This window comes from Kurthia sp. Dielmo (assembly GCF_000307285.2).
Classification (GTDB): domain Bacteria; phylum Bacillota; class Bacilli; order Bacillales_A; family Planococcaceae; genus Kurthia; species Kurthia populi.
Genome location: NZ_HE578966.1, coordinates 1 through 57671, shown reverse-complemented (window position 1 = coordinate 57671; position 57671 = coordinate 1). Strand labels below are relative to the sequence as shown.

The window sequence follows — 57671 nt, the reverse complement described above, 5'->3', positions numbered from 1 at the left end:
GTATCAATGGCACCAGGCCCGATGCTGTTTACGCGAATGCCTTTTGGCGCATATTCAAGTGCAAGGGTCTCTGTCATCAGCTTAATACCGCCTTTTGATGCCGCATAGTGTACAAATAAAGGCCACGGAATCATTTCATGAACCGATGACATATTAATAACGCTTCCTTTAATGTCATGTTCAACGAAGTATTTAATAGCTTCGCGACTTCCTAAAAATGCCCCTGTTAAATTCGTTCCGATAACGCGATTCCAGTCCTCTAGTGGCATCTCATGTGATGGCACAGGGTTTTCGATCCCTGCATTATTCACCATGACATCAAGTGTCCCTAATTCTTTAATCGTCGTCTGTACGAAATTCACAACATCTTCCTCTTTTTGTACATCGCCACCGAAGATAATGGCTTTGACACCATGAGATTCTAGCTCTGCCTTTACTTCTTGCGCCTCTGCTTCGTCTTTATAGTAGTTAATCGCGACATTCGCACCTTCTTTCGCAAAACGAAGTGCCATTGCACGACCTAGACCTGTTGAGCCACCTGTGATTGCTACTACCTTACCTTTTAAATCTTCATACATCAAAAAACGCCTCCTAATTTATGAAAATAAATTTCGTGTTCATATACTATATTCCCGGAAACTAGCGACAAACAACATGTTCATTAATAAAAGGTTAAAATTGTAAAAAGAAAATATTTTTCATCATCATACCATAAAAAAAGAGACGAAGGAATTCTTTCCCTCGTCTCTTTCTTCTATACTGTTAAGCCTCTTTTTCAGAGAACTTTGTTGATTGTTTACGTGGATTCACTGCATCTAACTCCTGCTGCGCCTCCATAGATAATGATTCTCTTTTCCAAGGAATCATATTGAATACAATATTTAAAATGATAGCCGTTAAACTACCTGCTACAATGCCGTTACTTGTAATCAGTTGAAGCACACTCGGTAAAACTTTGAATATTTCTGGTAAAACCGTTACACCTAAACCCATACCTAATGAGCAAGCGACAATCATCGCGTTTCCTTCATTTTTACCGATAGCAACTGCTAGCATTTTAACACCTTGTGACATTACCGTCCCGAACATGACAATCATTGCCCCGCCAAGAACAGCCGTTGGAATGATTGTTGCGAGTGCAGCGATTTTTGGTAAGAAGCCAAGTGCCACAAGCATAACGCCTGTCACAACGATAACCGCGCGATTTTTCACGCCTGTCATTTGCATCAGACCAACATTTTGAGAAAATGCTGTGTATGGGAATGAGTTGAAGATACCACCAATAATTGATGCTAACCCTTCAGAGCGATACCCGCGTGCTAATGCTTTTGAGTCGATTGGCGTTTTTGTCATATTGCTAAGTGCAAAGTAAGAACCTGTAGATTCGACTAATGACACGATAGCAACAAGCGTCATCGTTAAGATTGGTACAAGATTAAATTCTGGTGTCGCGAAGTAGAACGGTTTCACCATATGTAGCCATGAAGCATTTGCTACATTCGTAAAGTCAACTTTGCCCATAAATGAGGCAATGACTGTTCCAACGACTAAGCCAATTAAGATGGCAATTGAACGTACAAAACCTGTAGAGAAGCGATAAATTAACACAATCAGAAGCATTGTTGTAAATGCTAAAATAACATTTTCAGCTGATGCAAAGTCTTTTGCACCTTGACCACCGGCAGCATTATTAAATGCTACCGGAATCAATGTTAACCCGATAATCGTTACAACAGAGCCCGTTACGATTGGTGGGAAAAATTTTACTAACTTTCCGAAGAAACCTGAAATCAATACAACGATTAAACCAGATGCGATAACAGCACCGTAAATTGAGCCTAAGCCAAATTCATTGCCGATACCGATGATCGGTGTAACGGCTGTAAACGTACAACCTAAAACGAGTGGTAACCCAATTCCGAATACTTTACCGCGCATTACTTGAAGTAATGTCGCAACGCCGCACATCAGAATATCGATTGAAATTAAATACGTCATTTGCGTGGCGTTAAAGCCTAGTGCGCCCCCGATAATCACCGGTACTAAAATCGCACCCGCATACATTGCAAGTAAATGTTGAATCCCTAATGTCGCAAGTTTTGCCTTGTTCATTGTCCTAATTGCCTCCTAAGCAAATGTTACTGTGCCATTTTCCAATGAAGAAACAATTGCTAATGAATCAACGCGATATCCTTGTTCACGAAGTGCTTTACCACCTGGTTGGAATCCTTTTTCAATTACGATTCCGATGCCGGCAACCTTCGCCCCTGCTTGGTTGGCAACGTCAAGTAAGCCCTTCGCTGCTTCTCCGTTCGCTAAGAAATCATCGATGATTAATAGTGTATCTTCTTTATCTAAAAAGTCTTTAGAAACTGAAATGGTGTTCGTTACTTTTTTTGTGAATGAATAAACATCCGCAGTGTAAAGGTTGTCTTGTAATGTAACTGATTTACGTTTGCGGCCAAATACAACTGGTACGCCTAAGATTAAGCCAGCCATTACTGCTGGTGCGATACCTGATGCTTCTAATGTTAAAATTCTTGTAATGCCTGCATCTTTATATAAGTCAGCAAATTCTTGGCCCATTGCTTGCATTAATGCTGGGTCAATTTGGTGATTTAAAAATGAATCCACTTTTAATACGTCCTCTGATAAAACTTTACCTTTTGCTAAAATTGCTTGTTCTAATGCTTTCACGATGAAAGGCTCCCTTCGAATGTTCACTTTTTAAAATTAAAAAACTCGACGCACACTACCCTAATCGTAATTCTACGAGTAGGGCAATATACATCGAGTATTAAGTCGAATATAAAACGAAATAAACGTTTTGGATAATTGCCTCTCATAGTCAATTCATTTACGGCGAATTGGTAGAAACTCGTGGGCCATATCCCCACTATTATATGAGTAAGTTGTTTATTATTTAAAAGAAATAATGTACAAAGTATATCACTCTACTTCTTAAAATCAATACACGTTTAAGAAATTTATTTATTTTGAATATTATGAAAATAAACTAATTTCTTAACATTCTTTTACTCATGCACGTTTTTTTAGCTGTTTCACGAACATTTTTCTCATTTTTGTATACAACGTCAATTTTATGATATGAAAAGTTTTTCGTTTTATATCGTTTTACGAACAAAAAAAGAGCCGCAATGCGACTCTTTTTTTTAGCTACTGACGATGATCCGTTTCTAAATCAACATCTTGTAGTTTGTATACTTTTGTTTTGTGTTTCACTTTATAGCCAATCCATAATAGTAAGAAAATCGGTACACTAATGTATGAAACCGTCATTCCTACCCAGTCGATGTCGCCACCCATAAAGTCTTGAACTTGGCCGACTAAAATAATCGCACATAAAATAAAGGCGAAAATCGGACCAAATGGGTACCAGCCAGAACGATATGGTAAATCATTTAAATCTTTTCCTTGTGCGATATATGCGCGACGGAAGCGGTAATGACTTGCGGCCATCCCAATCCAAGCGATAAAGCCACACATGCCAGATGAAGATAACAACCACATATATACTTCACCTGTTCCGAAGAATGATGTTAGGAACGCTAGGCAGGCTACTAATACCGTTAATACTAATGCAGCTACTGGCACGCCTTTACGATTTAATTTTAAGAAGATTTTTGGCGCTAAGCCGTCTTTTGCTAACTGCCATAATGTACGTGATGATGCGTATAAGCCAGAGTTACCTGCTGATAAAATCGCTGTTAACACAACCGCATTCATTAATGTTGCCGCAAATGCAATACCCGCATTTTCAAATACTAATGTGAATGGGCTAATCGCTACATTGTCATCAGCATTCACTAAGCGAGGGTCTGTGTAAGGTAATAATAAACCAATCGCGAATAACGCTAGAATATAGAATAATAAAATACGCCAGAAAATAGATTTCACGGCTTTTGGAATTGTTTTTTCAGGATCTTTTGCTTCACCAGCAGTCGCACCAAGTAATTCTGTCCCTTGGAATGAGAACCCTGCTGCTAGGAAAATACCTAGTATTGCGAAGAAACCACCGTGGAATGGACCGTCACCTTCAAAGAAGTTTGTGAAGCCAACCGGTGCTTTCCCACCGATAATACCAAAGATCATTAAAAATGATACGATTAAGAAAATGATGATCGTTGCGACTTTAATAAAGGCAAACCAATATTCACTTTCACCAAATGTGTTTACTGATAAATAGTTCAGTAAGAAAATAATAATAAGGAATGCAGCACTCCAAATATATGAAGGTGTATCTGGGAACCAATATTTCATAACAAGTGCTACGGCCGCTACTTCTGCCGCGATTGTTACTGCCCAGTTATACCAATAGTTCCAACCTAATGCGAATCCAAGTGATGGATCAATAAAACGTGTTGCGTATGTGCTCGTAGATGATACTGGCATGTAAGCCGACATTTCACCAAGGCCGGTCATTAAGAAGTACACCATCACACCAATTAAGGCATAAGCTAAAAGTGCGCCACCAGGACCTGCCTGTGCAATCGAGTTCCCACTTGCTAGTAATAAACCTGTCCCAATCGTACCACCAAGCGAAATCATCGTGATATGGCGCGATTTAAGACCACGGCTCAACTCGAGCTGTTCTGTATTGTTGCTCATAAAAATTTCCTCTTTTCCTATTGCGTATCAAGGTCTAACAGTGGTTTTTCTGAATAAAAAAACCCATTCTAGAACTTTCTCTAAAATGGGTTGTATGTATACAGTAGTCCCACCAAACTTAGATTAAAGATAGCTCAACACGTTGTTACGTGACAGTTCTGCACCTATTAAGCGACAGCCCCAGCATTCAAATGATAAAAGCATTTGAAATACTTCGGCAAACGTTCCTTTCTCATTTTGTCAGTAATGCTTTCTCATCTCGAAAATGATACTAATAACGTTCGCGACCTCTACCTCACCTTTTTTGCTGGATGAGGCATTGCAATATTCTTTTTAATACTCGTTTCATTCTAATATAAAACACAATTCACTTCAAGACTTAATTGACATTAAAACTTATGTAATCCTCTAATAATTTGTTTCTATACTTTACTTGTCGAACCTGTTACGCTTAGTTCAATTCAGGAATAGGAGGAGGAATATGGAACAATCACATTTTGAAACTTCACGCAAATGGACGAAGGCGACCTGGTTATTCGTACTAGGCATCGTTTGTATTTCCTTTACGATGCGCTCCCCGATAACATCAGTCGGCCCAATTGTCGAAATTTTACGTGATAACCTACATATTTCAAATGTTATAGCAGGCTTCATTACGACGATTCCGCTTCTAGCATTTGCCGTCGTCTCACCAATCGTTCCAAAGGTATCTCGCCGAATTGGCATCGAGCGTACTTTATTTATTGCGATGTTCATTTTAGCAATCGGCGTTATTTTACGCTCGCTTGGCAGTAGCACGATGCTCTACATCGGCACAGTGCTAATCGGTATCGGTATTGCATTTAGTAATGTATTGATGCCAAGCATCATTAAGCTTCGCTTCCCGCTTCAAATCGGGCTACTGACAGCCATTTTTACCGTTTCGATGAATGTAACAGCAAGTCTAGCAGCAGGTGTAAGCTATCCAATCGCAACCACAGCACTTGGCTGGCAAGGCACGCTATCCATTTGGCTTGTTTTTATCATTATTGCGATTATCGTGTGGCTACCACAAACGAAAAAGACGGATCATGTAAATGCAGCCAATCTTTCAGGTAAGCCACCGAAAAAGAAAATTTGGCAATATCCACTGACATGGGCTTTGACCTTTGCGATGGGCTTTCAGTCATTTTTATTTTATACGACCGTCGCATGGGTTCCGGCAATGCTTACCGAGCAAGGAATGAGTGCGAGTGCATCGGGTGCAATGTTCTCTGTACTACAATTTTCACAAATTCCGATGACCTTTATCATTCCCATTTTAGCAGGCCGTACACGCGACCAGCGCCCACTTGTTGTGATGTTTTCACTGTTTTATTTAATCGGTTTTGGTGGTCTCTTACTTGAATGGACGAGCCTCACATGGTTGTGGATGATTTTTCTAGGGCTTGCGGGTGGTGCATCGTTTGGTATTTGTATGATGTTCTTCTCTGTTCGGGCACGTAACGCCTACGAGGCAGCGGAGCTATCTGGCTTCGGGCAATCCATCGGTTATTTATTAGCCGCAACCGGTCCGGTATTATACGGCTTCGTACATGATTACGCTGGTGGCTTCCATAGCGCGAACTTTGTTTACTTAGCCGTTGCGATTATTTTATTCTTCTTCTCCTATGCGAGCGCGAAAGATCGGTATGTAACAAATGATTAATACATGCGGTGTGACGTTTAAATGTCACACCATTTTTTATTTCGAATCATTTATTTAAAAAGCCACATCCTGCTAGAAAGCGTCTTTTGCATACGACTTATTTTTTAATAAGTGTCAGCGCTATGTATATGAACCTAGTGAAACGCTAATCATTTGTCCAAATAGCATTTCATATCAAATAATTATGTTTTTTTCGGTTGATACGTACAATAACTTTGTACAGCATCTTATCAAAACCGGACAAAGAAGGGACGTTTTCAGCCCATTTTTCACGAGTTCGGGTCTATTTTCGGCCTCTAAGGGTTCTCTTTCACTTAGAAAAAACGTGCTGCATGGCGCATTTTTGATTCATTTCAATAAATGACATGCTAGACTGACCAAATCCGATTTTTCGTGCAAAAACAACCCTCGGAGAGCCTGAAAACACCTGTTTTTGCCGAAAACAACCGAAAACGGGCCTTTTTCATATCTTAAAAATAATAAACATCTATGAAAAAATCGCAAATAAAAATTTTCGTTGACAGCTTTCTGCATGATGCTTATTAAAACTCTCTTTTTACGTACGAAAATAGACGTAGTTTGGCACTTATTTAGAAATATGTCGTAGCCAAAACCCGCTCCTTGAGGCAATCAATGATTTCTGACAGTGCATAAAAAAATGAGCCTGGGGCAAAACATGTCATGTTCTTTTGCGTTCGCAATGAAAAACCGGAACCGCGCCACCGCGCGATTCCGGTTTTTCTTATGCTCATATGAGAGCTGATTTCTACACGTATGTCAAAGCCTCATTTCGTTATTTCACAAAGGCTTGTTCATTTTTCATAAAGGCATCCTGTACCATGTAGTAGGATGGTTTCAGACGATAAATCGAGTTCGGCTGCTCCCAGTTTGCCCATGTATATTGTTTGAACGGACTAATCGTATTGCCTTTTTTTGCTGGCAACGTTTGGACAACTTTGTCCTCATCATTCATAAAGGCAACACCTACGTGAATGCCGTCTACCTTTTCACGTGCCTTATAATCTGGCTTATCAATATCGCCAATTACTTCCTTCAAACTTGGGTCTGAGAAACTCATGAGCATCCACGGCACACGTAGCTCAATAAAATGCTCTTCTTCATTTATATTAAAATCAACAAGAGAATTATAGTCTTCTGCTTCAGGATTCGCATTGCCTTCAAGTAATTTGCCCGTTTCATACCCAACGAATGGGATTTTTCTTTCGTTGTTGGGATGTTTAGTTCATTGCTTAGTACATAATTAATTTTCGTAAAATTTCCTGTATTTTTTTCAGGATGATACGTAATATTTTCTGGATCGTATTTGCCGTAATACAGTGCATAAATATCATACTGTGTATCGACAAGTAGACGAGCATTTTTCGCTGATTTTAACGGTGCGATAAACTCGAGTCCATTTTCAGTTTTCAACTTATAGTTATTAATCTTTGTATTACCTTGCGTCTGCTTCGTATCAAGCATGAGCATCGGATACCCCTTCGCATCAGCACTCATTTGAATTTTATAATACACATAGCGCTCATCATGCTGCATCATGAGTGACTTGATTGGCCCACTTGACTCATACATGGTCTTTGCGCCTTCCCAGTCACGATCATCCCCATCGACCTTCACCTTTAATACATCAAAGCTCAATAAGCCAAATTGCTGCTCACTCGTCTGTGCATTTGACCAAAATGGACGACGATCTGGGTCATCTAAATCCATCGTATTCCACGTCCGCTTAAACCATTCATCCTGCCAGGTAAAGATTAAGCCGCCCATCATATCCTCATGTAAAATATCTTCGAATAAATGAACGAGTGTCTCGCCCTGTGCAGTTTCAGACATATGCCCCTGATTCCAACCATTGACGTTATTATGCGTTTTCCCTCGTGATGATGGAATCCCAAACTCTGCGATTAACACCGGCATATCATGTGCTGCATGTAAATCCTTTAAATATGCTGCATAGTTATTTTTCTTGCCACGAAAATCGATATAATCATTGTATTGGTAATTCAGCGATTCAGGATAATACGGATACACATGATAGCTTGCGAATTGCTGTGTTTTCGTTACGTCCCCTTTTAAATGAATAACATTCGGATTGACGGATACTAAGTCCTCCTCTGGATCAGGCTCCTCAGGATGCTCCAGTAGATCTGTCGTCACCCAGTTTGTGAAGCTTAGTGGACGAACCCAGTTATACTTATCTTTTTCATATTTTGCGACATAATCTAGATTTTCAGCAATCCAATGTTCAAATGGCGATGCACCCTTTGTATATACATATGTGCCTTTATAGTCGCCAACTGCTTTGTTTTTCTTATTCGTTGACTTCACCATCACTGGGTCCCACTCAATACCAAGCACCCAACCGATGACATACTCTGACACATCGGCTGTATAGGCCCCTGTTGCATGCCCCTTTTTATAAGCAATCATTTCATTGCCATGAAGAATATCGACGATGTGGCGAATTTCATCACGGAACTCCGTTGTCGCCTGCTTGTCAAAGACATTACCCTTATGAACAATTCGTTCCTCATCAATCCACGTACCATGCAGCAAATAAAGCTTTTGTTCGTGTGCTTCGTTATAACGCTTCAATGCATTATAAAACCCTGGTGGTTGCACCGTATAAACACGCATCGTATTGGAGCCAAGCTTACCAATATCTTGGAACCATTTATAATATTCATTTTCCGTAATCGCTGCCTGTCCAGGGAACGTACCGGGTTTTCCCATCCCTACATTGACGCCTTGAATTTTCATTGACTGCCATTTTCCATTCACTTGCACCTGCATACCATTGTCATGAATGCGCGACACATATTGAACTTCCTTTGGTTTTTTGAGGGCCGCTACCTTTTTATTTTTTTGTGCGGTCGTTTGGGCGAGTACCTTTTTCATCATCGGTACATATGCATCCCAGTAGAAGCCCGTTTCCTTACTAAAATGACTAATCCAACTATTCAATGTCTCCACACCAAGGAATTGATAGTAATTCGGCACAGACGGTGTTACATTGAATTGCCCCGCAAAGTAATACGCTGTCGCATTGTTCATCGTCATTTTATTAACAGCGACAAATTTTGTTGGCACACCATGTTCTTTCATTAACTGCTTCCCTGAATCCGTTAAATCCCAGTGGAAGTTTGCGAGTGTCGCTTCTGCTGATTCACTTTCAACAATATCAAACCAGCCATTAAATGCGACGGACTCTGTTAAATCAAATGCTTTTTGACCCGCTTCGGTGTACTTCACCGTAAGTTTACTAGCCACATCCTTGTCATCCTTGAGAATAAAGTATTTCTCTTGTTCCTCATTCACAAGCACAAAGCCAGCGCCACTATACGGCCAATTCTTTTCGTTCTTTAACCAGCTCGGCATATCCGGATTGTCGAGTGATAACTCATTAAAATGACGGCCAATCCAGCCAGACGAATGAATGCCAAGTACACTGCTCATATGCTCACGTACCTCGGTCGTTGTTGGCGATGCGAGTGTATTAAATTCCGTTACAAGCGTAACCGCCTTATCATCTTCAAGACGTTTAAAAACCGCATTCCATTCATCCATCGTCAGCCCACCATCGAGCTTTTTCGGCTTAGCCTGTCCTTGCTTCTCCTCATAGACACCATATGTATCTGCAATATAAATCAAATTCGTATCGTCATATGATGTCGGGAGTTTCCCTACAGGCTGGTCCTGCTCAGGATGATAGCCAAAGTAATCTGTTAGGGCATACGGTTCTCCCTTATCATTTACATATTTCTCTGCTTTTAATAGCCAGTTTAACCCCTGATGCTCTTGATACTCTGTCGTTGCAACTGTTTTATCGATAATCGCAATCGAGAGTTTTTGGTCACTTTTCAATTGCCAGCCCCCAAAAATCACAAGTAAAAGCGCTATGGCCGCACCAAAAATAATCAGTAATTTTTTCATCGTCGCATCCCCTTATAAGCCTTTTCGAACCATTTCGCCCCAGCTACTTTTACCGCGAGCATAATTCCACAAGCCGAGTAGACGGAACCATAATGTACATGGTTTATACCAAAAGATTTCAGTGATGGCTAAGACGAATAAGCGCCAAATATCTTTTACTGATATGTAACGCTTCATTAGCCATGACTCCATAATGACAGATACCATCGAAAATAGTGCGCCATTGATAACGAATAATAAGAGTAATAACAACGCAAACTCTAAATACACACCACCTGTGAAAAAGGCGAAAATCACATATAAGTAGCCCGCAAATTCGATAATCGGTCCTAAGCATTCGATAAATAAGAAATACGGAAAGGCGATAAAGCCTAGCTTACCGTATTTGGGATTTGCGAAAATTTGTTTATTACGCCATAAGCTTTCCATTAACCCTTGATGCCAGCGACTACGCTGACGCTTCAGCTGCTGATACGTTTCAGGAGCCTCTGTCCAGCATACTGGATACGGTAAAAACTTAATTTTTTTAGACTTTTGTTTTTTGCGAATCAAGCGATGTAGACGCACGACAAGCTCCATATCCTCACCGATTGTATCCCGCAAGTAACCCCCTACTTCGACAACTTCCTTTTTCGAGAAAATACTAAAGGCGCCAGAAATAATAAACACCATATTGAAGCGACTAAATGTAATGCGCCCCATAAGAAAAGCACGGAAATATTCGATAACCTGCATCATCACAAGCGGCTTATCCGACATACCATAACGCATTAATGTCCCCATTTGAATATCTGAGCCATTCGCAATTTTGACATTACCACCTGCCGCAATGACATTCGGGTCCTTCACAAACGCCTCCATCACTTGTACAAGCGATGTTTCCCCTAAAATACAATCGCCATCAATCGAGCAGAAGTACGGATACTTTGATAAATTAATACCACTATTTAATGAATCTGCTTTTCCGCCGTTTTCCTTATCAATCATTAAAATACGTGGATCAATCGTTGACTGATAAACACCGCGCACATCCTTCGACGGCAAGGTTGTCTGAATAACACGATGCACTTTTTTCATTTTAAAATGCGTTATCGCTACTTCTAACGTATCATCCTTTGAGCCATCATTTATAATGATGATTTCATACTCGGGGTAACGACTACTCAGCAGTGATTGGACCGTATTGATAATATTAATGCTTTCATTATAAGCTGGCACGAGTATCGACAATGGATAAACATAGTCAACATCCTGTAGCTCCTCATCTACCGACTCACGTGAAATATTGCGCCCGCGATAAAGTTCAATCAACGAGAAAATCAGCATAATCACATAGACACCAATAACGATAAACATATAAATTAAAATAAGCGTTTGGAAAAAAAGATTAATCCAATGCCACATGCTCATGTCCTCCTTTCAGATAAGTATGAATGGAATCATGCATATACGCGTCATCAATCGTCTCAAGCATTCGCTCAAACATCTCTTGTCCCTTTGGATATTGTGCAATCGCATGAATCGCAGCCTGACGTACAAGAAATGACTTATCCTGCGCAAGTACAACTAAATAAGCAGACACATCTTCGAGCTTATACTGGGATGCAAGTTTCGCAAACAGCATCCGGCTATCTGCATCTTCTGAGTAAAAATACTCTTCAAAATCCATCAATGATTTCTCGGTCCCAATGGCACTAAGCACCTGTAATGCTTCCTCTCGCACAGCCTGTACATCATGATGGAGTAGCTCGTGCACAACAAGACTTGAATACGCCAATTGGCGCTTCGCCATCACCTTTAATGCTGCCACCAGCCATTCGATATCCGTATGCTCATGGTCGACAATATCGTAAATTCTATCATCGGTCATACAATTCACAATCATCGTTACTTGATTTGCGGCAAGTTTTGATTTATGGTGCACGTAAAATTTGTACGTGCTCTCTTCCTCTAATGTCGCAACGATTTTTAGACCAATAAAACATTCCTTCAGCGTAATATGCTTTTTCAGCAGCATTTCTTTTACCTCTGGCAAGAGTGAAATAATATGAAAATCCATAATTTGATACAGCGCATTAATACGCTTTGTCGTATCATTACCGCGTAACTGTCGTCGATATGTTGCGCTATAATATGTGTCCATATACTGATAAATACGCGTTAAAATGGTCTCATCTTCGACATAAGCAATATAGCTTTCTACAATTTCTTCAATTGCTTCAAATTCCTCATTCGTACTAGCAATCACGCAACTGTCATCGTCTCCTTCAATAAAATAGCGATAGCACGCGGCCGTATGTTCCTGCACATCCCTTTTAATTTGTTGCTGTCTTTTTTGATAATTTTTCGTATCAATTGATACATAAAGCATAATCAAAACTAGCACAATAAATGCCGCCACTACGCCATAAGAAAGCCATACAACACCTGTCATTTATGTGCCCTCTTCATTAATTTTTGTTTAACTTGCGCGCTTAACACGCCGAGATTAAACGGGCGTATTATGTAGGCATCTACGCCATGCTCATACGCTGAAATTTGATCCTCAGCTGCAGGTAACCGAGACATTAAGAAAATCGAAAACTTCCGGTCATTCGGTAAATCACGTAGTTCGCTGACGACTTGCAGACCATTTTTTCGTGGCAATTTTGCGTTAAGTAGCACGATATGTTCGTGCTCTGATTGATACCAATCGGACGCCAAAAAAGCCTCTCCATCTGAAAATGTCTGAAGCGCAATTTCCACATTCGGAAGCTTAATCGTATGAATGGCATTTTCAAGCATATGACGGGCTACATCATTTGCTTCAACAATGCTAACTTTTTTCTTCATTTTTTTGCGCTGACTAAAACGCGTACTAATATTTTTTTCAAAGATAGTTGTAGTTGTCGGTAGCTGTGCTACTAGCTCCTCTTTAATGAATTGAAAATCTGCTACTTTCTGGCGCAATTCACAAATGGATGCTTGCCACGTTAGTTGTGGAAAATCTCGTTCTAAACGCTTCAAATAAAATTGTGCATCTTTTTGCGTTGCTTCGTATAATACGATGCCTATTACATCCTTTGATAGTAAAAAATATAAGTTACTTGAGCGTGCAGTTTCAAGAAGCATTTGTTGTAGCTTCTCAAATGGCGTCTCGCCAACTGGACGCAAAGCAATAACTGATACAACAATAGCTTGTCGTTCAATCTGATTTTGAAAAAATTGAAAAATCCTTTTTACTTCAGATTCAGATATGAGTTTCGGTAATTCTCCCATCTTACTAACCTCACTTTCACTAATAATATGCAAAAAATACTATACCCATTTTTTCACATTTTTAAATATTTTCGGTCCTTTTTTCCTAAAAATGAATCTTTTTACCTATTTATGGTAGGGAGCCTGTTGATAACGATAAAACGGCTTATGTTTTGTATTGTCCATCGGGCGATGATAAATCGCCGCTGTCGCTGGGGACATCGGTGGTAAAAGCCACGCCCAGTTCCCTGTCACCTCACGCCCTGCCTGCTGTTCCTGTTTTTCAAATAGAAGAAACTGTTCAACGGCCGTATGATGGTCAACAATCGATACGCCGTCTTCCTTATATGAATACAATACCGCACGATTTAATTCGACAAGTGCGTAGTCCTGCCAAAGCGTCATATTTTTAGACGTATCAAGGCCCATCTTCTCTGCAATAATCGGTAGCATATTGTAGCGCTCTGAATCGGCCAGATTTCGAGCACCAATTTCTGTGCCCATATACCAGCCATTAAACGGAACGGATACAAAATCTAATCCGCCAATTTCAACCTTCATATCTGAAATCATCGGTACAGCATACCATTTCAAGCCAAGCTCACGGAACCATTCAAGCGTCGGGTGGCGTAGCTCTACTTCTAAAATATGCGTCTTTGGAATATCAAAAACGACGGGTGCCGCATCCCCTACTTGTATAACAAGTGGTAAAACATCAAACCGACCACCCGCACCTTGCCAACCAAGCTCTTGGCATTTCTGCGTGAATTCAACAGAGGCTGGATCTCCAATAATCTCATTTGCTGTTTTATAACCAGCATAACGAATAAGCTGATGATTCCAAATGCGTACACTTGGGTCAAAGACTGAAATCGTCGAACGAATTTTCCCACCATTTGTCGCGTAGTCAATATGCGCCAGTAACGCCTCATAGATTTCTTGTGCTGTCTTTAAATGTCGTCGGTCAAATGTATGCAATGATTTCCAGAAAAGACGACCAATGCATTTGTTACTATTACGCCATGCAAGCTTTAGCGCGTAATCCATTTCTTCTATTGTATAATCGACAGCTCCTGCAGCTGTGAATTGCTGTAAACGCTCTTCAACATACGACTGTGCTAGTTTATTTTCCGCTGTGTATTGTTCTAAAAAGATTCGTACTTGTTCTAACAACATCTTCACTTCCCTAAAATAAGTCTGTCTTAATAATGTGCACTCTGTTGTTGATTGTACAATCTTTCATCCTCGCAAAAAATATGTATTTTATATCCATGTAAAGAAGTTGTCACAAATGGATATTTGCCTTTCGCATATTTCTAGATTTTTAACTTTAAAAAAACAATAATTATCAATTAGAGCACTTATTATCACTATTTTCATGATGTTAATGAGAAAATAACTCACTTTATTTTAAAAGAAAAATAGCGATTTTTAATCATTTCAAATGTTTTTTTGCACATTAAAAAGGGTATAAATTAACGTTAACCTATTATAGTAAGGAGAAATGTCGATTTGCACATTTTTCAATTAACTATTATAATTTCTAAACAATAATTATTATTATTTACTTTTCATTCTAAATAACTTCTGTTATAGTAATGATTGAAGAGATTATTAAACATATGGGAGGCAATATGAATGACGAACAATAACAATGAAAAGTTAACGACAATCACTGGTGCTCCAGTCGTATCACATGATAATACACAAACAGCTGGCCGTCGTGGACCAGTTTTATTACAAGACGTCTTCTTAATTGAAAAATTAGCAAACTTTAACCGTGAAGTAATTCCAGAACGTCGTATGCATGCAAAAGGTTCAGGTGCATTCGGTACATTTACTGTTACAAATGATATTACAAAATATACAAAAGCAAAAATCTTCTCTGAAGTAGGTAAACAAACAGAGATGTTCGCGCGTTTCTCTACAGTAGCAGGTGAACGTGGGGCTGCTGATGCTGAGCGTGATATCCGCGGTTTCGCATTAAAATTCTACACTGAAGAAGGTAACTGGGATATGGTTGGTAACAACACACCTGTATTCTTCTTCCGTGACCCATTACACTTCCCAGACTTAAACCACGTTGTAAAACGTGACCCTAAAACGAATATGCATAATGCAAATTCTAACTGGGATTTCTGGACAATGTTACCTGAAGCATTACACCAAGTAACAATCGTTATGTCTGACCGTGGTATTCCAAATGGTTACCGCCATATGCATGGATTCGGTTCTCACACATATTCATTCATCAACGCTGAAAACGAACGCGTATATGTGAAATTCCACTTCCGTACACAACAAGGTATCGAAAACCTTACGAACGAAGAAGCTGGTGCAATCATCGCTTCTGACCGCGAATCTTCACAACGTGACTTATTCGATTCAATCGAAAAAGGTGACTTCCCTAAATGGAAAATGTTCATCCAAGTTATGACAGAAGAACAAGCGCGCAACCATAAAGATAACCCATTCGATTTAACAAAAGTTTGGTACAAATCTGAGTACCCACTAATCGAAGTTGGTGAGTTCGAATTAAACCGTAACCCTGAAAACTACTTCGCTGATGTTGAGCAAGCTGCTTTCGCGCCATCAAATGTCGTACCAGGTATTTCATTCTCACCTGACCGTATGTTACAAGCTCGTTTATTCAGCTACCAAGATGCTACGCGTTACCGTTTAGGTGTTAACCATCACCAAATTCCAGTTAACGCACCGAAATGTCCATTCATGGTATACCACCGCGATGGTCAAGGTCGTGCAGATGGTAACGGTGGTTCTGCAATCACTTACTATCCAAACAGCTACGGTGCATTACATGGTCAACCAGAATACAAAGACCCTGCATTACAACTTGATGGACCTGCTGACATCTATGACTTCCGCGAAGATGATAATAACTACTTCGAGCAACCAGGTAAATTATTCAACTTAATGAATGACGACCAAAAACAACAATTATTCAACAACACTGCTGCAGAAATGAATGGCGTAGAAGACTTCATTAAAGAACGCCACATCATCCACTGCCATAAAGCGGATCCAGCTTATGGTGAAGGTGTTGCAAAAGCTTTAGGCATCGATATCAATTCAATCGACCTAAATAAAGAAATCAAATACTTCTAGACACTAGATAATCCGACAATTATCCGTCTATAAAAGAGAAGTGGCTTTGGCTACTTCTCTTTTTTTACGTTCATAACGAAAAACCGGAACCGCGCTACAGCACGATTCCGGTTTTTCTTCTATTCATAGAAGCGGTGATTTTAACACATATGTCCCAGCCCCATCTATTATAAAAAATTATAAATTGTCGTTGTCATTTACAGTTGTTGATGCGTAATAATTACGGTCTCGGTCATCATTCGATTCGTTATCGTTTGGACCACATGCTGTGAGTACAAGAATGCACGCCGCCAACACGAATACTAGTTTTTTCTTCATCGAATAACGGCCTCCTTTCATTATTTAGCCATATTTTACTACACAATAACCAATTAGACAAATTTAAACTGGATACAATAAACGAGCCATATAAATCACAATTGTAACGGTCAAGCAGCTGACAATCGTTGTCACAAGCACTGTTTGCGCTGCTAAATCAGGCTCCACATCATATTCAAGTGCAAGAGAGGAGCTATTTCGTGATGTCGGGAATGAACTCGCAATGAGCAGTGACTGCGCCACAATGCCGTCAAACCGGAATAAATAAATGAGCACCATTGCCACAGAAGGTCCTAAAATCAGACGACCAAAGCAGCTTAAATACAGCATCTTATTAAACAATGTTTTCATTTTAATTTTCGCGAGCTGTGCCCCTAAGGTAATAAGTGCAATCGCAATAAATGAATCTGCTACATGATTCAGTGGAATACTAACAAACTGTGGTAGCGGAATATTAAAGTAATTCATAACTGAACCTAAAATAAGTGCGTGAACAATCGGTAATTTAATAATATCACGTAAAATATCGAGCCCTTTTTTTGATGTCGCAATCAAGTTGTACAAACCATATGTATAGGTTGTTAAGTTTTGAACGACAATCGTAATAATTTGAATCGCTGTCCCAAGAGGTTGTGTGCTAAAAACCATCTGACTTACGGGCAAGCCGTAGTTTCCGGAGTTCATAAGGACGATGCTATTTTTAAATACTGCCGCCCTCGCTCCTTCTAAGCGCAGGATTTTCACGAGTAGATTACTAATTAGCATGAGTGAGAAAATAAACGTGAATAAATAAAGAAGAATTTTTCCGAGTACCGCCGCATCCACTTCTGTTTCATAAATATTTAAAAAAATCGCAGCGGGCATTAAACAAAATGTCACCAAATTTGATAATGCTTTTAAATTAAATTGAAATCGTTTTTGAATAACGCCACCTAATACAAGTAATAGCAAAATGGGCGCAACGACTTGAAAGAAAATCATGCTTAAATAGTACATTCTGTCACCTCAAATTGTTATTTCATTTTCATTATGCCCCTTTTTAGCAAAAAGAAAAAGAGGGCCAGATGATTCATCCCAATCACCTAACGCTCTTTTCTAATATTCCTTTTTGCTATTTGCTCTTAAATTGAATCGTTCAATCAATGATGCAAGACTACTGAATTTTTGCGTAATGGTCACGCGTCAGTGGTTCATCGAAGCTTGTGAAGATGCGGAATCCTTCTGTATCTACAATACGATAATGATGGCTTAAAAGATTTTGCTGTAAACGATACGCAGTCGTTTCTTCAAGCGTTTTCCACCATACATTCGTATTTGGTGTTGTTTTCATTGGTCGAGTAATGCAATCATGCGCAGTTAGTTCAATTACTTCGAGTGGATCGCCACCCATTACGTTTTGTAAAATTGTGCTGTCTCTAAATAACGCACAGATCGTTACAGCCACATTCCATCCACAGGCAATTCGTTGTTTTTCGATTTGCACGAGTGTCTTTTTTGAAATACCCACAATATCCGCCATTTGGTCTTGTGTGTAACTGTTTTCTGTACGTATAAGCTTGATCTTTTCCGAAACAATTTGAATAATTTCTTCGCGATTCATCATTTCCACCTCTCTTTCACATGTTACACATTTTCAAATGAAATGGATATTTAAAAAAGAGATGATTATTAAAATAATCCGAAAAAATTGTCTATTTTGTTACCATTATTATGCCAGTTAATCAATTAACGTATTTTGTGAGATATGACTATTTAGCTAGGATAACTTGGTTCCTGCCATGTTCTTTTGCATAATAGAGCGCATCATCTGCCTTTTCAAGTAATTGTTTCGGATGATGTGCATCTACTGGAAATGTCGCTACACCTGCTGACAATGTCATCTGAATGGCATGCGGTGCGGCTGTTGATTCTACGTCCTGACGCAGTAGCTCAGCCATTGTCATCGCAATATCACTCGGTGTATTTGGTAGTAAAATTACGAACTCTTCTCCGCCATAGCGGCAGCATACATCCTCGCTACGTGCGACATTCTCCATTTTACGTGCTAAAAACTGTAGTACCTCATCCCCCACGCCATGCCCATAGTTGTCATTAATCGATTTAAATTTATCAATATCAATTAAAATAAGCGAATACATGCGCTGCTCAATATGCCAGCTATTCATTAACTCATCAATTGTCCGGCGATTCGTCAATCCTGTCAGTGCATCGGTTGCTGACTGATCACGGAAGAAATGCACTTGATTATGCAAATGAGAAAAGCTCGACATCAGCGATTGCTTTAATTGAATTGCCTCATAATACCAAGCCGTGACACTTTGGAAGTTTTTCTGCGCAGCATCCGCCTCATCGCGGTCTACCACTGTAATATCCGCAAGTTCCTGCAGTGGCTTTGCGATTTTACGTGCAAGCATAATGACAATTACTAAAGCTAACAATAATAAAGGCAATCCAACAAGCATCATATGATTGACCATTTCACCTGCTGGTGCTAATGCTAGTTCCGTTGGGCGCTGCGCGATAACACCCCAGCCGCTAATTTCCATCTTCGCATAGCCTACGAGCATATCTGTATTTTTCGTATTTACAACGCGTTCGGCCCCTGTCTCTGAATCGGTCGTTAACACTTTTTGGACGACATTATTTTTCAGCACATTATCGCCTATACGCGTCTTATCCTCATGATAAATAATTTGACCGTTCGCATCGACAACATATACATACGAGCCGTCCTCATACGGATGCTTTCCAAGTAATTGATTTAAAACATTATTTTCTTTTAGATAGATCGTGCCGCCTAACACACCTAAAAAGCGATTATTGGCATCATAAATTGGTGTCGAAATAAAGATGATTTCACGCCCGGAAGTCGTTGTTTTATACGGCTTTGAAATCATCGGCTTTCGCTCCTGAAGAGCCTGTTTAGATGCTTCGGAGGTAACTTTTATTCCTTTTAAATTCAGTGACTGAGGCGACGTGGCAACAATCTTTCCTTTGGTGTTGATAACAATAATTGAGTTAAATGCTGTAGAGCCTCGACGTAATAAATCCGCTTTAAGCTCTAGCCTTTTACTATCATCCATATATGCGCTCATTTCCGTTGCGTTCACATCAAGTAATTTAAATGTTTCCTCTAAATAATCATTTGCACTTGATGCGAGTTTTTCTGCATACACACGATTCGTTTCAAGTGTATTTTCTGTGAGTGTCTTTTCATTCATACGATAGCCACTCCAAATACTTACCAACGACGTTAAAAACACCGCTAAAAAGGCAACACCCATAATTAAATATTGCAGTTTAAACGTTGTATATTTTTTCATGATAACCCTCAAATTTATTTTGACTTATAAGCATTTTAACACATACTTTTTGCCTACGTATAAAGCAAGTTATTAAGTACTTAATTGTTTTATTACTGTCATTTTTTAGACTTTCATCGTATCTTTTCTATAAATATCCAATTTGTATTGATGGAAATCCTTACCTGTTTTATAATTGAGATAGATTAGAATACTAGGAATTAGTCCCCCTGTATTCTTATCGCCTTGCTAGTATCGCTCATACTAGTACCGTGCATGGTTCTACATTATGTTGAAGGTCGTTCCCCAAACGACTTTATATTTTACACATAACGCACACCCAAAAGTAGAACTCTCCTTAATTGTAAAAAGCGCCATTCTTCCCCCAAAAAGAATGGCGCTTTTTCATTGCAACAATATCGAAAATAATATAGGATTTTTACTGTACAGTATATTTATAACTAAAGGAGTGGCAATTTATGTTTATCGTAACAAACCGCATTCAAGTTAAAAAAGGTTTTGCAGAAAAAATGGCGCCACGTTTCACAGCAAATGAAGGCTTAAAAGATTTTAAAGGATTCGTGAAAACAGAGGTAGCTGTTGCACGCGACTTCGAAGACTATGATGAAATGAGCGTTAATATGTTCTGGGAATCATTAGAAGACTTTAAAGTATGGCGTGAAAGTGATGCTTTCAAAGCTGCACACAAACGTCCAGAACCAAAAGAAGGCGAAGCAGCTCCAAAACATGGTGGCCCAGAAGCTGGCTCTCCAATGCTAGGTAGCCAAATCGTTATCTCAGAAATCGTTTCTTCAACAGAAGCATAATTCATATAAAAAAGGAGCCGTTTAGACGGCTCCTTTTTTTAGTTGCATATGCCCTATATGGATTTTTCTGACTATTATCTGTATGATGAAAGTATTCAATTTAATTCTTACTAACAAACTATGTTTTAAGGAGATGCTTTATATGGCTGCACTTAATGCTTTTATTAAAAATGACAATCAGCAAGCGATGATTACACAATTACATACACTAAAAAGAAACATCGAGGAACGCGGTGCAAAGGCCGATTTAGAAAATAGTTTCCCCGCTGAAAACTTCGAAGATTTATTAAACATTGGCTATAACAAAGTCACGTTACCCGAAGCATACGGCGGACTTGGCTTTGGTATTTACGATATGATTTTATTCCAAGAAACACTCGCAAGCTTTGATGCGGCAACGGCTTTATCGATTGGCTGGCATCTTGGTATTGTTGGTGATTTATATGATAAAAAACTGTGGGATGATGCGCATTTAGAAGATTTCGCAAAAAAAATCGTGAATGAGCGCGCTCTAACAAATCGTATTTTAAGCGAGGTCATTACAGGGAGCCCCACACGTGGTGGACGCCCTGGCACAAATGCGATATTTAGTGACGGGCAGTGGCATGTAAATGGCCATAAAAGTTTCGCATCTCTATCTTATGCAACGACACATTATATTACTTCTGCATGGATTCCTGAAAAAGAATCAATCGGCTTTTTCTTAATTCCACAACAAAGTAATGGGTTAACGATTAAAGAAACATGGGATATGATGGGCATGCGCGGTACAGCAAGCCATGATTTAATTTTTGATGATGTCGTCTTACCAGAAGATGCGCTCGTTGAACTGAACAATAAACCGCGCGGCGCAAAGGTAAATGGCTGGGCACTGCATATTCCAGCTGTTTATTTAGGCGTTGCGCAAGCGGCTCGCGATCATGCGCTTGAATTTGCGCGTACGTATAAACCAAATAGCTTAGATTTCCCGATTGGTCAGCTCCCTCATATTCAAGAAAAAATTGGTCAGATGGAATTGAAGCTTACAACATCTCGCCATTTCTTATATGATGTGGCACAAAAATTTGAGGACCCGAAAACACATGACTATGCGGCAGGCCTGTTAGGTGCAGCGAAACATGTTGTTGTGAATAATGCACTTGATATTGTCGATATTGCGATGCGTATCGTTGGCGCACAGAGCTTAAAGACAAGCAATCCACTTAATCGCTATTATCGTGATGTGCGTGCTGGACTTCATAATCCACCAATGGACGATATGACGATTACAAAATTAGCGACAGCGGCTTTAGAAGAAAACTAAAAAAAGAAGGCATCGTGCCAACACGCGATGCCTTCTTTTTTTGAAACTATATCTTATTTTTACGATTAACGGAATGTACCATAACCAACGATACGTTTATCCCAGTAACCATCATAAAGGTTTGAATATTTTACACTGTTTCCTGCCGCATGAAGTAGTTTATTATTCCCTGCGTAGATTGAAACATGTGATACACCGCCACCTGATGTGTTGAAGAATACTAAATCACCTTTTTTAAGCTGTGATTTTGAAATCTTTTTTGAAGCTGTGTATTGTGCTGCTGACGTGCGTGGAATCGTTTTGCCTAACACTTTTTTATACACATAGCTTGTGAAGCCAGAGCAGTCAAAGCCATTTGGAGTCGATCCACCCCATACATAAGGAACACCTAAGAACTGTGCACCGTATGATGTTAATTTATCATATGATGATGAGTTTGATGTTTGTGATACATATGATTTTAAATTTGATTTTGGTGTCCAGCCGTAGCCATTCACTTTTACCCAGCCAGCACCATTTACTGTGCGGTAATATGAAGTAGTAATCTTTTTACCTGATGCAAGTGTACCTAAGCGTTTATTATGTCCACCTGCTAAGTTATAGTAGTTTTTCGCTTTTTTCGTTACGAATGTTTTCTTATATGTTGATGCACTAGAGACTGTTAAGCGTTTAATATTAGCCCCAACAATCCAGCCTCGTTTCCCACCATTGTAAGAAATTTTGTACCATGTTTTACCGTTTACAGTACGTTTATGCGTAAGTTTAATTTTTTTACTCTTTGAAACTGTGCCGACTTTTTTAGATGCTGCGCGGTAATAAACATTTTTCGTAGCTGTCGTCACATATGTACCTGACACCTTCGTTGCTTGTGATGTTGCTGCGCTTGCTTGCGTTAAATCGATGCTCGTGACTGTCCCTAAACCTACTGCTGCTGCCATTGTTGTTGCTAGAATTTTCTTCAAAGTTAATCTCCGTATTCTTTAGTATATTTTTGATATTTAAAATGTTTTTTATTATTTTTTTATTATTAACTAATACTAATTCTAGGATAATAACCCTTGTCATACAACGACAGTATGTTTACAAATCAATTAAGAAATATGACACGAGAATACTTTTCTGTAACATCGCTTTATTATTTGAAACATGAGATAATAGAAGAAACTTAAAAATGAAGGATGACATTATGCGAGAAACTATTACATTAACGATTGACCCCGAGTACGCTGGAGATTTAAAGAAAGGCTATCCACTTGTTCTACGTAAAGCAGTAACAGATGCGGATATGGCCCGTTTAGAAGAAGGCGATATTATCGAAGTAGTCGACCACCACAAGCGCTTTATTGGTAAAGGCTATCACGGCAATCAAAATAAAGGAATTGGCTGGGTACTATCGACAAGAGAAGACCAAGAATTAGACCAAGCATTCTTTACAAAAAAAATTAACAAGGCACTTGCACTACGTAAAGACTTCTTCAACGATGACGATACAAATGCTTTCCGCGTTTTTAATGGCGAAGGCGATGGCATCGGTGGTTTAACAATTGACTACTTTGATGGCTATTACATGATGAGCTGGTATAGCGCAGGTATTTATTCATTCCGTGAATTTGTTATCGAAGCATTAACAGAGCTTACACAATTCCATGCATTATATGAGAAAAAACGTTTCGATACGAAAGGTATGTATATGGAACAAGATGATTTTGTAGCAGGTACACCTGGCGATTTCCCAATCATCATTAAAGAAAATGGCATCAACTACGCAGTCGATTTAAATGATGGTGCAATGACAGGTATTTTCTTAGACCAACGCGATGTACGTCGTACGATTCGTGATAAATATGCGGCTGGCACAAATATGTTAAATACTTTCTCATACACAGGTGCTTTCTCTGTTGCAGCTGCAATCGGCGGCGCAAACAAAACAACAAGCGTAGACTTAGCTTCTCGTAGTCTAGGCAAAACAATCGAACAGTTCTCAATCAATGGTATCGATTTTGAAGAACAAGATATTAAAGTAATGGACGTGTTCCACTACTTCAAATATGCAGCGCGCCATGAAATGAAATTCGATTTAGTTGTATTAGATCCACCAAGCTTCGCACGTACGAAAAAAATGACATTCTCTACCGCAAAAGACTATCCAAAATTATTAAAAGATGCGATTGCGATTACAGAGAAAAAAGGCTTCATCGTCGCTTCAACAAACAATGCAAGCTTTGGTATGAAGAAATTCAAATCATTCGTAGACCAAGCATTTAAAGACACAAATACTAAATATAAAATCGTTGAACAATTTGGCTTACCAAAAGATTTCCGCGCAACACGTGAATTCCCTGAGTTCAACTATTTAAAAGTTGTCTTCATTCAAAAACTTTCATAAGTTAAATACGAGGCCAATATAAACGAAAAAACACGTTCAAAGTATCATTTTTGAACGTGTTTTTTTAATAAAAATAAATAAATGCGCCTGCGCTGTTTCTAGAAGAATGTTAAGGGATGTATTTTAAAGTTCAAAATAAACGATGATATGCTTATCAATCATTTTGTTTTTCGTCGTTTTTACGTTATTACGTTCGAGCACGAAGGCATAGCGCCCGGGCTTCGCATTCGCTGGTAGCTTTAAGCGAAGTGTCTTACTATCAACTTTACTGACCTTATAGCCAGATACGGTTGCCCCGCTTCGTTTCAATCGATAGCTCGATGATTTAACCGATTTTAATGCCGTCGAAAATTTAATATCGCTATATCCCTTTGCAAGCATTTTATTCAAATTGCTCACGTTCACAAACGATGCCGTCGTTTTATCCTTTGATAAAACAACGGCATGTTTTTTTGTAGCGGCAGTACGCATTTTTTTACGCTTCGACTGACTTAATTCATCGCTTAAACTATATAGCTTTGAATAGTCATCGCGCATATCTGCTTTTGCTAAATTCGAAAATAAGGACTGCATCGATTTTTTATGACGATCAAGGTATTCTTTAGAGGCCGTCTTTTTTGCGGTACGCACAACAATGCCCTTTGCCTTTTTCGCCTTCTTGCCTGCCGTACTCACCGGTATCACTTCGATTTTATGCTTAGAATTCGTTTTAAGCTTCGTAATCCTATACGTCGTATTCGTTGTTGTTTTCACACGTTTCCCATCAACATATAGCTCATATTTAGCAATCGGCACCGTGACATTTTTCGGCATACTGTACTGAATACGCACCTCATTTTTTCCGATATAATCTGTCTTTAATGTGCTAAGGGGTTGAGGTGCTTGTAATGTATACGAGATAAGTCCGTAGCCATATAGATTATCTCGCCCGGCACTCCCTAAATCCTCGGTATAATTACGTAAATAGCTACGAAGCTTTGCTGTCGACCATGTAGGATACTGCTGCTTGAGTGTTGCGATTCTCGCCGTGACATGTGGTACCGCAAAAGATGTACCACTATACAATTTATTTGTTAGGCTCGGTATTTTTTCACCTGGTGCAACAAATTCGAGTTCCTTACCCCCATTTGAAAAATCAGCATGTTCTTTTTCTTTATTAATTGCGCCGACTGCGATAACTTCCTTATAGGCTGCGGGATAATTAATGGGTTTTTTCGAATAGTCATTCCCAGCCGCAGCGACCATCGTGATGCCTGCTTTTTCAGCAGCTTGTACCGCATTATGTAGCAATTGATAATCCTTTTTTGTGCCAAGCGACATATTTAATACGTCTAAGTCATTATCAATCGCCCAATCAATACCTGCTAAAAAATCAGATACAGAGGCTTCATTGTCATCATCAAAAATTTTAATACTATATAAATCCATATTCGGTGCAATGCCTGGTAAATATTCATTCGTTGAGGCTAAAATATTTGCGACCATTGTTCCGTGATTTCGAATATCTCGGTATGCATCACTATCAACGAGGGTGATACGATGTACTTTTTCTAAGCCTGATTGCCAGTTAACACCTGTATCGAGCATCCCTACTTTAATATTTCCCGCCGTTAAATCATGACTCCATGCATACGTAGTATTTAATAATGCTAAATTCCAAGGGATATCCTCACTAAGCGTGTTAAGCTCGATATCACGTGTTTCAACGAGCGCAATATGTGGATCTTTCTTCAATTGTTTCAACTGTGTTGCTGTAAAATCACCTTCAACTGTCTTTAAGTTTTCATAATGATTCTCTATCCCTCTATGGTTCTGTTGAATGTTCGCTAATCCTGTTGCATCATTATATATCACAATGGCCGTCTGTTCCTTTGCGCTTGCTTGTGATGTCATAAAGAACACACTACAAACCGCTAAAAAACAAATGACACTCCATTGACAAAAGCTTTTCATATTCTCCACCATTTCATTTTAGTTGTTCTAACTATAACGTATTTCACCCCAATTGTTGAATGGTTCATTGTTCGCTCAAATTTTTATACGTTGAGATAGCTTAATTTTAGGTATTCTCAGCTAAAGACAAAACATGCTAAGCTAAATCTCAAATGTGCAATGTTTTGAAGTCTGTTCTATAATAGAAATTATTGCACTAACAACTGGGACATTTACATATGAGAAGGGATTTTACATTGAAGAACAAAAATTTCAAAATTCGTCTAAATGGTTGGTCGGCACTAGTCATTATTTTACTAGGGCTCGTATTATTTGTTGGCGCGATCGTATTCATTCCGTTATTCGTAATGTTCGGTCTCTACAACATTCTTGCAAAATTTGATTTTGCCCATATCGATTTATTCGAATCTTTTTGGCATGATATAACGTATTTTGGCGGATTTATTTTATTACTCGTAATTTTAGTATTTGCACTCGATTTTTTAACGTTATTTATTCTTGCAGCATTTAAGATTCAAATTACGACACTTGTGGATCTTTTAAGTATTATCGTACAAATGGTCATTTCAATTGGCCTTTTCCATCGGTTTGTTTTGCCCTACTTTGATCGCATTTCGATTGAATGGCCGGGTCTCATCATTTTATTTATCTTGCTTTATGGCATCATCGCCATCTTTAGTTACGAAAAAAAAACACCGATAGAATCATAAAAAAAGAAGGCACCGCGCTTTGGCACGATGCCTTCTTTTTTTAGGTTATTGATTAATGTACAACTCAAACACATCGCCGTAGTCCACGCGTTTGTATTCCTTCTTATGCTCGACTAACCAGCTATTTGAAAAGCGTGTAATTTGCTCAAATGACTGCGAAGGCGTCACCGTACCCGCAGAGCTGTTACGCCCTACCGCAGAAGCCGCTAAATTTAAACTCTGCTGTGCATATTCCATTTTAATCGTGTTATTATACATGATTGTTGAAATCTCATGTAATGCTTTATATAAATCTTTAATTTCTGTATCGAATTTTTTATGAATGTCGATCGACACCGGCACACCCGCTACGGTAAATTTAATTTCTACATCTAAATCAATTGTACCGGCTGTTTCAAGTGTCACATCTGTAAAGGTTGTTGTCTCATAGTCATAGCGACGAAGTGTACGCTTTTTACTCATCGCACTCGTACCATCAACGTGAATTAATGCTAGGTTCGTGAAGCAGTACTCATCAGATTTTGTTTTAATTAGAAAATAGATTTTTTCCTGTTTTTCATGTTTTACAAAATCATCTGATTCCGTTTTATCGAAATCCTCTCTTGGTACGACAATCCCAATATCTGATAAACCTAACGCATCTGAAGCCATTTTCTTAAACATCTAATTCCCCCATTCATGTTGTTACTATTCTTTACCCCGAAATCTATCAAAAGGTTTCATTTTTTTTGGCGCTTTCTCTATACTGAAGAAAAAGGTGGGATTACGATGACAGAGCATACGATTTTAATTGTTGATGATGAACCTGAAATTGCATCATTACTTGAACGTGTTTTACATAAAGAAGGCATGCCTCATACCGTCACAGCAAGCTCGGTAGCAGAGGGCTATACACAATTTAAGCAGGCAGGGCCCTCTCTCATGCTGCTCGATATTATGTTACCAGACGGCGAAGGGTATGAGCTATGCAAAAAAGTACGCGAAGAATCCAATATTCCGATTTTATTCATGTCTGCAAAAGATGAGGAAGTTGATAAATTACTCGGACTTGCAATTGGCGGCGATGATTATATTACAAAGCCCTTTAGCCCAAAAGAGGTTGCTTACCGTGTGAAGGCACATCTACGCCGACTCGGCTATCGTGAGCAAGAGCCACAAGTCATTCAGGTAGGGCCCTTCACGATGGATGCCGCTGAAACGAGTGTGACGAAAAATAATCGTGCACTCGATTTAACCGCTAAAGAAATGGGCTTGATGGCATTATTTATGCATCACCCAAATCAAATTTTAAGTAAGGAAACCTTATTTGAACGTGTGTGGGGTGAAAACTTTTTTGGCTCTGACAATACAATGATGGTCCATATTCGTCGTCTGCGTGAAAAAATCGAGGATGAGCCCTCAAAGCCACAGCATATTATTACTGTAAAAGGACTTGGCTATAAATTCGTACAAGGGAGCTGATACGATGCGCTGGAAAATTGCGAGTCGCTTTTTATTATCGACCATTATCATCGTCATTATCGTCCTTGTTGTAAATACGATTATTGGCATTAGTCTTATTTGGTATCAGGCCACACAAGAACAATTCAAAAATACACCAGAGCAATTTACGCGCCAGCTAGCGAATGAAATTTCTGGTAGCAATGAAACCATTTCTCTCTCACCAGCAGGGAAAAAACGTCTTGATGAACGAAACGCCTGGCTACAAGTACTTGATGATAATGGTAATGAAATTTATCGCTACCGGGTTGCCAAGGAATTTCCAAAGCATTACAGTCCGAATGCATTAATTAATAACTATAAAAACCGCATTGTCGCAGATACGACACTTTATATTAGTGAAACAAAAAAGGGGCAAAGCTATTTTGTTGGGATTAAAAATTCAAACGTTCAGCGCAGCGTTTTTACGTTTGATATTCAAACCGCCGCACTCATAATTGGGCGTTACTTACTCATCTTTTTATTTGTCGATATTTTAATTGCACTCTTGATTGGCGTCTTTTTCGGTCAAAAGCTCACAAAACCACTGCATCAATTAATCGAGGGTATTAGTACTTTACGCAAACGTAACTTCACACAAATGCCAGTGAAAAGCAGTGTTTATAAGGAAGTTTTTGATAATATGAATGAGCTATCAAATACGCTAGATATGTATGAAAAAGCACAGCAGCAACACGAGAAAATGCGTGATGAATGGATTAGTAATATTTCACATGACCTAAAAACGCCTCTTGCATCCATTCAAGGTTATGCAGAGCTACTTGAATATGCCAATACACCTGAAGAGGTCGCTGAATACAGCCAGATTATTACGCAAAAATCACATTATATGAAAGAGCTACTCGATGATTTGAATTTAACAATGAAGCTACGTAATAATGCCCTGCCGCTTCAATTAAAGGAAACGAATCTCGTACCCTTTAGTCGTGAAATCGTCATTGATGTATTAAATGATGAGGCATTTGTGGCGCGCTCACTTGATTATCAAGTAGCGGATGACGTGATTATGACAATGATTGACCAAAAGCTGATGAAACGCGCATTATTAAACTTTATTGATAATGCATTTATCCACAATGATGAAGCGGTCAATGTAACTGTAAGTGTTTCAAAAAGTTATCCACAGGAAATTTTAGACGATGAAAAGTTATCCACAATGCGTGCCTGCATAATGATTCAAGATACAGGTAAAGGCATCCCTGAAGATGAGCTGAACAATATTTTCGAACGCTATTACCGTGGTACGAATACGACAAATACACGTGGTACCGGACTTGGGACGGCGATTGCGCGTGATATTGTCGAGGCACATGGTGGTCGCGTTGTACTCCGCAGTGAACGAGGTAAAGGGACGACCATTTTTGTGTTACTTCCTTAAAAAATAGGCTGGGACAAAACACGTCATTTTCTTTAGCGTTCGCAACGAAAAACCGGAACCGCACCACAGCGCGATTCCGGTTTTTCTTATGCTCATAGGAGAGGTTTTTTTATACGTATGTCATAGCCTCTTTTTCTTAATCACGCTCTTTTACTTGAATTAAATTCGCATCTTTTTGACGTTTCTTTTGATACAATTTAATACCTGCATAAATCACAATGCCGATAACAATGACAATAATGACAGGTGTCATATATTCAGAGAATAATGCACTCGCCTCTTCCCAGTTTTCACCGAGCTTCATGCCTAAATAAATATAGAGCGCTGTAATTGGTAGCATCGCAGAAAACGTATAAATCGAAAATTTCCAAACACTCATTTTTGTCATGCCACACGGTACGGAAATCGCTGTACGCACGATTGGTAAAAAGCGCGCAAAGAATGCCACACCGGCACCGTATTTATCAAAGAAGCGGTCTGCTGCATCTACTTGTCGTTCATTAATTAAAAAATATTTGCCGTACTTCACAACGAGCGGGCGGCCACCGTAACGTCCAAGCGCATACAATGTCAGCGGTCCAAGCGTCCCCCCGACTGTCCCTGCTAGTACCATGCCGATATAATTAAACTCGCCATTTGCGACCCAAAAGCCTGCAAGTGGTAGCACAATTTCTGCTGGAATAAATTCAAAGCATAATGCTAATAGCACGCCAAAATAGCCGAGACTTTTAAACATCATGATTAACGATAAAATCAACTCTTCAATCACTAGAATACTCCAATCTTATTTTGTCGTTTCTTCGATTTTTACATACATTCATTTAGCAATGCAACTATGAACAACAAAGCACATCATGTAAATTTGATTTTTGCCATAGAGCCGCCATATATTCCTATTAAATTTAAAAAAGAGGCTGCATTTTCGCAACCTCCTTCCATTACTTCAATTTAGCCTGTGCTTTTTCAGGAATTTCCTCAAACTTCACTTCATCATACGACGATACGCCATCTTTTTTCACATACATTTTTAAATACGCATCTTTGCGTAAATTTTTTTGTGCCATAAACTCAAGCTCACGTTCTTTACCATCTTCATTGTAGGCTGGTAGTTTGTAATTATAATCCTTATACACTTTACCGTCTGAGGCACGAGATTCCGATACTTCCCCGTCCTGCGTAATTTGTAAATAGTAATGATCTGCATTCATACGATTAAAGTCAATTGTCATAAGTGCATAGAGCGCACCAAGGCAAACGACAAATAAAATCGCGATTGTTAGTAGAAATTTTTTCATATTATACACCCTCCGTTTGAATTGTTTGTTTTATCATTTTTGTATACGACCATACCGTTAATACATAGAATAACGCATAGATCATTGTGTACGCGAGCATCCACATGCATACTGGGATAATTAAATTCATACTTAGTAAACTCGAGAATGCCTTTAGTGCGACTGCACTGTGAAGGATACCGATGAGTAATGGTACGAAGAAAATCACAACATTTTGTCCTGCAATCGAGCGACGCATGGCCTTCATTGATACCCCCATTTTATGAAGCATCACATATTTTGCTTTGTCCTCTTCTGCCTCTGTCAACATTTTAAAGTAAATGATGCTGCCCGTTGCAGCGAGGAATACAAGCCCTAAGAAGCTACCGATAAATAGTAGCACCCCCATGCTTTCAACATTTGCCTGCATATCTGCCGGCTGACTGCTTAACTGTGCATCTTCTGGGAGTATTGTCGCCACTTTTTTCGCATCAGCCTTTGTCGCATCTGGGTCGATGACGACACGGAAATGTTGAAGTTTTGCTGTTTTTTTTGCAGCAAATGTATCGTATACGTCATCAGACACAACCATTGTTGAGTACGCAAGCGCTGAGTTCAACACATTATACGGTTTGTAATCGATGACTTTAAAATCTTCTTGCTTCGTTTGTAGCGTCATATTCGTATAGCTCGGTGAAAAACGTTCATCATATGCCGCATCAAGCGCATAAAATTGATGACCCTTCACATGAATTTCATCACGCTGTTGTACATTCGCTAAACGATTGTACTCACTTTCTGATAGTAATGTATACGCCATCTTCTCGCCGTTATACGTGAAGTTTTGTTCAATTGTTTCGACAACACGGTTATAATCCGCATCCCCAACGATACGATTGATTTTTTTCGTTGTCGCCTCGTCCTGTTCGACAAACATATACGTGTTTGGATCCATTTGTTTAACAGTTGATGAAATATTGTAATACAAGCCGAAGACCGCACCACCCGCTGTAATCGTAGTTGCGCTTAAAATCGCAATGAGCGTAAGTGTCGTCGCATGTGCCTTCACACGATGTAATAGCTGTGAAATGGTTAGCACACGCAGATTGCGCCATAGCCATTTTTCGGATTTTTTCAGCCATTTTAACATCGTTCCTGTAAAGCTATGAAACAATAAATACGTTCCAATAATCGTTGCGAATAAAATAACCATTGGGGTTACTAAGAGGCCGAGCACCTGCCAAATTTTACTCGTCATATCTTGTAGCGCAAGGAAGTAACCAAGTCCAACTAAAAAGACGCCAATAGCTGCGATGACTGGATTGGGCTTTGTAACAGCCTCTCCTTTTGCTGAAGCATGGAATAGATCAATCAATTTAAATTGATAAATGACGCGGTAGCCTTGCAGTGACGTCACAAGAAAAATAATCATAAAGATGATGACTGTATTCATTACTGCCTGCCATGAAAAGGTAAACGGTGTCGCGACATCATAGCCCATTAATCGAATTAAAATCGACAACAGTCCTTTTGATGCCAGAAAGCCGATAATGATACCCGCAAGCAATGATACAGCGCCAAGTAATAAGTTTTCAAAAAATAGCATAAAGCCGATTTGGCGTTTTCGAACACCGAGTAATGCATAGAGTGCCACTTCTTTTTTACGCTTCTTCATAAAAAAGGCATTGCAGTAAAAAATGAAAATCGCGACAAAAAAGATTAATACGAACGCTGCGCCACTCATAAGTGAGCCAATTTTTTGTGAGCTTTCAATTTCGCGTTCAATGGTGTCGCTATATTTTAATGTGACAAACGTGAAGTAAATAACAATCGAGAACACCATTGATGCGATATAGAGAAAGTACTGCGAGAAATTACGCGCAACATTCTTTTTAGCGATGCTAAATAACGTCATGCGCGCCACCTCCAAATGTTGCGACTGTGCTTAAAATCTCTTGGAAAAATTCCTTTCGTGTTTTCCCCGCCTTATGAAGTTCTGTTGATAACGCCCCGTCTTGAATAAATAAAATACGCTCACAAAAGCTAGCCGCAAAGGCATCATGTGTCACCATCATAATCGTTGATTGTTTTGCTTCATTTAGATGCTGCAGACTTTCGAGTAAATCGGTCGCTGATTTTGAATCCAGTGCGCCGGTTGGTTCATCCGCTAAAATCATCGAAGGCTCTGTCACAAGTGCACGTGCCGCTGCCGTCCGCTGCTTCTGTCCACCTGAAATTTGTACGGGATATTTTTCGAGTAGATTTGCGATACCAAATAAATTCGCGATGTCCTGCACGCGCTGATTAATTTCACTCGCCTTCACTTTCGCTATAGCGAGTGGTAGTAAAATATTTTCTTTCACCGTCAGTGAATCAAGTAAGTTATAGTCCTGAAAAATAAAGCCGAGATGGTCACGACGGAAATCTGCCAACTCATTTTCACTCATCGCATGTAAATTTAAATTATTCATAATAATCGAGCCCTCAGTTGGTGTATCAATCGTTGCTAATAAATTAAGCAGTGTTGATTTTCCTGCTCCACTTGGCCCCATAATACCAACAAATTCACCCTTGTCGATTGAAAATGTAACGTCGTTCAGCGCAGTAACTTCATTTTGTCCTTTACCAAACTTTTTTTGTATATGTGCTACATCTAATAATGTCATATGCCATCCCTCTTTCATCATTGTTCATACTCTTACTATAAACGAGGCTCCTTACAGGTGGTTTATGCCAACCTTACAACAACCTTAATTCCACAAAAAAAGACGCCCCTTTTTGTAAGGAACGTCTTAATCATTATTTTTTACGTGTTGTATACAGATCTGCAGATTCGTCAAAGAAGAAGCGACGTTTTCCTTTACCAAATACGACAAGCATAATGTGGATAAAGAGTACAACCATTAAAATCGCCGTTAATACCGCAGAACCGAATGCTAAAAAGACAGATGCTTTGTAGTAAGGTGAAGCCATCGTTACTTCGACATTATTTAATACACCTACTATCGCAAGCGTAAAGTACGCCATATAAAAAGCGGCATACCGTTTAATTAAACGTGAAATCGTCGTTTTCTTCGATAACTTACTATCGTAGCGGAAGCGCATAATGGCGGTACCAACTGTGCGACCATTCCAAAGAATTGGTACGACGCACATCCAAAGGAATGATACGACCGAGAACACGATAAACGATGTTACTTCATTTTGATTCGTGAAGTGTAAAATAATTTGGCGAATAATATCTACTAAGAAAATATCAATCGCAATCGCAAGCAATACGGACATGGCTTTCACTTCATCGCGCTCTAATAAATATTTCGCGCGCGCATCAATGCGTTCTTTTGATGGGAAAATCGCAAGAGCCGCTGGTGCTAAGAAGAAGCCTAAAATGCCGCCCATTGTATTTAACATTAAATCATCAACATCAAAAATACGGTATGCGCAGTTGTAAATACCATAAATGCCGGTAATTTGTGTTACTTCATAGAATAATGTCACGAAGAAAGCAATAATCGCCGCTTTCCACCATAATTTTTTATGCGTTAAGAAATAACGTAAGTAAACGCCAAGTGGCATTAATAAAATGAAGTTAAAGAATGCTTGATAAAATGCCGGTTGTTTAAAGACGAGCATATACGTTGCGGGCCGTTTAATATCAAACCAGCCCCCACTTAATGTATCCGCAATAAAACGGAATGGCATCAGCGAATAATGCTGGGTATTGGGATTTTGCATTGCACACGTATTGCGCGTGTCAGGCAGTGGTAGTAGTACTAAAAATAGCGCTGATATCATATAAAAAATAAATGAAAATGATAATAACGTTTGGGATAATGAGAAAAAGCCGTGCTTGCGATACATATGTATCATCCAAGGAATCCATAATACGAAGCCTAATAACACAAAGGCAATCGAAGCAGAATAAAGCGGCTGCATATAAGCCGACATATTTATTCCCCCTTTCATTAAAAAAGAGGAGGCTTGACGATTGTCATAGCCTCTCCCTCGTGATTACTCTCCAGCTAGAATATGTTGCTTAACAAATGCCAACACTTCTGCTTCTTCATCGTCTTCTAAACCAAATTCAAGTACTTTTTGGTCTGATTTTTGAATGAAGAAATAATTTTCGATTTTAATGTCATCGTCATTTTTTGACACGATAACACGTAGGTCGATGCCACCTTCAGTATAAAGTTCATCTTCTTCGTCTACTTCGATATCTAATAAGAATTCGAAGCGTTGACCTTCCAAAATGTTTGTTGGATCTTTAATTTCTTCCATCATATATGCGAGAATGTTCATTCTTTAAGCTCCTTTAATACTAGTTCACTCTTTATGATAACGAATATTTTCAATTAGTAAAGTTTTGACTACTATTTTTCTTTCGATAAAATTCGGTACAATAGAAATAACACGAAAAGGAGGCGTTTTTTCATGCACGATTTATTTTATTACAAAGATGCGTACATACAAGCATTTGACGCAAACATTCTTCACACAGGGACAGACGACCAAGGCTTCTATGTCGTCTTAGACAATACAGCCTTTTATCCAGAAGGTGGCGGTCAGCCGGCAGATATCGGGACACTCAATGATGTACGTGTCACAGATGTTCAAAAAATTGACGGCGAAATCCGTCATTATGTAGACGCCGAACTTAGCGGTATGGTTCATGGTCAACTCGACTGGGCGGTACGCTTTGATCATATGCAACAGCATGCAGGACAGCATATTTTAACGGCCGCATTCGTTGAGTTATTTGATTATCAAACGGTGTCATTTCATTTAGGCTCTGGCACGATTACGATTGATTTAGACACAGAACATGTGACGCCTGCACAACTACAACAGGCAGAGGACCGCGCAAATGAAATTGTGCTTGAAAACCGTCCAATCGAAACGAAATGGGTAACGGCAGAAGAGGCCGCAAGTTATCCGCTTCGTAAGCAATTAAAATTCACTGACGATGTACGTCTTGTCATCATCCCAAACTTTGACTATAACGGCTGCGGTGGTACGCACCCACGCACAACTGGCGAGGTCGCAATGATTAAAATTTTATCAACTGAACGTCAGAAAAAACAAACGCGTGTGCACTTTATGTGTGGCGAACGCCTACGTGAAAATATGACAATGCGTAAAGACGTTATGGCACAAGCAGCGAAGCTCGTAAGTCGTCCAGAGAGCGAGATTGCAACTGGTATCGAGAGCTTACTTGAAACGAATAAAAAGCTTGAAAAGCAATTGGCACAAGCACGCGAGCAATTACTCGACATTGAAATCGCTCAATTAGCAGCAACAGACGACATTGTCATTGCGACAACATTTGATGATTACTCAATGCAGCAACTCCAAAAAATTGCGCGTACACTCACAAACGAGCATACTGACAAAACAGTAGCACTCGTATCCGCTGATGGTACGAAAACACAAATCGTTATTGCAAAAGGAAAAGAAACGGGCGTAGCAAAAAGTGCCAATGATGTCCTAAAACAAGTACTTACAGCCATTAACGGCAAGGGTGGCGGTAACGATAGCTTCGCACAAGGTGGCGGTGATACAACGGTTTCAACGACTGAACTGCTGGCAAATATATGTGCACAGCTACATTAATTAAAGAATCGTAATAAAAAAGGCATCGCGCTAAAGAGAACTGACCTACGAAAGTAAGACAAAGAAAAAGACACATTTTTTCAATTAAATTTGACGGACGCTTTCCTGGGGCATGGCGGAAGCCGCCTCGCAAGCTCACTGCGGGGTCTTCCACTCATGCTATTCCCCTAGGAGTCGCCGTCAAATTCTTATTTTGCCATCTTTTTTTCGATACGTAACTGAGATTTAGCTTTGCTAAAATATGCGTATAATTATCGTAGTTAACTATTTTAATACAGGCGTTATCATGAGTGTGTCTTTCCTGGTCACGCTCATGATAACGCCTTTTTTGATTGCTGATAAGCATACTGTACTTTTTAAAAGTGCTAGCTAGACTTCACTTTGTACCGCTAGCAATGTTTCTTCCGTTGGTCCTTTCTCCTAACTGCATTACTTTGTGTAAATGATGTCCTCACCATCTTCATTTCAGTCACTAGTGCATTTGCTAACTTCACCTCTAATCGTTTTCAATTTTATTTCACAAGCATACGCTTGTTTTTTTCATCAAAAAAACACTTCCAAAGATTATCCCCTTTGAAAGTGCCCTCTTTTATTTCGAAGCTATTAAGACAAATTTTGTCGCAAAAAAAAACTCATCAACATCGATGAGTCAAAAAAGAATATGAAAAGGGAGATTACATACCACCTGCAAAGCAAGTGGTTATGTATAGACGTTAGCCCCTGCTCATCATTATGGACACGCCCGACGGTTAATCGGTAAAAGGAAGAGCGAACGCCTATTTGACAAATCTAGACTATGGGAGATTCTAGCTGTCTAATTACGTTCCTTAATAGAAAGCATTAGGTGTAAGTGATATTCGCTTATCCAAGCGAAATGGATAAGCCAACAATGTGGTCGTTAACTATTTCGCATTTTCTATTAAGGATTACTTATTATTTACCCACTTCTTTTTATATAAAACACAATTCAGTTAATAATTTAATATTTTATCTCGAAAAACCAAAATTCTTCTGCTTTAATGATTTTTAAAAATTTATTCCAGTCAGCAATACGAAGCTGTAACGTAAAAGCATCTGCCTCTGGACTGATCATATCATCTTGCTGATTGAAGCGGTACCATTCATTTGAATCTTGATAGCGCTCTAGTGTACTACCAAGGCGAACCTTTTCATCAAAGATTTCAAACGCTTCATGTACGACATTGGTGAAAATCGGCTCGATAGCATGTGCAATAGCAAGCTTATGCAATTTATTCGTCCAAAGCGCCACAGCCTCGCGGTCAATTGGTCCATATAAACGCTTATCTGGCTCATACGGATTCATAGCTTCTTCGTGCTGACGCTTGTCTAAATCATTCACCTTATAGTTATAAAATGAGTTGTAAGCAATTTGGAATTTTTTACGTAGGCCTGGTGTGATTTGTGGATGCTCAATTAACACCTGTGTCTTCATCGCGAAAATCCCTAGTTCAATCCCTAACTGCTCCTCACTAACGGCTGTGGATTTTTGCATAATGAGCCATTTACGTGCAGACTGATAGAACGCTGCTACCGCAATCAGCTCCTGTTCACTATAAAGGCGCTCAGGAAGCTCTGTACCGTTCTTTAATGTTACAAGACGTAAAATATCGCCCATGAAATAAGAATCGCGTAATAGCCATTCCTCCGCTGTACCAACTACTTGTGCAAAATCCTCATGCAAGCGTACATATTCTGCATACTGATAAATTTTACGGCGGTATAATTCTTGGATTGATTCAAATAATAACGGGCCTTCATCTGGTAATTCATTCCGCGCAAGAAAGTCGCCAATGTCTTCAACAAATACACTCGCCATTCGCTCAAAGCTACGATTGAAAATTTCACGCAAATTGTTTAGCTCTACTTCACGCTCATCTTGTTCAAAATCACGATGAATCCGTGCATGATACGTTACATATTGTGATGCTAAATAATCAATATGCTCGACGATTGTACACATTCGTTTCGTTGAAATTCCATTTTTAGCGCTCAAGTTATATTCGACCATTTTCCATAAAATCTCACGTGGCAAACCCTTTTCGTAAATCTCAGCACGTGACATATTTTGTAGCATCACTTGCTTATCCGGCGAATAATAATGTGGCAGACGCTTCTCTGCCTGCTCAATATAAACTCGTTTCAGTTCAGATAAATCTGCTAAATCAACATCCCCCTCGATGTGATCTGTTCGTTTCCCATCATTTGAAATCGTCATACTTATCCCACACTCCCCTCGTATGTATACGCATACAGTTTTCAATAGTTAAATTATTCATATTAGCTCTATTATAAAAGATTCCATAGGTTTTTGAAATTATCCACTATAGGACTACATTTAGGTACAAAAAAAACGAAGCTGGGAAATCCCAACTCCGTTTTAATCAGCTACTAGATTTTTTCTACGTTAGCTGCTTGTGGTCCGCGGTTGCCTTCTTCGATTGTGAATTCAACTTTTTGACCTTCTTCTAAAGTTTTGAAACCTTCAGATTGGATTGCTGAGAAGTGTACGAATACATCTTCGCCGCCGTCTACTGCGATGAAGCCGAAGCCTTTTTCTGCGTTAAACCATTTAACTGTACCTTGTGTCATGTGTAATGACCTCCTAAAAAAAATTAATAATAGAGATCCTTCAATTGGTAAAAAAATACACTTACTAGAGAGTGAATCGCAAAACACGATCCCCTTCCAATAAGTGAATGTATTAATTACGATGAACCGATTTCTTTATTACAATCATTATATAACGATATAGGCCTAAATGTCGAACAAAAAATTTACAAAACATCGGAATTATCAGCCTTTTACATAGTAAATTTCGTTTTTACAGCAGATTTTGCTGATGCACAAGCAGAGAAGCAATATCAGTGTATCCACGCTTTTCTGCATGCTCAAGTGGTGTAACACCGTCTTTATCCGCAATATTGGCATTCGCCCCTGCATCAAGTAATAATTTTATAATTTGCTGGTAATTTCCGCTGCCATCTCCTAAAATAATAGCTTCAAGTAGCGCCGTCCAGCCGAGGTTATTAATATGGTCTACATCACTTGCTGTATGTTTTAAAATCCATTCAACTGCATCCACAGATCCTCGCTCACAGGCTGAAATTAATCCACTAGCACCGTAACGATTTGTAATATATGGATTCACTTTTCCATTCATCAGCTCTAAAAGCTCGGTATAGCCCTCTGCTGCCGCATATAAGTAGGGTGTATTTTTTAAATCATCTTGCTGATTCACATCGGCGCCTGCTTCAATTAAAAGCTGCACAAGCTCTATATGATGATTGTATGTAGCCATCATTAATGCAGAGCGGCCTCGGCGATTTGTCACATGTACATTTTGGCCATGTGTTATATATCGTTTTATTTCTTTAAGTTCTTGGTCTTGAATAGCTCGAAACCATGTAGGTTCCTGGCCATCTTTTTTCTTTTTATAGCCCAGCGCCACACCCACTGAGAGCGCGAGCATCGCTAATTTATTGCGATTTTTCATAAAAGCAAACACATCCTATAGTCGATTAATACGCAATGCCGACACGTTTTTTTGAAAATAAATGCTCGGTCATTACTTTGTACGTAAAGTCTGCGGTGTCATAAACGGATATGCGTTTTCCTTCCTCAGGCAGTAAGTCGGCTTCTACACGGTAGTTGCCAAGACGTTCGCCCATTGGCAAGGCTGTTGGGCAAACAAGTGTCCAATCAAGCGTCGTTTGCTGCAACATATAAAATGTTTTTGCGTGTTCCTCCGCCGCAAATTTTTTCGAGCGACGAGATTCCACAGAGTCATAGCGAAGTTTGCCTGGCTCTAAACGACTATCTAAAATACCCGCTGTGCCAATAGAGACGATTCGATTGATTTGAAGTTTCAAACAAACGGCAATCATATGTTTCATCGAATCCGTCAGCGTCGTCGTTTGATCTGTGCTAAGTGACGATAGGATAATATCGGCTTTTGCTGCCGTTTTTTCAATATCCTCATATACTTTCGCATCTCCAACAATAAGCGTTAAATTTGGATGTGTAGCTAATTTCGTCGCATCACGCACAAGTGCTGTTACATGATGCCCCTCTTCTAATGCCTTATGTAAAAAAACAGTTCCGACGCGCCCGGTTGCGCCAAATAAAGCGATGTGCACGACTTACTCCCCCTTTGTATGAATGATATTGGTATCTTTATTGTAATTTATTTTTTCGTAAAATAGTTAGAAAGTGCCCGCTTTGTAATCAAAAAGAAAAGGAAGCCCTATAAATTGGCTTCCACTTCTCATTGTTCTATTCTTTTCTTACCTTTTTCGTCAAATATTTGTTCATAGAGTGCATCATCACCTGATTGCTCGGATAGTGGTACGCCCGAACGATAGGCTGCTCGCGTAATTAAATGACCCGCTACTGGTGCTGTTAAGAACACAAAAACAATGCCTAATAGCAAACGAACACTGACGTAGTTTGTTGAGGCAATTAGATAAACGAACGCGCCTGTCAGTGCGAGTAATACCGCAAGCGTCGAGCTTTTCGTTGCCGCATGAGAACGTGTATAAACATCAGGCATTCGAATAATCCCAAACGCACTAATGACACTCATGATACTCGCGAATAAAATAAGTAACGCCGCAATTAACTCAACGATTTGATTTGCGTTCAATAATAACACCTCGCTCAATATATTTTGAGAATGCAATCGTCCCAATAAATGATAGAATACCAAGAATCAAAATAACTTCTAAATAAGCTGTCGTATTTTGAAGCAGCGAGATAATCGCAATCATTGACAACATATTAACACCAATCATATCAAGCGCCACAACACGGTCTGGTAGTGTTGGGCCCTTTATGACACGATACAAGCAAATGACTACTGTAATCGTAAAGAAAATGAGCGCAATGGTAAGGATTCCTTTAATCATCATAGCGGCGTGTCACCTCCTTAATGGCATCTTCAAACGACTGCATCGATTTTAAAATCGACAGGCGTGTATCGCCCATATCCGTTGCATGAATATAAAATACATTCCCAGCTGGTGATACTTCCATTACGACTGAGCCTGGCGTTAATGTAAGAAGTAATGCCAGTGCCGTCACTTCTGTTTCACTTTTTAAATCGGTTTTATACGTAAAAATTCCCGGTGTAATATCCATTTTCGGGCTTAAAATTTGCTTGAAAACGAGAATACTCGACATGATTAGTTCTCTTAAAAACAACAGAATTAATTTAATAATAGCTACGACACGACGCAAATAGAACGGTGTACCGAAGAAGCGATGCATTAAATAGAGCACGACGATGCCGATTAAAAATCCACTAAAAAACGTGGTTAAATGGATTTTATTTTCATCCTTTAATAGCATCCATAGTACCGCGATAAATAAATTTAATAAAAACTGCGATGACATATCTCGTACACCTCCTACTTCCCTAAAATCGCTTCTATATAAATCGATGGGTCTGCGAGTACGCGCGCAGCATCCGTCACATATGGTAATACCATTTCTGCGCTTGTTCCTAAATAAAGCGATACAGCGCCCAGGGCAACGATGGATAAAAGCATCGGCTTTGGTAGCTTGACCTTATCCTCGTCCGCAATCATCGTTTCACCGAAAATCGCATGTAGCATCACGCGCAGCAATGAATATAAGATAATGACACTTGCGCCAAATCCAATTGCAAGTGACACATAAGAACCTGAGGCAACAAGCCCTTCACCCATCATAACTTTCCCAACGAAGCCGCTAAACGGTGGCATCCCAGTCAACGACACCATGACCACTAAAAACATCCAGCCGAATAACGGATAATGACGAATCAGACCGCTCATATCGTCATAGCGCTCCTGCTTCGTTAAATAAATCATCGTGCCACAAATTAAGAACAGCATCGCCTTGCCGACCATATCATGCATCATATAATAAATAGCCCCTGCATAAGCCGCTTCATTATTTGCGCCAAGTGCTAGTAATACAAAGCCGACACCAATGATGACGTTAAACGCCGCAATTTGGCGAATATCTCGGTAAGCGAGTGCGCCAAGTGAACCCGCAATTAGCGTAATAATCGCCATAATGGTAATAAGTTGATGCGTGATTTCCGGTTGCGTCGTAAACATTAACGTAAATGTTCGAATAATCGCATACATCCCTACCTTCGTCAGCAGCGCCCCAAACATCGCCGCAATCGGCACAGGAGGCACGCTGTACGAACCAGGTAGCCAGAAGAACAGCAGTAAGCCACCCTTTAAAGCAAACACAATTAAGAAAAATAGTGCGATCGTCGTAATTAGTGGGTCTGGCCCGACCTCTTGGACACGCTGTGCAATATGTGCCATATTTAGCGTTCCGATTGTGCCGTATAAAAAGGCAATCGCTACAAGGAATAGCCATGACGCGATAATATTTGTGATAACGTATTTCAATGATTCGCGTAGCTGCTCTGTACGACCACCAAGTGCGATGAGCGCATAAGAGGCCAGTAGCATAACTTCAAAGCACACGAATAAGTTAAAAATATCGCCTGTTAAAAACGAGCCATTTACCCCTGCAAGCATCAGCAACATTAAGGGATACGCAAACATGCGCTCATAGCGTGCTGAGAACGAGCTAAAAGCATATACCATACAAAATAGCGTCACAATCGTTGCAATTAATACGAGTAATACCGCAAATGGATCCGCTACAAATAAAATGCCAAATGGTGGTTGCCAGCCGCCGAAATCAAGGCGTAAAATCCCATCTGTATGCACATGTTGTAACAGCACAATGCTCATGCCAATCATTACAAGAAGTGTCACCACAACGAGTACGCGCTGTACATAGCGGTAGTTACGTAAGAAAATGAGTAGCACTGCCATAAGAATTGGGAGCACAAGTGGCATCGCAATCAAGTTAGTCATGCTCATCACCTCGCAACTTCTCTAAATCGTCGGTACCATTTGTTTTATAGGCACGAAATGCGAGCACAAGCACAAAAGCCGTCACCGCAAAGCTAATGACAATCGCCGTTAAAATCAAGGCTTGTGGTAGCGCATCTGTATACGGGCCATCTGCGGTTTGATTACCAAGCAGTGGTGCCTCCCCTTTTTTCACTTCACCAATTGTTAAAATTAATAAATGCACCGCATGAGATAATACGGCAGTCCCTAAAATCACGCGAATGACATTGCGTGATAATACTAAATAAGTGGCGACAGAGACGAGTACGCCAATTAATAAAATCATTAACGTTTCCATTAGTCTCCGTCCCCCTCTGCAATACTTACGATGATTGTCATAACGACACCAACAACCGTTAGCGCTACGCCAAGCTCAAATAGCATCACCGTACCAAGTTCCTTTTCACCAAGCAGTGGAATATGGAATTTCTTTGCTGCTTGCGTTAAAAAATCGACGCCGAATAATACTGAGCCAAAGCCTGTACCGACTGCTAAGAAGACGCCTAGCGCGGCCACTTTTTTAAAGTCGACAGGAATGCCTTTTTTCACTTTTTCAATGTCGAATGTGACATATAATAATACGAAAGCTGACGCGATGACTAAGCCACCGATAAAGCCGCCCCCTGGTGAATAATGCCCTGCGAAAAATAAATAAATCGCTAGCGTTAAAATAATAAATACGACAAAGCGTACGACCGTCCTTAAAATAACATCATTAATTCTCATGGCGGTCGTCCCCCTTCTTCGTTCTAAATTTAATCATCGTATAGACGCCAATTCCCGCGATGCATAGGACAACAACTTCAAGCATTGTATCAAATGCACGGAAATCGCCTAAAATCGTATTAACGATATTTTTACCACCCGCAAGCTCATAGGCATTTTCAAAGAATGACGAGATGGTTTTAAATTCATTGAAGTATAAAACAGATAACGATACCGCAACAACAAGCAAGCCAACTAAAATCGAAATTGTCGCATTCGTCATTTTTTGGCGATGCGATGTTTTCTCCGGCTTCCATGTTGGTAAATACGTGAAGCATAGTAGGAACAGTACCGTTGTTACCGACTCTACAATAAGCTGTGTCAGCGCTAAATCTGGTGCGCGGAAAATAACGAAGAAGATCGAAATTCCAAAGCCGACAACACCATTTAAAACTGTCGCTGTGACACGCGATTTGGCAAACAACATCGCTACTGCCGCCACTGCCATTACAAGTACAAGTAATACCTCATACACATGAATCTCCGCATTATTTTCCATGCTAAATCGGAAAGTATCACTAAAGGCAAAGTAGCTGCCAACGACTAAAATTAAAAAGCCATACATATACAATGAATAATGACGCAGCGACCCCGTCATATATAATTTCGTAATAAAGGATGACACATTTTCACCCTCAGCCAATACACGATTAAATGCATTGTTTAATGTGAATTGTGCCGGAATCGTATTGTAGATATTGCGCCATTTTGATAATGTCGCATACAATACAAAACCAAAAACAACGACACCAATCGTCATCCATAGCTCTGTATTAAAGCCATGCCATGCATAGACATGCGGCGTCATATCCGTCATTGATGCAAGCCCTGGATAAACGCTCAGCATTGCTGGTGCCAAAATGTATTTTGCGAGCACATTTGGAAAGAAGAAAATCGCAATGACGAAAAATACGAGTACGAATGGCGAAATCAGCATGCCGATTGGCGCCTCGTGAATATGACGATCCTGTGGTAGTTTTTCCGTCGTACCAAAGAATGTTTTAAAAATAATAATCATGCAATAAATAAACGTAAAGACACTCGCTACCCAGGCAATGACTGGTACAAGCGCTGTTGCACTTGAAAGCGTAAAGATATCAAATTCAGCAACCTTTAGTGCCGATGTTAAAAACATTTCCTTACTCAAAAAGCCGTTAAAAGGTGGTAATCCCGCCATCGACATACTGCCAATCACAGCGATTGTAAATGTCGCTGGCATAATCGTCAGCAGGCCACCAAGTCGGCGAATATCACGCGTTCCCGCTTCATGGTCAATAATGCCGACCATCATAAATAGCGCCCCTTTAAAGGTCGAGTGATTCATTAAATGGAATAGCGCAGCAAACGCTGCCTGCGTATAAATAATCGTAGAGGCATCAATATCTACATGAAACGCTAGAGAACCCATACCAAAAAGACTCATGATTAAGCCAAGCTGACTGACCGTTGAAAATGCAAGTAGCGCCTTCAAATCGGTCTGCTTCACCGCATTAAATGAACCCCAAAACAGCGTAATCAGTCCGACAATCGTTACCGTCCAAAACCACGTCAAATCGTAGGCGAATACCGGCGTCAAACGAGCGACGACATAAATCCCCGCCTTTACCATTGTTGCGGAATGAAGATACGCACTCACTGGCGTTGGTGCCTCCATCGCATCCGGTAACCAGATATGGAACGGGAACTGCGCTGATTTTGTAAACGCACCAAGTAATACACAAATCATTGCTGGAATGAAAAGGGATTCATTCGTAAGCGCTGGCATCTCAGCAATGATTTCACGAATGCTGAAGCTGTCCGTCATCGCGTGCAGCATAATAAAGCCTGCTAGCATCGCGATACCACCCGATACGGTAATAAGCATTGATTTTCGTGCGCCTGCCTTCGAAGCACGTCGATGATGCCAAAAAGCGATTAATAGGAATGACGACACACTCGTTAATTCCCAAAATGCATAAAGCACCATCAAATTGTCTGAGAACACGACGCCGAGCATCGCACCCATGAATAATAGTAAGTAGCAATAAAAGTTATGAAGTGCCTCTTTTGTGGATAAATAAAAGATAGAGTATAACACGACGAGTGCCCCTACCCCCGAAATTAACAATCCAAAAATCATACTTAGACCATCTAAGTAGGTTGTAAAATTAATGCCGAGCGATGGCATCCACTCATATGTATACGTTCGTGTTTCACCTGAGGAAATCAGTGGAATAAACCGAGCAAGTAGAATAAATACAGTCACTGGCACGAGCAATATGAGCCAGCCGATTTTTATTTTTGTGAAAAGTTTATAAATAAATGGAATAAGCGCAGCCATTAGTAATGGTAAAATAATCGCTAAATGAATCGTCACAAATCTTTTGTCCCCCTTTTGTAATTTACTTGACGTTACTGTGGTAACCCATCATAATAGAAAGCCATATAGAGAAAAAAGAACACCCTATTATTTTTCTTGCCTGAAACACCACATTAAAACACATAATAATAAGTACTATTTTGCACTTAAAAAATCTATTTTGTGTTATTTTTATACTAAAATTATACACAATCCTCTCGTGCTTTTCATTCAATGAGGGTTGCTTTTGCATGAAATTATATTGAAAATACAAAAAATCGTTGAAAAGGTGGGAATTTCTGTGAAATATCTACGCGGACGTATGGATGAAAGCATTTTAGTATGTGTATACTACGGTCCAAACGGAGAACGCTTAATTCGCAGAGGGCATGAAATCGCGCAAATGCTCGATTGCCCTTTATATGTACTAACAATCGATCGTCTACCATTAGATGAAATCGACTCAACAAAACGTGATAGTATCGAGCATTGGCAAAAACTTTGTGACGAGCTTGAGGTTGAGGAATTTATTATTAAAGATGATGAGGACCGCCCGATTCAGCGTGTCGTTGCAGAAGTTTGCCATGACCTAAATATTACGCAGGCTATCATTGGTCAAACGGCACAAAGTCGCTGGGAGGAAATCACGAAAGGCTCATTCGTCAATTTATTATTGCGTGCGTTGCCATTCGTTGATTTACACGTCGTGTCCGTTGAACGAGAGGTTGTCAATTCAAATGATGCGATGTTTGAAAAGGGTGCACGCGCTTATTTAGTAAATGAAGACGACCGCTACAAAGTTACATTCGTATGTAAGAAAAACGTCATTTGTGAGGGCATTTTCTTTAAAGAAATCGGGACGGATTTTGAAAATGGTATCTTCAAATTTATGTACAAAGGTGCGCTGCATGAGGTACCAATTGATGAAGGCGCTGTCGACGAGCTAGACGCGAAAAAATTACCAGAATTTGAATCAGCATAAGTAAGAAGAGATTGGAACAGACGTGTAAAAACAACCGCTCCGATGAGCATAAAAAAACCGGAATTGCGCTGTGGCGCGGTTCCGGTTTTTCGTTGCGAACGCGAAAAAAGAAAAAGGACGTATGTTGTCCTAACCGCTTCTTTTTCGTTATACTTTGCGGTCGTTTGGCATCCAAAAGCCAACAATCCCGAGTAGGGGCAGGAAACTGACAATTTGCATCGTCGCCATAATGCCAATATGGTCCATCAACATACCAATGACGACAGAGCCGAGTGCACCCATCCCAAACGATAAGCCAACCGTTAAACCAGACATCATACCGATTTTATCTGGCATCAGCTCCTGTGCGTAAACAACCGTTACAGAAAAGCTAAGCATAATGCTAAAGCCGATAATAAAGGCAAGGATCCATGCGCCCCAAAGTGGCACATATGGCAACATAATCGCAAATGGCATCGGAATAATCATCGACGCCATAATAACGGTCTTACTGCCAATGCGGTCTGCAAGTGGTCCGCCGAAGAACGTGCCGAGTGCGCCAAAGAATAAAAAGACAAATACGACAATTTGCGCTGATTTCACATGTAAATCGTAGTGATTCATCAAGTGGAAAACATAGAAGTTTGTGATGTTCGCCACGTAAAAGGACCGTATAAATAATAAAAATAATAATAGGCCAAGTGCAACATATACTTGCTTCTTCGACAATGCCGTAAATTTAGAAATGAGCGTACGCTTTTTATTTGAACGTTTTTCCTCTTCTAATACACCACGGTACCAAAGGGCAATGCGCGATAACACAAAAATCCCAACGGCTGATACGATTAAAAACCATGCCGCACCGATTTGACCAAATGGTACAAGTACGAATGCGCTAATTAATGGTGCGAGTGACTGACCAATATTGCCACCTACTTGGTAAATCGACTGCGCGAGTCCACGCTTTGAGCCCGCCGCCATAAACGACACCTTTGAGCCCTCTGGATGAAAAATCGCAGAGCCAAACCCTAAGAAAATCATCGACACAATAATCCATGTATAGCTTGGTGCAAGCGCAAGTCCGAGTATGCCGACAGACGACGAAATCATCGCTAGCGGTAACCAAAATGGCTTCGGCTGCTTGTCACTGTAGTACCCAAATACCGGCTGCAGTACCGATGCAATCATTTGCAGTGTAAATGTAATAAAGCCAAGCTGTGTGAACGTTAAGCCGAGCTCCTTTTCAAGCACCGGAAACATCGCTGGCACAACGGCTTGTAATGTATCATTAAATAAATGGCAAAATCCAATCGCTAAAATAATTGGATAAATTGGATTTCCGGTCACCCCTGTTGTCTTATTCATGAAATCTCCCCCTCCTCAGTATACAGAAAAATCTGTCAATTGTTGTTCGTTTTTTACCACAAAAAAAGAGCAGCTCATTTTTGAGCTACTCCTCTATAAAATTACGCTTTAATTAATTGTTGAATATCTTTTAAATGTGGCATCGCTGTAATTGCGCCAGATTTAGTTGCGGCCATTGCACCTAATTGATTCGCAAAATAAACGTAATCAAAAGCTTGGTCTAATGTTGTTGGCATGCCTTCTAAATGGATTTGACGTAAAATCCCCGACATAAAGGCATCCCCAGCACCAGTTGTATCCACACAAACGATTTTAATTGATGGGACGTGACGTGTTTCACCGTTCATCACTAAGTAAGTGCCATTTGCGCCGACTGTAACCATCACAAGGCTAATATTATAGGCTGCTAGTTTTTTAATACCTTCTTCAATTGTTTCTGCTTCCATTAAGAACAGTAGCTCTTCATCAGCTAGCTTTAACACATCTGCTTTTGATAAGAACTCAGCAATTGTATCATGGCATTGTTTCGGGCTTTCCCAACGAAGTGGGCGAATATTCGCATCCATTGCGATAATCGCATCATGCTTCACAGCTAAATCAACCGCTTTTTTCGTCGTTTCAAGTGCTACCGGGTGAAACATCGTATTGGAACAGAAGCTAAAGACAGAAGCTTTTTCAAACGCTTCTTCCACTAAAGAATCCGCTTCTACTTGTAAATCAGGTGTTTCATCAATATAGTTTGTAAACATGCGTTCATTGCCTTCTAATAAATGAACATCCACACTTGTTACGCGTTTCTCTGGAACGATTTTTGCATAATCTAAACGAACACCTTCCGACGTAATCTCATTGCGTACGAAATCAGATACCTCGTCATCACCTGTAACTGTAATTAATGCGGCCGGTGCGCCAATACGTGCTACGCCGGCTGCCACATTAACCGTTGTTCCCCCTAAAAACTTCGTAAATGTTGTATTTGTTCGGTCGTTTGAAATAAAATCAACAAATGCGTCCCCATATAATAAAACGAATTCTTTTTTGGACTGTGTCATTGCTCTGCTCCTTCAAATTAATATGTCTCCTTATCGTACCATAGAAGTCAGACGACAGGAAAGCTACATGAAAAAGAATTACATCAATTTTTTCGAAAATGTGAAAATTCTACTGTATGCTCTATGTCTATTGAACGCTTTTTTATGTTCTGTCTGCTATACTGCTTTGTAGAGGAGATGATTTTTCATGGTAGTAACCATTCGACCAGCGAAGCCGGAAGATGGCGTACTTGCTGCACCGTTAATTGTGGACGCAATTGATGAAATCGCAAACCACTTAACAGGTGAAGAGGATTCTGAGAAAGTTTTAGAAATGTTAAATGTTTTATTTAAAGGTACAAAAAATCGCCACTCATATTTAAACACATATGTAGCAGAGCTTGATGGTGAATTAGCAGGCATCATGGTCGTTTACGGCGGTGATAAAGCCGAAACACTCGATCACAACTTAGAAAAATGGCTAGCAGATAAAGGTGCACCGGTTCCAAAAATCGAAATCGAAGCGCGCCCTGATGAATTTTATATTGATACGATCTGTTCTTCACGCGCACATCGCGGACAAGGTATTGGAACAGCGCTGCTAAACTATGCCGATGTTGTAGCGAAGGAAAAAGGCTATCAGAAAGTATCGCTAAGCGTTGAAAAACAAAAGGTCCGTGCACGTCAGTTATACGAACGTGTCGGCTTTAAATTTTCTGAGCCATGGATGATTATTGGCGAAGAATTTGACCATTTAGTAAAAGAATTGCATTAAAAAAAGAGGCTCGCAATCATGCGATGCCTCTTTTTTATTCATAGCGCGCGCCCTGGGATAAATCCTCTAGCGCCTCTTTATTTAAAATATGAATCGAACGTCGTTTCTTTTCAATAATCTTTTGTTCGACGAGTTGCTTAATAACACGATTTAAATGGCGATGTGTTGTACCAAGTAAGTCTGCAATCTCACTAATACTCGCATACTGCATTTCATAAGCGAAATGCTCACTATCTGTGACCGATAGTAAATAACTCGCGAAACGTTGGTCAACGGATGATAATAAATTGACACGTGATGCGGTTGTATTCGTCTGTAATTTATACGTCACTTGCTGTAAAAGTGATTTTAAAAATGCCGCGTTATTCATTTCAAAACGACGTAAATATTCAAAAGACACCGCAATACATAAACAGTCGGTCACCGCTGTAATTTGAGATTGCACCGGTACATGACGAATAAATTCAATATCCCCGATAACCGCAAATGGATGATTGAAACGTAGTAATAGCGACTTACCGTTCCCTACACTTGCCGTCACTTTTATCGTTCCTTCCACTAAATAGAGCAGTGCCGTCATATCTACACCCTCATCAAGCATGATCTCGCCCGCTTCAAATGACTGTAAAATGAATGGGTGCTTTTCTAGCTGAGGAAAAATGGTGTCAAAATGATACGCCATTAGTTTTTCATGCAATAACTGGTCATTCTTTACAATTTTCATTAGAAGCTCCCCTTTTTTGGACATATGTCCTTTTTCATTATAAAAAGAATTGTTATGATGAGGAAAGTGAATTTACTTGAGGAGAAAAAAATTATGAATAATAAATTACTTTATCCGCTGTTAATCATTGTCGGCTCAAGCTGTTACGGGATTTTATCAACGATGATTAAAGTAGCCATGCAACATGGCTTTACTACTTCTGAAGCGGTCACAGCACAATATGCAATCGGCTTTTTATTAGCAGCCGTATTATTTATTTTGACACAACGCAAAATGCCTCGTATGTCAGGCAAAGGATTTTTGATTATCATGTTTGCGGGTTTATTCACCGGAACGACTGGTATTGTTTACGGGCAATCTGTCCATTATTTACCCGCTTCATTAGCGGTAGTAATGCTTTTCCAATTTACATGGATTGGTGTATTACTAGATTGTCTTATCCATCGTCGCCTACCAAAGCGCATGGAAGTCATTTCAATCATCATTTTAATTGTCGGTACCATTTTAGCTGCCGGCGTACTTGATGCTGATTTAACAGGTCTTGATTGGCGCGGTTGGGTATTTGGTTTTGCTGCTGCCTTTAGCTTTGCTTGCTTTATGCAGTTCAACTCAAAACCAGTCGAAGGTGTGACACCGATTAGCCGCATGCTGATTATGTCACTATTCGCTTTAATTATCGTATCCCTTTTCCAATCACCAGAAGTAATGGTCAACGGAAAATTATTTACAACAGATCTTTTATACTTTGGTCTAGCACTTGGCTTCTTCGGGATTATTTTACCGATTATTTTATTCTCGATTGCCGTACCAAAAGTTGGTGGCGCAACAGCGTCTATTCTGAGTGCGACAGAACTACCGGTAGCTATCATTGCATCAGTTATCGTGCTAGGCGAAGTATTAACGCCCCTACAAGTTTTCGGCATCATCCTTGTGTTAGGTGGTATGATTTTACCGACCTACCTAGAGCAACGAAAATTACAGCTACACACAAAAGGGACTGCACATTAGTGCGGTTCCTTTTTTTCATGTGTGGGTAAAGGATACTATAGGGAGGCGAAATATAAATGACAATCACTTTTTTAATGCTCGCTGTTGGCATCGTCATGGGCGTCACTGAATACTGGGTAATTGGCAATTTTTTACAACAAGGTATGCCAAAACAAACGGCGATGATGATTGCTTTTTCCTTTTTATCAGCTGGCATTATTTTTATCGTAATTGGTTCACTCGACCTCGGTCTAGCGTTCATTTTGTATCTTGGTATTCCAGTAGTCATCTGCGCCGTACTGTCACTTATTCGCGTAGCAAGAATTGTCCCAAAGAGCTAAGAGGAGTTTTTTTCTCTTAGCTTTTTTTGCATTAAAAAAGGAACTGCGCTTGACGCAATTCCTTTTAACGAGATACTGGCATCATCACTGTACCAAGCTCTTCGTCTTGATAAACACGTGATGTCACACCATATACATCATACACACGTTCCACCGTTACGACTTCTTCTGGTGCTCCCTCTGCGATAATATGACCATCCTTCATCATTAAAATATGATCGCTATAACGCAGTGCCTGATTCATATCATGCAGCACCATCACAATTGTCAGCTCATGCTCGAGATTTAATTGCTTCACTAAATCAAGCAGCTCCAGCTGATAATAAATATCCAAATACGTTGTTGGTTCATCCAAGCATAAAATCGATGTGCACTGTGCTAGTGCCATCGCTATCCACACACGCTGACGTTCACCGCCAGAGAGTGCTGTGAGCGAACGGTCTCGTTTATCTAATAAGTTTGTAGCTGATAGCGCCCAGTCAATCGCCTCGTCGTCTTCAACCGTCTGACGCTTCAAAAAACGCTGATGCGGCACGCGACCAAATGCGACAAGCTTCTCAACCGTTAGCTCCTCTGGTGTTGTATTATGCTGATAAACGATTGCTAGCTTTCTAGCAAATTCTTTTGGCTTAAATGCTAAAATATCTTTCTGCTCAAGCGTCACAAGCCCGCTGCTCACCTTATGATTACGTGAGATAACGTTTAAGAGCGTTGATTTCCCGCTCCCATTTGGTCCAATAATCGTTGTGATTTTCCCTTTTGGAATAGCCGTCGACACATCTTCTAAATGATTACGGCTTCCGTCATATGACAATGTTACATGTTCAATGTTCATTTCGCTCGGTCACCTCTTCGCAGTAAGAAAATTAAGAATGGTCCACCGATAATGGCCATCAATGTAGATGCCGGAATTTCTTGTGGCGCTACAAGTGTACGCCCTAAAGTATCCGCGATTAAAATCAGTAATGCACCCGCTAGCATTGAAAATGGAATGACATATTTATAATCATTGCCGACAAGTCGACGTGCAATATGTGGAATCAATAGACCAACAAATGAAATAACACCAGCTACCGCTGTAGCGATTGCTGATAATAGCACCGCTACTGCCGCAATGACAATACGTGCCGTCATCAACGGAAAGCCTAGACTGCGTACGGTTTTATCATCTAATGTTAGTAGGTTACACCATTTCACTAATAGCACCGCAAGCACTAAACCAACCGTGCCATACAGCACCATGATTTCTACCTCTGTCCACGTTTTCATCGTCATATTCGATGTAAACGAACCATCAATTGTGACGTTCATATAGCCACAAATCATAATAAATGCCTCGCGTAGACCTGTGAATACCGCACTGATGGCGATACCAACTAAGATCAAGCGCATCGGCTCTAACCCCGACTTCCACGATAGTACAAAGACAAGGAAGCATGCAAGCGCACCGCCGATAAATGCAAAGAGTGGTGTGAAGAAAAATAATGTCGGTAAAAATGTAATGATGAACATCGACATAAAGCCCGCACCTGCTGAAATACCGATGACACCCGCATCTGCAAGTGGATTACGCATCACCGCTTGTAGCAATGCACCCGCTACCGATAATGCTGCACCCGCAAAAATAGCGATAATAATTCGAGGGAAGCGTAAATCTTTAATGACTGCAAAATCCGCATTTTGTTCACCGAATAATGCCCGAATAAATTCATCTAGCCCCATGCTGACACTACCTGTTGTCGCCGAGAAGAAAATCGCCACCAACAGTAAAATCGTAACTACTGCAAAACTTATGATTCTTTTTGTCATCTTAATCCCCTATTGTTCTTCGTAAAAAATTCGATACAATTCTTCTAGCGCATCATCCACTTGTAGATTTGCTGTCGTTTGGAATAACGGTTCCTCTAAGTCATAGACACGACCATTTTTCACCGCATCAAAATGCTTCCACACTGTATTTGTTTTAAATTCTTTATCAAACATTTTCATTACTTCATCTGGCATACCATGTGCCATACGTAAAATAATATCTGGCTTACTTTGCTGTAAGTATTCTGTATTCGAGGCTAAGTACTCCTCTGATGGTCCCTGAATCGCATTTTCGCCTCCAGCACCTTCAATTAAACTTCCGATGTAAGAATTATCTGTCGCAACTAAATAGCTCCCTGGTACACCTAAAACAGCCAATACTTTCGGTTTCTTTTTATCAGCTGTTTTTGTTTTTAATTCCTCGAGCTTTTTATCAAATGATTTTGCTAATTTTTCGGCTTGCGCCTCCCGATTGAACTCTTTCCCTAATGCTAAAATCGAATCCTGCATTTGCTTCACACCTTGTAAATCGATAAACTCACCATTTACATTAATGTTCTTCACAGCAGGCTTTAAATCATATTCTAATGTCGTTACAGAAATGAAAACATCTGGATTAAGTGATTTTACAACTTCCATATCCGGATTCATCGCATTCCCAATCTCCGTTGCCTTCGTATAGCGCTCAGCCATTTTAACCGTTGACGTTGGAACACCTACAACCGAATCAATTTCAAGCTTATCCAAAATATCTGCTACAACCATCGTGCCCGCAACAACTGTTTTCGTTTCAGACGTTGTTTCTGCTGCAGCCTTTTCCTCTGTCTGTTTATTACCACAAGCAGCAAGTACGAAGAGACAGCTTATTACAAAGAGTAACCAGCTTTTTTTCACGTTACTTCACCTTTTTCGCAGTACCAAATTTCAATTTCATTGTGTAGGAGTGGTAATAATTTTGTGATGGAATCTCAACACGCGTTTTTACTTTTGTCATTTTCTTAGCACTTAAGCTTTTCACTTTAAATTGAACAACACGTGTATTTTTCTTTTTATTACGACTTACAACTTTATTGCCACCTGTTGTCGCAGAGAATTTTTTGATCCAGTTACTTTTCTTAATTGTAATACGAGCCGTCATTTTCCCATTTTTCACCGTTACGATAGCCGGCTTCACAAAATAGTCGTTACCATATGATGCAGAAGTTCCTTGTGCATTCATTACCGTATAATTTACTTTGTATTTCCCGTCTTTTAGTTTCGCTTGACCTTCTTGTACCGGTATTAATGACAACGCAAGAATAAACGCAAATGCAATCGCTAACCATTTTTTCATTTCGTAAACCCTTCAAATATAATTGATTATCATTCTCATTTAAATTTTAAACGATAATTACGGAACGTCAATGAAATACGCGTTTTTTAGGCAAAAATCCATGTATATGCACCATTTCTAGCTAAAAATCCATGTTTTTTCTATTTCAGAATAACAAACGCTGTCAAGTATTTTTCTTGCTGAAAACATAAAAAAAGTGACCATAATTGATCACTTTTCCGAATGTAGCGTGGCTACGACTATTTCAGGTGGATTAAAAAGACGAATATTGACGCGACTATTTCCAAGACCTCGACTAATGACTTGCGTCAATTGGTCCTGTCGCTCAATTCCTTCAATATGTGTTGGGAACAAATTCATTTGATGATCCACAAGACCACCAATACCAGGAATTCTTATTTGACCACCATGTGCATGACCATTAAATGTTAAATCAATACCCGCATTCACATAATCCTGATAATATTCAGGGCGATGCGCTAATAATAACCGAAATGTTTCTGTATCAGTGCCTACTAAAGCTTCATTCAGCATTTGCGCTGTCTCTTTGCCGTTTAGTGGGTCATCAATACCGATAATATCAATCGCAGCACCATTTCGATAATACGATAATGTTTGATTTTCTAATACATGTACGCCAATATCTTTTAATAATTTTGTGATTTGTGGTACATCATTTAAAGATACTTCATGATTGCCATTCACATAATAAACAGGGGCAATTTTTACAAAGCCTTCAACAGCCTCTAAACTCTGGTCTAAGTCATAATGGTAGCGATCAACTAAATCTCCCGTAATCACAATCATATCTGGCTTTTCATTTTTCACTTTTTCAATAAGTTTACTCTGCTCATGCCCAAATTCTGCATGATGCAAATCCGAAATTTGCACAATCTTTAAACCATCCATTTCTTTTGGAAGCTTTTTTAACGTAATTGCGTATTTCGTTAGATGAAGCCATTGCTGATTAGCATATAAAAAACAACCCAATAAGCCTAGCGTTGCTATAATCGCTATCCATTTTTTCATCCTAATCATCCTTCACATATCCACTGTATCGTAAAAGAGTCATTGTTGGCAAATTTCCACAGTATTTTAGACAAT

General features: G+C 39.7%; 55 protein-coding genes and 2 riboswitches (1 of these 57 running past the window's edge). Of the genes, 13 read left to right on the top strand and 42 right to left on the bottom strand.

Going from position 1 to position 57671, the window contains the following annotated elements; all coding sequences use genetic code 11:
- The 4 genes from KTHG_RS19885 to KTHG_RS19870 all read right to left on the bottom strand — a co-directional run.
- Positions 1 to 578 carry the 5' portion of a glucose 1-dehydrogenase gene (locus tag KTHG_RS19885; RefSeq protein WP_126989543.1) on the bottom strand. The gene continues 208 nt to the left of window position 1, outside the view, so only the first 578 of its 786 coding nucleotides appear in the window; its start codon is at positions 576 to 578; its stop codon lies off the left edge, out of view.
- 184 nt (positions 579 to 762) lie between these two features.
- Positions 763 to 2112, bottom strand: a complete 1350-nt coding sequence (locus tag KTHG_RS19880) for a nucleobase:cation symporter-2 family protein (RefSeq protein ID WP_139996114.1) — start codon at positions 2110 to 2112, stop codon at positions 763 to 765.
- A gap of 15 nt (positions 2113 to 2127) precedes the next feature.
- Entirely contained in the window at positions 2128 to 2697 is a 570-nt protein-coding gene (locus KTHG_RS19875) for a xanthine phosphoribosyltransferase (RefSeq protein WP_126989545.1), read from the bottom strand.
- Between the two features lie 128 nt (positions 2698 to 2825).
- Positions 2826 to 2927, bottom strand: a riboswitch (purine riboswitch).
- Positions 2928 to 3177: 250 nt separating this feature from the next.
- Entirely contained in the window at positions 3178 to 4629 is a 1452-nt protein-coding gene (locus tag KTHG_RS19870) for an amino acid permease (protein ID WP_126989546.1), read from the bottom strand.
- A 122-nt stretch (positions 4630 to 4751) separates the two neighbouring features.
- A riboswitch (Lysine riboswitch) is annotated at positions 4752 to 4930 on the bottom strand.
- Between the two features lie 180 nt (positions 4931 to 5110).
- Here KTHG_RS19870 and KTHG_RS19865 point away from each other — a divergent pair.
- Positions 5111 to 6316, top strand: a complete 1206-nt coding sequence (locus tag KTHG_RS19865) for a CynX/NimT family MFS transporter (RefSeq protein ID WP_139996112.1) — start codon at positions 5111 to 5113, stop codon at positions 6314 to 6316.
- Between the two features lie 793 nt (positions 6317 to 7109).
- On the opposite strand, the gene KTHG_RS21995 is transcribed toward KTHG_RS19865, so the two are convergent.
- From KTHG_RS21995 to KTHG_RS19840, 6 genes are all read right to left on the bottom strand, one after another.
- On the bottom strand, positions 7110 to 7394 hold the full coding sequence (locus KTHG_RS21995) for a hypothetical protein (protein WP_255512516.1): 285 nt from the start codon (positions 7392 to 7394) through the stop codon (positions 7110 to 7112).
- Between the two features lie 44 nt (positions 7395 to 7438).
- Positions 7439 to 10267, bottom strand: a complete 2829-nt coding sequence (locus KTHG_RS19860; protein ID WP_255512515.1) for a hypothetical protein — start codon at positions 10265 to 10267, stop codon at positions 7439 to 7441.
- A gap of 12 nt (positions 10268 to 10279) precedes the next feature.
- Positions 10280 to 11671, bottom strand: coding sequence for a glycosyltransferase family 2 protein (locus KTHG_RS19855; RefSeq protein WP_370362828.1), 1392 nt, complete (start codon positions 11669 to 11671; stop codon positions 10280 to 10282).
- Positions 11655 to 12701, bottom strand: a complete 1047-nt coding sequence (locus KTHG_RS19850; RefSeq protein ID WP_139996107.1) for a HEAT repeat domain-containing protein — start codon at positions 12699 to 12701, stop codon at positions 11655 to 11657. The genes KTHG_RS19855 and KTHG_RS19850 overlap by 17 nt, the downstream gene beginning before the upstream one ends.
- A complete protein-coding gene (locus KTHG_RS19845) occupies positions 12698 to 13525 on the bottom strand; it encodes a response regulator (protein WP_139996105.1) in 828 nt (275 codons plus the stop codon). Before KTHG_RS19845 ends, KTHG_RS19850 begins: the two co-directional genes overlap by 4 nt.
- Before the next feature lie 105 nt (positions 13526 to 13630).
- Entirely contained in the window at positions 13631 to 14680 is a 1050-nt protein-coding gene (locus KTHG_RS19840; protein ID WP_139996103.1) for a nitric oxide synthase oxygenase, read from the bottom strand.
- Between the two features lie 462 nt (positions 14681 to 15142).
- On the opposite strand from KTHG_RS19840, the gene KTHG_RS19835 reads away from it, so the two are divergent.
- Positions 15143 to 16630 (top strand): catalase, encoded by a 1488-nt coding sequence (locus KTHG_RS19835; RefSeq protein WP_139996101.1) that lies wholly within the window; start codon positions 15143 to 15145, stop codon positions 16628 to 16630.
- A gap of 177 nt (positions 16631 to 16807) precedes the next feature.
- Here KTHG_RS19835 and KTHG_RS21545 read toward each other — a convergent pair whose 3' ends face one another.
- The 4 genes from KTHG_RS21545 to KTHG_RS19820 all read right to left on the bottom strand — a co-directional run bounded on the left by KTHG_RS21545 (position 16808) and on the right by KTHG_RS19820 (position 20271).
- Positions 16808 to 16948 carry a hypothetical protein gene (locus KTHG_RS21545; protein ID WP_186439699.1) on the bottom strand — a complete coding sequence of 47 codons (141 nt, stop codon included), beginning with the start codon at positions 16946 to 16948 and terminating at the stop codon, positions 16808 to 16810.
- A 63-nt stretch (positions 16949 to 17011) separates the two neighbouring features.
- Positions 17012 to 17944: an AEC family transporter gene (locus KTHG_RS19830; protein WP_139996099.1), complete on the bottom strand. Its 933-nt coding sequence runs from the start codon at positions 17942 to 17944 to the stop codon at positions 17012 to 17014.
- A 157-nt stretch (positions 17945 to 18101) separates the two neighbouring features.
- Positions 18102 to 18548, bottom strand: a complete 447-nt coding sequence (locus KTHG_RS19825) for a helix-turn-helix transcriptional regulator (RefSeq protein ID WP_186439700.1) — start codon at positions 18546 to 18548, stop codon at positions 18102 to 18104.
- A 148-nt stretch (positions 18549 to 18696) separates the two neighbouring features.
- Positions 18697 to 20271, bottom strand: a complete 1575-nt coding sequence (locus KTHG_RS19820) for a sensor domain-containing diguanylate cyclase (RefSeq protein ID WP_139996097.1) — start codon at positions 20269 to 20271, stop codon at positions 18697 to 18699.
- A 458-nt stretch (positions 20272 to 20729) separates the two neighbouring features.
- On the opposite strand from KTHG_RS19820, the gene KTHG_RS19815 reads away from it, so the two are divergent.
- Positions 20730 to 21077: a heme oxygenase gene (locus tag KTHG_RS19815; protein ID WP_126989557.1), complete on the top strand. Its 348-nt coding sequence runs from the start codon at positions 20730 to 20732 to the stop codon at positions 21075 to 21077.
- 142 nt (positions 21078 to 21219) lie between these two features.
- On the top strand, positions 21220 to 22380 hold the full coding sequence (locus tag KTHG_RS19810) for an acyl-CoA dehydrogenase family protein (RefSeq protein WP_139996095.1): 1161 nt from the start codon (positions 21220 to 21222) through the stop codon (positions 22378 to 22380).
- A gap of 65 nt (positions 22381 to 22445) precedes the next feature.
- Here KTHG_RS19810 and KTHG_RS19805 read toward each other — a convergent pair whose 3' ends face one another.
- Positions 22446 to 23342 carry an NlpC/P60 family protein gene (locus tag KTHG_RS19805; protein WP_126989559.1) on the bottom strand — a complete coding sequence of 299 codons (897 nt, stop codon included), beginning with the start codon at positions 23340 to 23342 and terminating at the stop codon, positions 22446 to 22448.
- A gap of 224 nt (positions 23343 to 23566) precedes the next feature.
- On the opposite strand from KTHG_RS19805, the gene KTHG_RS19800 reads away from it, so the two are divergent.
- Entirely contained in the window at positions 23567 to 24766 is a 1200-nt protein-coding gene (locus KTHG_RS19800; RefSeq protein WP_139996093.1) for a class I SAM-dependent rRNA methyltransferase, read from the top strand.
- A 123-nt stretch (positions 24767 to 24889) separates the two neighbouring features.
- On the opposite strand, the gene KTHG_RS19795 is transcribed toward KTHG_RS19800, so the two are convergent.
- Positions 24890 to 26719 carry a S8 family peptidase gene (locus KTHG_RS19795; RefSeq protein WP_186439698.1) on the bottom strand — a complete coding sequence of 610 codons (1830 nt, stop codon included), beginning with the start codon at positions 26717 to 26719 and terminating at the stop codon, positions 24890 to 24892.
- A gap of 236 nt (positions 26720 to 26955) precedes the next feature.
- Between KTHG_RS19795 and KTHG_RS19790 the strand changes: the two genes are divergently transcribed.
- Positions 26956 to 27429: a hypothetical protein gene (locus tag KTHG_RS19790; protein ID WP_126989562.1), complete on the top strand. Its 474-nt coding sequence runs from the start codon at positions 26956 to 26958 to the stop codon at positions 27427 to 27429.
- A gap of 45 nt (positions 27430 to 27474) precedes the next feature.
- Here KTHG_RS19790 and KTHG_RS19785 read toward each other — a convergent pair whose 3' ends face one another.
- Positions 27475 to 28092 (bottom strand): PH domain-containing protein, encoded by a 618-nt coding sequence (locus KTHG_RS19785; RefSeq protein ID WP_126989563.1) that lies wholly within the window; start codon positions 28090 to 28092, stop codon positions 27475 to 27477.
- A gap of 105 nt (positions 28093 to 28197) precedes the next feature.
- Between KTHG_RS19785 and KTHG_RS19780 the strand changes: the two genes are divergently transcribed.
- Entirely contained in the window at positions 28198 to 28890 is a 693-nt protein-coding gene (locus KTHG_RS19780; protein WP_126989564.1) for a response regulator transcription factor, read from the top strand.
- Positions 28891 to 28894: 4 nt separating this feature from the next.
- Positions 28895 to 30307, top strand: coding sequence for a sensor histidine kinase (locus tag KTHG_RS19775; protein WP_139996089.1), 1413 nt, complete (start codon positions 28895 to 28897; stop codon positions 30305 to 30307).
- Positions 30308 to 30443: 136 nt separating this feature from the next.
- On the opposite strand, the gene KTHG_RS19770 is transcribed toward KTHG_RS19775, so the two are convergent.
- The 6 genes from KTHG_RS19770 to KTHG_RS19745 all read right to left on the bottom strand — a co-directional run bounded on the left by KTHG_RS19770 (position 30444) and on the right by KTHG_RS19745 (position 35883).
- Positions 30444 to 31076 carry a DedA family protein gene (locus KTHG_RS19770; RefSeq protein ID WP_186439697.1) on the bottom strand — a complete coding sequence of 211 codons (633 nt, stop codon included), beginning with the start codon at positions 31074 to 31076 and terminating at the stop codon, positions 30444 to 30446.
- A gap of 169 nt (positions 31077 to 31245) precedes the next feature.
- The gene (locus KTHG_RS19765; RefSeq protein WP_139996087.1) at positions 31246 to 31602 is read right to left on the bottom strand and encodes a YxeA family protein; all 357 of its coding nucleotides are present in this window, start codon (positions 31600 to 31602) and stop codon (positions 31246 to 31248) included.
- Between the two features lies 1 nt (position 31603).
- On the bottom strand, positions 31604 to 33496 hold the full coding sequence (locus tag KTHG_RS19760; RefSeq protein WP_139996085.1) for an ABC transporter permease: 1893 nt from the start codon (positions 33494 to 33496) through the stop codon (positions 31604 to 31606).
- The gene (locus KTHG_RS19755) at positions 33483 to 34247 is read right to left on the bottom strand and encodes an ABC transporter ATP-binding protein (RefSeq protein WP_139996083.1); all 765 of its coding nucleotides are present in this window, start codon (positions 34245 to 34247) and stop codon (positions 33483 to 33485) included. The genes KTHG_RS19760 and KTHG_RS19755 overlap by 14 nt, the downstream gene beginning before the upstream one ends.
- 133 nt (positions 34248 to 34380) lie before the next feature.
- A complete protein-coding gene (locus KTHG_RS19750) occupies positions 34381 to 35529 on the bottom strand; it encodes a VanZ family protein (RefSeq protein WP_139996082.1) in 1149 nt (382 codons plus the stop codon).
- 63 nt (positions 35530 to 35592) lie between these two features.
- Entirely contained in the window at positions 35593 to 35883 is a 291-nt protein-coding gene (locus KTHG_RS19745) for a DUF6509 family protein (protein ID WP_126989570.1), read from the bottom strand.
- Positions 35884 to 36015: 132 nt separating this feature from the next.
- On the opposite strand from KTHG_RS19745, the gene KTHG_RS19740 reads away from it, so the two are divergent.
- On the top strand, positions 36016 to 37194 hold the full coding sequence (locus tag KTHG_RS19740; RefSeq protein ID WP_139996080.1) for an alanyl-tRNA editing protein: 1179 nt from the start codon (positions 36016 to 36018) through the stop codon (positions 37192 to 37194).
- A gap of 979 nt (positions 37195 to 38173) precedes the next feature.
- On the opposite strand, the gene KTHG_RS19735 is transcribed toward KTHG_RS19740, so the two are convergent.
- The 11 genes from KTHG_RS19735 to KTHG_RS19685 form a co-directional block, all read right to left on the bottom strand.
- Entirely contained in the window at positions 38174 to 39430 is a 1257-nt protein-coding gene (locus tag KTHG_RS19735; protein ID WP_139996078.1) for a hypothetical protein, read from the bottom strand.
- Between the two features lie 173 nt (positions 39431 to 39603).
- Positions 39604 to 39804, bottom strand: a complete 201-nt coding sequence (locus KTHG_RS19730; protein ID WP_126989573.1) for a cold-shock protein — start codon at positions 39802 to 39804, stop codon at positions 39604 to 39606.
- A 232-nt stretch (positions 39805 to 40036) separates the two neighbouring features.
- Positions 40037 to 40708: an ankyrin repeat domain-containing protein gene (locus KTHG_RS19725; RefSeq protein ID WP_126989574.1), complete on the bottom strand. Its 672-nt coding sequence runs from the start codon at positions 40706 to 40708 to the stop codon at positions 40037 to 40039.
- A gap of 25 nt (positions 40709 to 40733) precedes the next feature.
- Positions 40734 to 41351, bottom strand: coding sequence for an NAD(P)-dependent oxidoreductase (locus tag KTHG_RS19720; RefSeq protein ID WP_139996076.1), 618 nt, complete (start codon positions 41349 to 41351; stop codon positions 40734 to 40736).
- 128 nt (positions 41352 to 41479) lie between these two features.
- Entirely contained in the window at positions 41480 to 41857 is a 378-nt protein-coding gene (locus tag KTHG_RS19715) for a Na+/H+ antiporter subunit G (protein ID WP_139996074.1), read from the bottom strand.
- Complete coding sequence (locus tag KTHG_RS19710; protein WP_126989595.1) at positions 41835 to 42119, bottom strand: Na(+)/H(+) antiporter subunit F1; 285 nt, start codon at positions 42117 to 42119, stop codon at positions 41835 to 41837. Before KTHG_RS19710 ends, KTHG_RS19715 begins: the two co-directional genes overlap by 23 nt.
- A complete protein-coding gene (locus KTHG_RS19705; protein ID WP_139996072.1) occupies positions 42112 to 42606 on the bottom strand; it encodes a Na+/H+ antiporter subunit E in 495 nt (164 codons plus the stop codon). The genes KTHG_RS19710 and KTHG_RS19705 overlap by 8 nt, the downstream gene beginning before the upstream one ends.
- 14 nt (positions 42607 to 42620) lie before the next feature.
- Positions 42621 to 44099, bottom strand: a complete 1479-nt coding sequence (locus KTHG_RS19700; RefSeq protein ID WP_139996070.1) for a Na+/H+ antiporter subunit D — start codon at positions 44097 to 44099, stop codon at positions 42621 to 42623.
- Positions 44092 to 44436 (bottom strand): Na(+)/H(+) antiporter subunit C, encoded by a 345-nt coding sequence (locus KTHG_RS19695; protein ID WP_139996068.1) that lies wholly within the window; start codon positions 44434 to 44436, stop codon positions 44092 to 44094. Before KTHG_RS19695 ends, KTHG_RS19700 begins: the two co-directional genes overlap by 8 nt.
- On the bottom strand, positions 44436 to 44864 hold the full coding sequence (locus tag KTHG_RS19690; protein ID WP_126989580.1) for a Na(+)/H(+) antiporter subunit B: 429 nt from the start codon (positions 44862 to 44864) through the stop codon (positions 44436 to 44438). The genes KTHG_RS19695 and KTHG_RS19690 overlap by 1 nt, the downstream gene beginning before the upstream one ends.
- Positions 44854 to 47259: a Na+/H+ antiporter subunit A gene (locus KTHG_RS19685; protein ID WP_139996066.1), complete on the bottom strand. Its 2406-nt coding sequence runs from the start codon at positions 47257 to 47259 to the stop codon at positions 44854 to 44856. The genes KTHG_RS19690 and KTHG_RS19685 overlap by 11 nt, the downstream gene beginning before the upstream one ends.
- A 283-nt stretch (positions 47260 to 47542) precedes the next feature.
- Between KTHG_RS19685 and KTHG_RS19680 the strand changes: the two genes are divergently transcribed.
- Positions 47543 to 48223 carry an adenine nucleotide alpha hydrolase family protein gene (locus KTHG_RS19680; protein WP_126989582.1) on the top strand — a complete coding sequence of 227 codons (681 nt, stop codon included), beginning with the start codon at positions 47543 to 47545 and terminating at the stop codon, positions 48221 to 48223.
- Between the two features lie 147 nt (positions 48224 to 48370).
- Here the strand turns inward: KTHG_RS19680 and KTHG_RS19675 are convergent, their stop codons facing one another.
- Positions 48371 to 49567, bottom strand: coding sequence for an MFS transporter (locus KTHG_RS19675; RefSeq protein ID WP_139996064.1), 1197 nt, complete (start codon positions 49565 to 49567; stop codon positions 48371 to 48373).
- Positions 49568 to 49668: 101 nt separating this feature from the next.
- The gene (locus KTHG_RS19670; protein ID WP_126989584.1) at positions 49669 to 50619 is read right to left on the bottom strand and encodes a carbohydrate kinase family protein; all 951 of its coding nucleotides are present in this window, start codon (positions 50617 to 50619) and stop codon (positions 49669 to 49671) included.
- 187 nt (positions 50620 to 50806) lie between these two features.
- On the opposite strand from KTHG_RS19670, the gene KTHG_RS19665 reads away from it, so the two are divergent.
- On the top strand, positions 50807 to 51373 hold the full coding sequence (locus KTHG_RS19665) for a GNAT family N-acetyltransferase (protein ID WP_139996062.1): 567 nt from the start codon (positions 50807 to 50809) through the stop codon (positions 51371 to 51373).
- Positions 51374 to 51407: 34 nt separating this feature from the next.
- Here KTHG_RS19665 and KTHG_RS19660 read toward each other — a convergent pair whose 3' ends face one another.
- Positions 51408 to 52097, bottom strand: a complete 690-nt coding sequence (locus KTHG_RS19660) for a Crp/Fnr family transcriptional regulator (RefSeq protein ID WP_126989586.1) — start codon at positions 52095 to 52097, stop codon at positions 51408 to 51410.
- Between the two features lie 93 nt (positions 52098 to 52190).
- On the opposite strand from KTHG_RS19660, the gene KTHG_RS19655 reads away from it, so the two are divergent.
- Positions 52191 to 53105, top strand: a complete 915-nt coding sequence (locus KTHG_RS19655) for an EamA family transporter (RefSeq protein WP_126989587.1) — start codon at positions 52191 to 52193, stop codon at positions 53103 to 53105.
- Between the two features lie 56 nt (positions 53106 to 53161).
- Complete coding sequence (locus tag KTHG_RS19650) at positions 53162 to 53425, top strand: hypothetical protein (protein WP_139996060.1); 264 nt, start codon at positions 53162 to 53164, stop codon at positions 53423 to 53425.
- A 64-nt stretch (positions 53426 to 53489) separates the two neighbouring features.
- Here the strand turns inward: KTHG_RS19650 and KTHG_RS19645 are convergent, their stop codons facing one another.
- From KTHG_RS19645 to KTHG_RS19625, 5 genes are all read right to left on the bottom strand, one after another.
- Positions 53490 to 54260, bottom strand: a complete 771-nt coding sequence (locus tag KTHG_RS19645; protein ID WP_139996058.1) for an ABC transporter ATP-binding protein — start codon at positions 54258 to 54260, stop codon at positions 53490 to 53492.
- Positions 54257 to 55234, bottom strand: coding sequence for a FecCD family ABC transporter permease (locus KTHG_RS19640; RefSeq protein WP_139996056.1), 978 nt, complete (start codon positions 55232 to 55234; stop codon positions 54257 to 54259). The genes KTHG_RS19645 and KTHG_RS19640 overlap by 4 nt, the downstream gene beginning before the upstream one ends.
- Before the next feature lie 9 nt (positions 55235 to 55243).
- Positions 55244 to 56128, bottom strand: a complete 885-nt coding sequence (gene isdE / locus KTHG_RS19635) for a heme ABC transporter substrate-binding protein IsdE (protein WP_139996054.1) — start codon at positions 56126 to 56128, stop codon at positions 55244 to 55246.
- Position 56129: 1 nt separating this feature from the next.
- A complete protein-coding gene (locus tag KTHG_RS19630; RefSeq protein ID WP_139996052.1) occupies positions 56130 to 56567 on the bottom strand; it encodes an NEAT domain-containing protein in 438 nt (145 codons plus the stop codon).
- 210 nt (positions 56568 to 56777) lie between these two features.
- Positions 56778 to 57596 (bottom strand): metallophosphoesterase, encoded by an 819-nt coding sequence (locus KTHG_RS19625; protein ID WP_139996050.1) that lies wholly within the window; start codon positions 57594 to 57596, stop codon positions 56778 to 56780.
- Positions 57597 to 57671 lie beyond the last annotated feature (75 nt).

What these genes read in the sequence shown, in the direction of transcription:
- KTHG_RS19880 (WP_139996114.1), bottom strand. Translation starts at nt 2,112, where the DNA reads ATGAACAAGGCAAAACTTGCGACATTAGGGATTCAACATTTACTTGCA.
- KTHG_RS19870 (WP_126989546.1), bottom strand. Translation starts at nt 4,629, where the DNA reads ATGAGCAACAATACAGAACAGCTCGAGTTGAGCCGTGGTCTTAAATCG.
- KTHG_RS19865 (WP_139996112.1), top strand. Translation starts at nt 5,111, where the DNA reads ATGGAACAATCACATTTTGAAACTTCACGCAAATGGACGAAGGCGACC.
- KTHG_RS21995 (WP_255512516.1), bottom strand. Translation starts at nt 7,394, where the DNA reads ATGAGTTTCTCAGACCCAAGTTTGAAGGAAGTAATTGGCGATATTGAT.
- KTHG_RS19860 (WP_255512515.1), bottom strand. Translation starts at nt 10,267, where the DNA reads ATGAAAAAATTACTGATTATTTTTGGTGCGGCCATAGCGCTTTTACTT.
- KTHG_RS19855 (WP_370362828.1), bottom strand. Translation starts at nt 11,671, where the DNA reads ATGTGGCATTGGATTAATCTTTTTTTCCAAACGCTTATTTTAATTTAT.
- KTHG_RS19850 (WP_139996107.1), bottom strand. Translation starts at nt 12,701, where the DNA reads ATGACAGGTGTTGTATGGCTTTCTTATGGCGTAGTGGCGGCATTTATT.
- KTHG_RS19845 (WP_139996105.1), bottom strand. Translation starts at nt 13,525, where the DNA reads ATGGGAGAATTACCGAAACTCATATCTGAATCTGAAGTAAAAAGGATT.
- KTHG_RS19840 (WP_139996103.1), bottom strand. Translation starts at nt 14,680, where the DNA reads ATGTTGTTAGAACAAGTACGAATCTTTTTAGAACAATACACAGCGGAA.
- KTHG_RS19835 (WP_139996101.1), top strand. Translation starts at nt 15,143, where the DNA reads ATGACGAACAATAACAATGAAAAGTTAACGACAATCACTGGTGCTCCA.
- KTHG_RS21545 (WP_186439699.1), bottom strand. Translation starts at nt 16,948, where the DNA reads ATGAAGAAAAAACTAGTATTCGTGTTGGCGGCGTGCATTCTTGTACTC.
- KTHG_RS19830 (WP_139996099.1), bottom strand. Translation starts at nt 17,944, where the DNA reads ATGTACTATTTAAGCATGATTTTCTTTCAAGTCGTTGCGCCCATTTTG.
- KTHG_RS19825 (WP_186439700.1), bottom strand. Translation starts at nt 18,548, where the DNA reads ATGAATCGCGAAGAAATTATTCAAATTGTTTCGGAAAAGATCAAGCTT.
- KTHG_RS19820 (WP_139996097.1), bottom strand. Translation starts at nt 20,271, where the DNA reads ATGAAAAAATATACAACGTTTAAACTGCAATATTTAATTATGGGTGTT.
- KTHG_RS19815 (WP_126989557.1), top strand. Translation starts at nt 20,730, where the DNA reads ATGTTTATCGTAACAAACCGCATTCAAGTTAAAAAAGGTTTTGCAGAA.
- KTHG_RS19810 (WP_139996095.1), top strand. Translation starts at nt 21,220, where the DNA reads ATGGCTGCACTTAATGCTTTTATTAAAAATGACAATCAGCAAGCGATG.
- KTHG_RS19800 (WP_139996093.1), top strand. Translation starts at nt 23,567, where the DNA reads ATGCGAGAAACTATTACATTAACGATTGACCCCGAGTACGCTGGAGAT.
- KTHG_RS19795 (WP_186439698.1), bottom strand. Translation starts at nt 26,719, where the DNA reads ATGAAAAGCTTTTGTCAATGGAGTGTCATTTGTTTTTTAGCGGTTTGT.
- KTHG_RS19785 (WP_126989563.1), bottom strand. Translation starts at nt 28,092, where the DNA reads ATGTTTAAGAAAATGGCTTCAGATGCGTTAGGTTTATCAGATATTGGG.
- KTHG_RS19780 (WP_126989564.1), top strand. Translation starts at nt 28,198, where the DNA reads ATGACAGAGCATACGATTTTAATTGTTGATGATGAACCTGAAATTGCA.
- KTHG_RS19775 (WP_139996089.1), top strand. Translation starts at nt 28,895, where the DNA reads ATGCGCTGGAAAATTGCGAGTCGCTTTTTATTATCGACCATTATCATC.
- KTHG_RS19765 (WP_139996087.1), bottom strand. Translation starts at nt 31,602, where the DNA reads ATGAAAAAATTTCTACTAACAATCGCGATTTTATTTGTCGTTTGCCTT.
- KTHG_RS19760 (WP_139996085.1), bottom strand. Translation starts at nt 33,496, where the DNA reads ATGACGTTATTTAGCATCGCTAAAAAGAATGTTGCGCGTAATTTCTCG.
- KTHG_RS19755 (WP_139996083.1), bottom strand. Translation starts at nt 34,247, where the DNA reads ATGACATTATTAGATGTAGCACATATACAAAAAAAGTTTGGTAAAGGA.
- KTHG_RS19750 (WP_139996082.1), bottom strand. Translation starts at nt 35,529, where the DNA reads ATGTCGGCTTATATGCAGCCGCTTTATTCTGCTTCGATTGCCTTTGTG.
- KTHG_RS19745 (WP_126989570.1), bottom strand. Translation starts at nt 35,883, where the DNA reads ATGAACATTCTCGCATATATGATGGAAGAAATTAAAGATCCAACAAAC.
- KTHG_RS19740 (WP_139996080.1), top strand. Translation starts at nt 36,016, where the DNA reads ATGCACGATTTATTTTATTACAAAGATGCGTACATACAAGCATTTGAC.
- KTHG_RS19735 (WP_139996078.1), bottom strand. Translation starts at nt 39,430, where the DNA reads ATGACGATTTCAAATGATGGGAAACGAACAGATCACATCGAGGGGGAT.
- KTHG_RS19730 (WP_126989573.1), bottom strand. Translation starts at nt 39,804, where the DNA reads ATGACACAAGGTACAGTTAAATGGTTTAACGCAGAAAAAGGCTTCGGC.
- KTHG_RS19725 (WP_126989574.1), bottom strand. Translation starts at nt 40,708, where the DNA reads ATGAAAAATCGCAATAAATTAGCGATGCTCGCGCTCTCAGTGGGTGTG.
- KTHG_RS19710 (WP_126989595.1), bottom strand. Translation starts at nt 42,119, where the DNA reads ATGATTAAAGGAATCCTTACCATTGCGCTCATTTTCTTTACGATTACA.
- KTHG_RS19705 (WP_139996072.1), bottom strand. Translation starts at nt 42,606, where the DNA reads ATGTCATCGCAGTTTTTATTAAATTTATTTATCGCGGTACTATGGATG.
- KTHG_RS19700 (WP_139996070.1), bottom strand. Translation starts at nt 44,099, where the DNA reads ATGACTAACTTGATTGCGATGCCACTTGTGCTCCCAATTCTTATGGCA.
- KTHG_RS19695 (WP_139996068.1), bottom strand. Translation starts at nt 44,436, where the DNA reads ATGGAAACGTTAATGATTTTATTAATTGGCGTACTCGTCTCTGTCGCC.
- KTHG_RS19690 (WP_126989580.1), bottom strand. Translation starts at nt 44,864, where the DNA reads ATGAGAATTAATGATGTTATTTTAAGGACGGTCGTACGCTTTGTCGTA.
- KTHG_RS19675 (WP_139996064.1), bottom strand. Translation starts at nt 49,567, where the DNA reads ATGAATAAGACAACAGGGGTGACCGGAAATCCAATTTATCCAATTATT.
- KTHG_RS19670 (WP_126989584.1), bottom strand. Translation starts at nt 50,619, where the DNA reads ATGACACAGTCCAAAAAAGAATTCGTTTTATTATATGGGGACGCATTT.
- KTHG_RS19665 (WP_139996062.1), top strand. Translation starts at nt 50,807, where the DNA reads ATGGTAGTAACCATTCGACCAGCGAAGCCGGAAGATGGCGTACTTGCT.
- KTHG_RS19660 (WP_126989586.1), bottom strand. Translation starts at nt 52,097, where the DNA reads ATGAAAATTGTAAAGAATGACCAGTTATTGCATGAAAAACTAATGGCG.
- KTHG_RS19655 (WP_126989587.1), top strand. Translation starts at nt 52,191, where the DNA reads ATGAATAATAAATTACTTTATCCGCTGTTAATCATTGTCGGCTCAAGC.
- KTHG_RS19650 (WP_139996060.1), top strand. Translation starts at nt 53,162, where the DNA reads ATGACAATCACTTTTTTAATGCTCGCTGTTGGCATCGTCATGGGCGTC.
- KTHG_RS19645 (WP_139996058.1), bottom strand. Translation starts at nt 54,260, where the DNA reads ATGAACATTGAACATGTAACATTGTCATATGACGGAAGCCGTAATCAT.
- KTHG_RS19640 (WP_139996056.1), bottom strand. Translation starts at nt 55,234, where the DNA reads ATGACAAAAAGAATCATAAGTTTTGCAGTAGTTACGATTTTACTGTTG.
- KTHG_RS19630 (WP_139996052.1), bottom strand. Translation starts at nt 56,567, where the DNA reads ATGAAAAAATGGTTAGCGATTGCATTTGCGTTTATTCTTGCGTTGTCA.
- KTHG_RS19625 (WP_139996050.1), bottom strand. Translation starts at nt 57,596, where the DNA reads ATGAAAAAATGGATAGCGATTATAGCAACGCTAGGCTTATTGGGTTGT.